At 72.4% G+C, this 56,671-nt stretch carries 51 protein-coding genes and 1 riboswitch (2 of these 52 running past the window's edge); of the genes, 29 read left to right on the top strand and 22 right to left on the bottom strand.

Translation table 11 applies throughout. The annotated features are described in order from the left end of the window. On the top strand, positions 1-2,387 hold the 3' portion of the coding sequence (locus ACRYCC_RS07160; RefSeq protein ID WP_433809780.1) for a LuxR C-terminal-related transcriptional regulator. It extends 145 nt beyond the left edge of the window; the window shows 2,387 of its 2,532 coding nt (coding positions 146-2,532); its start codon lies beyond the left edge, outside the window; the stop codon is at positions 2,385-2,387. A 9-nt stretch (positions 2,388-2,396) separates the two neighbouring features. Here the strand turns inward: ACRYCC_RS07160 and ACRYCC_RS07155 are convergent, their stop codons facing one another. The 3 genes from ACRYCC_RS07155 to ACRYCC_RS07145 form a co-directional block, all read right to left on the bottom strand. Then, complete coding sequence (locus ACRYCC_RS07155) at positions 2,397-2,912, bottom strand: DedA family protein (protein WP_433809779.1); 516 nt, start codon at positions 2,910-2,912, stop codon at positions 2,397-2,399. A gap of 159 nt (positions 2,913-3,071) precedes the next feature. Further along, positions 3,072-4,295 (bottom strand): PucR-like N-terminal domain-containing protein, encoded by a 1,224-nt coding sequence (locus tag ACRYCC_RS07150; RefSeq protein ID WP_433809778.1) that lies wholly within the window; start codon positions 4,293-4,295, stop codon positions 3,072-3,074. Positions 4,296-4,502: 207 nt separating this feature from the next. After that, positions 4,503-5,195, bottom strand: a complete 693-nt coding sequence (locus ACRYCC_RS07145; protein ID WP_433809777.1) for a TetR/AcrR family transcriptional regulator — start codon at positions 5,193-5,195, stop codon at positions 4,503-4,505. A gap of 157 nt (positions 5,196-5,352) precedes the next feature. On the opposite strand from ACRYCC_RS07145, the gene ACRYCC_RS07140 reads away from it, so the two are divergent. Together ACRYCC_RS07140 and ACRYCC_RS07135 are read left to right on the top strand one after the other, a co-directional pair. Next, on the top strand, positions 5,353-6,495 hold the full coding sequence (locus tag ACRYCC_RS07140) for an aromatic ring-hydroxylating oxygenase subunit alpha (protein ID WP_433809776.1): 1,143 nt from the start codon (positions 5,353-5,355) through the stop codon (positions 6,493-6,495). Positions 6,496-6,925: 430 nt separating this feature from the next. After that, a complete protein-coding gene (locus tag ACRYCC_RS07135; RefSeq protein WP_433809775.1) occupies positions 6,926-8,260 on the top strand; it encodes a CE1 family esterase in 1,335 nt (444 codons plus the stop codon). 235 nt (positions 8,261-8,495) lie between these two features. Here ACRYCC_RS07135 and ACRYCC_RS07130 read toward each other — a convergent pair whose 3' ends face one another. Beyond that, positions 8,496-9,710: a serine/threonine-protein kinase gene (locus tag ACRYCC_RS07130; protein ID WP_433809774.1), complete on the bottom strand. Its 1,215-nt coding sequence runs from the start codon at positions 9,708-9,710 to the stop codon at positions 8,496-8,498. Between the two features lie 203 nt (positions 9,711-9,913). Between ACRYCC_RS07130 and ACRYCC_RS07125 the strand changes: the two genes are divergently transcribed. Continuing rightward, complete coding sequence (locus ACRYCC_RS07125) at positions 9,914-10,363, top strand: low affinity iron permease family protein (protein ID WP_433809773.1); 450 nt, start codon at positions 9,914-9,916, stop codon at positions 10,361-10,363. A 110-nt stretch (positions 10,364-10,473) separates the two neighbouring features. Beyond that, on the top strand, positions 10,474-10,932 hold the full coding sequence (locus tag ACRYCC_RS07120) for a carboxymuconolactone decarboxylase family protein (RefSeq protein ID WP_433809772.1): 459 nt from the start codon (positions 10,474-10,476) through the stop codon (positions 10,930-10,932). Between the two features lie 31 nt (positions 10,933-10,963). Here the strand turns inward: ACRYCC_RS07120 and ACRYCC_RS07115 are convergent, their stop codons facing one another. The 4 genes from ACRYCC_RS07115 to ACRYCC_RS07100 all read right to left on the bottom strand — a co-directional run bounded on the left by ACRYCC_RS07115 (position 10,964) and on the right by ACRYCC_RS07100 (position 16,257). Next, a complete protein-coding gene (locus ACRYCC_RS07115; protein ID WP_433809771.1) occupies positions 10,964-12,205 on the bottom strand; it encodes an RNA polymerase sigma factor in 1,242 nt (413 codons plus the stop codon). A gap of 6 nt (positions 12,206-12,211) precedes the next feature. Further along, positions 12,212-12,619, bottom strand: coding sequence for a YciI family protein (locus ACRYCC_RS07110; RefSeq protein WP_433809923.1), 408 nt, complete (start codon positions 12,617-12,619; stop codon positions 12,212-12,214). Positions 12,620-12,846: 227 nt separating this feature from the next. Next, entirely contained in the window at positions 12,847-14,421 is a 1,575-nt protein-coding gene (locus ACRYCC_RS07105; protein WP_433809770.1) for a S8 family peptidase, read from the bottom strand. A gap of 363 nt (positions 14,422-14,784) precedes the next feature. Next, positions 14,785-16,257 carry a pyridoxal phosphate-dependent decarboxylase family protein gene (locus tag ACRYCC_RS07100; RefSeq protein WP_433809769.1) on the bottom strand — a complete coding sequence of 491 codons (1,473 nt, stop codon included), beginning with the start codon at positions 16,255-16,257 and terminating at the stop codon, positions 14,785-14,787. Between the two features lie 233 nt (positions 16,258-16,490). On the opposite strand from ACRYCC_RS07100, the gene ACRYCC_RS07095 reads away from it, so the two are divergent. The 4 genes from ACRYCC_RS07095 to ACRYCC_RS07080 all read left to right on the top strand — a co-directional run bounded on the left by ACRYCC_RS07095 (position 16,491) and on the right by ACRYCC_RS07080 (position 19,484). Further along, positions 16,491-17,333, top strand: a complete 843-nt coding sequence (locus ACRYCC_RS07095) for a SigB/SigF/SigG family RNA polymerase sigma factor (protein ID WP_433809768.1) — start codon at positions 16,491-16,493, stop codon at positions 17,331-17,333. Between the two features lie 133 nt (positions 17,334-17,466). After that, complete coding sequence (locus ACRYCC_RS07090; protein ID WP_433809767.1) at positions 17,467-17,925, top strand: phage holin family protein; 459 nt, start codon at positions 17,467-17,469, stop codon at positions 17,923-17,925. Beyond that, positions 17,922-18,527 (top strand): DUF3618 domain-containing protein, encoded by a 606-nt coding sequence (locus ACRYCC_RS07085; RefSeq protein ID WP_433809766.1) that lies wholly within the window; start codon positions 17,922-17,924, stop codon positions 18,525-18,527. The genes ACRYCC_RS07090 and ACRYCC_RS07085 overlap by 4 nt, the downstream gene beginning before the upstream one ends. Before the next feature lie 108 nt (positions 18,528-18,635). After that, entirely contained in the window at positions 18,636-19,484 is an 849-nt protein-coding gene (locus ACRYCC_RS07080) for an SDR family oxidoreductase (protein WP_433809765.1), read from the top strand. 49 nt (positions 19,485-19,533) lie between these two features. On the opposite strand, the gene ACRYCC_RS07075 is transcribed toward ACRYCC_RS07080, so the two are convergent. Continuing rightward, positions 19,534-20,379: an NAD(P)H-binding protein gene (locus tag ACRYCC_RS07075; protein WP_433809764.1), complete on the bottom strand. Its 846-nt coding sequence runs from the start codon at positions 20,377-20,379 to the stop codon at positions 19,534-19,536. 116 nt (positions 20,380-20,495) lie between these two features. On the opposite strand from ACRYCC_RS07075, the gene ACRYCC_RS07070 reads away from it, so the two are divergent. Further along, positions 20,496-21,104: a TetR/AcrR family transcriptional regulator gene (locus tag ACRYCC_RS07070; RefSeq protein WP_433809763.1), complete on the top strand. Its 609-nt coding sequence runs from the start codon at positions 20,496-20,498 to the stop codon at positions 21,102-21,104. Here the strand turns inward: ACRYCC_RS07070 and ACRYCC_RS07065 are convergent. The 4 genes from ACRYCC_RS07065 to ACRYCC_RS07050 form a co-directional block, all read right to left on the bottom strand. Beyond that, positions 21,093-21,842, bottom strand: a complete 750-nt coding sequence (locus ACRYCC_RS07065; protein WP_433809762.1) for a hypothetical protein — start codon at positions 21,840-21,842, stop codon at positions 21,093-21,095. The genes ACRYCC_RS07070 and ACRYCC_RS07065 overlap by 12 nt on opposite strands. 3 nt (positions 21,843-21,845) lie before the next feature. Further along, on the bottom strand, positions 21,846-22,355 hold the full coding sequence (locus ACRYCC_RS07060) for a SigE family RNA polymerase sigma factor (RefSeq protein ID WP_433809761.1): 510 nt from the start codon (positions 22,353-22,355) through the stop codon (positions 21,846-21,848). 93 nt (positions 22,356-22,448) lie between these two features. Next, positions 22,449-23,384 carry a hypothetical protein gene (locus ACRYCC_RS07055; protein WP_433809760.1) on the bottom strand — a complete coding sequence of 312 codons (936 nt, stop codon included), beginning with the start codon at positions 23,382-23,384 and terminating at the stop codon, positions 22,449-22,451. Between the two features lie 83 nt (positions 23,385-23,467). Next, positions 23,468-25,051 carry an FAD-dependent oxidoreductase gene (locus ACRYCC_RS07050; protein WP_433809759.1) on the bottom strand — a complete coding sequence of 528 codons (1,584 nt, stop codon included), beginning with the start codon at positions 25,049-25,051 and terminating at the stop codon, positions 23,468-23,470. Between the two features lie 196 nt (positions 25,052-25,247). Between ACRYCC_RS07050 and ACRYCC_RS07045 the strand changes: the two genes are divergently transcribed. From ACRYCC_RS07045 to ACRYCC_RS07005, 9 genes are all read left to right on the top strand, one after another. Continuing rightward, complete coding sequence (locus ACRYCC_RS07045) at positions 25,248-26,345, top strand: LacI family DNA-binding transcriptional regulator (protein WP_433809758.1); 1,098 nt, start codon at positions 25,248-25,250, stop codon at positions 26,343-26,345. 12 nt (positions 26,346-26,357) lie between these two features. Next, positions 26,358-27,233 (top strand): shikimate dehydrogenase family protein, encoded by an 876-nt coding sequence (locus ACRYCC_RS07040; RefSeq protein ID WP_433809757.1) that lies wholly within the window; start codon positions 26,358-26,360, stop codon positions 27,231-27,233. Positions 27,234-27,358: 125 nt separating this feature from the next. Then, positions 27,359-28,234 (top strand): FAD binding domain-containing protein, encoded by an 876-nt coding sequence (locus ACRYCC_RS07035; protein WP_433809756.1) that lies wholly within the window; start codon positions 27,359-27,361, stop codon positions 28,232-28,234. Position 28,235: 1 nt separating this feature from the next. Continuing rightward, entirely contained in the window at positions 28,236-28,748 is a 513-nt protein-coding gene (locus tag ACRYCC_RS07030; RefSeq protein WP_433809755.1) for a (2Fe-2S)-binding protein, read from the top strand. Then, positions 28,745-31,138, top strand: a complete 2,394-nt coding sequence (locus tag ACRYCC_RS07025; RefSeq protein WP_433809754.1) for an aerobic carbon-monoxide dehydrogenase large subunit — start codon at positions 28,745-28,747, stop codon at positions 31,136-31,138. Before ACRYCC_RS07030 ends, ACRYCC_RS07025 begins: the two co-directional genes overlap by 4 nt. 26 nt (positions 31,139-31,164) lie before the next feature. After that, a complete protein-coding gene (locus ACRYCC_RS07020) occupies positions 31,165-32,031 on the top strand; it encodes an XdhC family protein (RefSeq protein ID WP_433809753.1) in 867 nt (288 codons plus the stop codon). 5 nt (positions 32,032-32,036) lie between these two features. Beyond that, positions 32,037-32,909, top strand: a complete 873-nt coding sequence (locus ACRYCC_RS07015; protein ID WP_433809752.1) for an AAA family ATPase — start codon at positions 32,037-32,039, stop codon at positions 32,907-32,909. A gap of 20 nt (positions 32,910-32,929) precedes the next feature. Further along, positions 32,930-33,604, top strand: a complete 675-nt coding sequence (locus tag ACRYCC_RS07010) for an SRPBCC family protein (protein WP_433809751.1) — start codon at positions 32,930-32,932, stop codon at positions 33,602-33,604. Further along, on the top strand, positions 33,594-34,895 hold the full coding sequence (locus ACRYCC_RS07005; protein WP_433809750.1) for a vWA domain-containing protein: 1,302 nt from the start codon (positions 33,594-33,596) through the stop codon (positions 34,893-34,895). The genes ACRYCC_RS07010 and ACRYCC_RS07005 overlap by 11 nt, the downstream gene beginning before the upstream one ends. On the opposite strand, the gene ACRYCC_RS07000 is transcribed toward ACRYCC_RS07005, so the two are convergent. Further along, a complete protein-coding gene (locus tag ACRYCC_RS07000; protein WP_433809749.1) occupies positions 34,874-35,830 on the bottom strand; it encodes a LysR family transcriptional regulator in 957 nt (318 codons plus the stop codon). The two genes, ACRYCC_RS07005 and ACRYCC_RS07000, sit on opposite strands and share 22 nt — an antisense overlap. A gap of 54 nt (positions 35,831-35,884) precedes the next feature. Beyond that, positions 35,885-36,898, bottom strand: coding sequence for an RNA polymerase subunit sigma-70 (locus ACRYCC_RS06995; protein ID WP_433809748.1), 1,014 nt, complete (start codon positions 36,896-36,898; stop codon positions 35,885-35,887). A 194-nt stretch (positions 36,899-37,092) separates the two neighbouring features. Between ACRYCC_RS06995 and ACRYCC_RS06990 the strand changes: the two genes are divergently transcribed. Then, positions 37,093-38,376 (top strand): sensor histidine kinase, encoded by a 1,284-nt coding sequence (locus ACRYCC_RS06990; protein WP_433809747.1) that lies wholly within the window; start codon positions 37,093-37,095, stop codon positions 38,374-38,376. 192 nt (positions 38,377-38,568) lie between these two features. Continuing rightward, the gene (locus tag ACRYCC_RS06985) at positions 38,569-38,886 is read left to right on the top strand and encodes a hypothetical protein (protein ID WP_433809746.1); all 318 of its coding nucleotides are present in this window, start codon (positions 38,569-38,571) and stop codon (positions 38,884-38,886) included. Between the two features lie 77 nt (positions 38,887-38,963). Here the strand turns inward: ACRYCC_RS06985 and ACRYCC_RS06980 are convergent, their stop codons facing one another. Next, positions 38,964-39,257 carry a hypothetical protein gene (locus tag ACRYCC_RS06980; protein WP_433809745.1) on the bottom strand — a complete coding sequence of 98 codons (294 nt, stop codon included), beginning with the start codon at positions 39,255-39,257 and terminating at the stop codon, positions 38,964-38,966. A gap of 74 nt (positions 39,258-39,331) precedes the next feature. Beyond that, positions 39,332-40,201 (bottom strand): helix-turn-helix domain-containing protein, encoded by an 870-nt coding sequence (locus ACRYCC_RS06975; RefSeq protein WP_433809744.1) that lies wholly within the window; start codon positions 40,199-40,201, stop codon positions 39,332-39,334. A 199-nt stretch (positions 40,202-40,400) separates the two neighbouring features. Between ACRYCC_RS06975 and ACRYCC_RS06970 the strand changes: the two genes are divergently transcribed. Further along, complete coding sequence (locus ACRYCC_RS06970; protein ID WP_433809743.1) at positions 40,401-41,204, top strand: sensor histidine kinase; 804 nt, start codon at positions 40,401-40,403, stop codon at positions 41,202-41,204. A 14-nt stretch (positions 41,205-41,218) separates the two neighbouring features. Here the strand turns inward: ACRYCC_RS06970 and ACRYCC_RS06965 are convergent, their stop codons facing one another. The 3 genes from ACRYCC_RS06965 to ACRYCC_RS06955 all read right to left on the bottom strand — a co-directional run bounded on the left by ACRYCC_RS06965 (position 41,219) and on the right by ACRYCC_RS06955 (position 44,371). Then, positions 41,219-42,406 carry an aminoglycoside phosphotransferase family protein gene (locus ACRYCC_RS06965; RefSeq protein WP_433809742.1) on the bottom strand — a complete coding sequence of 396 codons (1,188 nt, stop codon included), beginning with the start codon at positions 42,404-42,406 and terminating at the stop codon, positions 41,219-41,221. Between the two features lie 67 nt (positions 42,407-42,473). After that, complete coding sequence (locus ACRYCC_RS06960; RefSeq protein ID WP_433809741.1) at positions 42,474-43,118, bottom strand: LuxR C-terminal-related transcriptional regulator; 645 nt, start codon at positions 43,116-43,118, stop codon at positions 42,474-42,476. Beyond that, positions 43,082-44,371 carry a sensor histidine kinase gene (locus ACRYCC_RS06955; protein WP_433809740.1) on the bottom strand — a complete coding sequence of 430 codons (1,290 nt, stop codon included), beginning with the start codon at positions 44,369-44,371 and terminating at the stop codon, positions 43,082-43,084. Before ACRYCC_RS06955 ends, ACRYCC_RS06960 begins: the two co-directional genes overlap by 37 nt. 132 nt (positions 44,372-44,503) lie before the next feature. Between ACRYCC_RS06955 and ACRYCC_RS06950 the strand changes: the two genes are divergently transcribed. The 4 genes from ACRYCC_RS06950 (at position 44,504) to ACRYCC_RS06935 (ending at position 51,472) form a co-directional block, all read left to right on the top strand. Further along, positions 44,504-46,675 carry an MMPL family transporter gene (locus ACRYCC_RS06950; protein WP_433809739.1) on the top strand — a complete coding sequence of 724 codons (2,172 nt, stop codon included), beginning with the start codon at positions 44,504-44,506 and terminating at the stop codon, positions 46,673-46,675. A gap of 109 nt (positions 46,676-46,784) precedes the next feature. Continuing rightward, complete coding sequence (locus ACRYCC_RS06945; protein ID WP_433809738.1) at positions 46,785-47,366, top strand: hypothetical protein; 582 nt, start codon at positions 46,785-46,787, stop codon at positions 47,364-47,366. A gap of 236 nt (positions 47,367-47,602) precedes the next feature. After that, positions 47,603-48,682: an FKBP-type peptidyl-prolyl cis-trans isomerase gene (locus ACRYCC_RS06940; RefSeq protein ID WP_433809737.1), complete on the top strand. Its 1,080-nt coding sequence runs from the start codon at positions 47,603-47,605 to the stop codon at positions 48,680-48,682. Between the two features lie 159 nt (positions 48,683-48,841). Beyond that, entirely contained in the window at positions 48,842-51,472 is a 2,631-nt protein-coding gene (locus tag ACRYCC_RS06935; protein ID WP_433809736.1) for a transglycosylase domain-containing protein, read from the top strand. Here ACRYCC_RS06935 and ACRYCC_RS06930 read toward each other — a convergent pair. Beyond that, positions 51,469-51,903, bottom strand: a complete 435-nt coding sequence (locus tag ACRYCC_RS06930; protein ID WP_433809735.1) for a DUF8711 family protein — start codon at positions 51,901-51,903, stop codon at positions 51,469-51,471. The genes ACRYCC_RS06935 and ACRYCC_RS06930 overlap by 4 nt on opposite strands. A 78-nt stretch (positions 51,904-51,981) precedes the next feature. Continuing rightward, positions 51,982-52,096: riboswitch (SAM riboswitch) on the top strand. Positions 52,097-52,137: 41 nt separating this feature from the next. On the opposite strand from ACRYCC_RS06930, the gene ACRYCC_RS06925 reads away from it, so the two are divergent. The 3 genes from ACRYCC_RS06925 (at position 52,138) to ACRYCC_RS06915 (ending at position 56,442) form a co-directional block, all read left to right on the top strand. Continuing rightward, positions 52,138-53,430 carry an aminotransferase class V-fold PLP-dependent enzyme gene (locus tag ACRYCC_RS06925; protein ID WP_433809734.1) on the top strand — a complete coding sequence of 431 codons (1,293 nt, stop codon included), beginning with the start codon at positions 52,138-52,140 and terminating at the stop codon, positions 53,428-53,430. Positions 53,431-53,549: 119 nt separating this feature from the next. Beyond that, entirely contained in the window at positions 53,550-55,997 is a 2,448-nt protein-coding gene (locus tag ACRYCC_RS06920; protein WP_433809733.1) for an SseB family protein, read from the top strand. A gap of 70 nt (positions 55,998-56,067) precedes the next feature. Further along, positions 56,068-56,442, top strand: coding sequence for a UCP033725 family protein (locus ACRYCC_RS06915; RefSeq protein ID WP_433809732.1), 375 nt, complete (start codon positions 56,068-56,070; stop codon positions 56,440-56,442). A 153-nt stretch (positions 56,443-56,595) separates the two neighbouring features. Here the strand turns inward: ACRYCC_RS06915 and ACRYCC_RS06910 are convergent, their stop codons facing one another. Further along, on the bottom strand, positions 56,596-56,671 hold the 3' end of the coding sequence (locus tag ACRYCC_RS06910; RefSeq protein ID WP_433809731.1) for a hypothetical protein. Its footprint extends 143 nt past the window's final position; the window shows 76 of its 219 coding nt (coding positions 144-219); its start codon lies beyond the right edge, outside the window; the stop codon is at positions 56,596-56,598.

The following is a 56,671-nucleotide window of genomic DNA, read 5'->3' as shown; positions in this document are numbered from 1 at the left end:
CCTGGGTACGTGCCACCGAGGCGACCGCCGAGCTGCCGTTCGGCGCGTTCGCCCACCTGCTGCCCGACTCGCGGCCGGACGGCAACCCGCTGAGATGGGCTGCCGCGGCGATCGACGCGCAGGTCTTGGTCGTGGACGATGCGCACCTGCTGGATCCCTGGTCCGCCGGGCTCGTCCAGCACCTGGCACTGCACGGGTCCGTACGGCTGCTGGTGACCGTACGGAGCGGAAGGCGGCCGCCGGACACGGTGGTGGCGCTGTGGAAGGACGAGCTGCTCGCCCGCCTGGAGGTCGCCCCCCTCACCCAGGCGGAGACCGCGGACCTGCTCGCCCGGGCGCTGCCCGGGCGCATCGAGGCGGGATCGCTCGCCCGGCTCTGGAACACCAGCAAGGGAAATCCGCTCTACCTGCGCGAGCTGGTGCTGTCCGGTGTCCTGCGCGACCTCGGCGGCATGTGGCTGTGGCACGGCCCGCTGGAGCTGAGCACCTCGCTGCGCGAGATGATCGCCGCCCGGATCGGCGACCTGACCGGCGACGAGCGCGAGGTGCTGGAGTACCTCGCGTTCGGCGAGCCGCTGGGCGCCGACCTGCTCGCGTCGATGTGCTCCATGACGGCCACCGAGCGGCTGGAGGAGCGGCAGCTCGTCACCGTCCAGGCGAGCGGGCGGCGGCTGGAGGCACGGCTCGCGCATCCGCTTTACGGCGAGGTCATCCGCGAGTGGTGCGGCGGCCTGCGGACCCGGACGGTGCTGCGCGGCCTCGCCGCCGCCGTCGCGGGCACCGGCCTGCGGCGCCGTGCGGACGTCCTGCGGGTCGCGGTCTGGCGGCTCGACGCCGGTAGCGCGGACGATCCGGACCTGCTCCTCCAGGCCTGCGCGAAGGCCCGGGGAATGCGGGACCTGACGCTGGCCGAGCGGCTGGCCAGGGCGGCGGCCGCGGCAGGCGGTGGGCCACCGGCCCTGCTGGCCCTCGCCGGCGCGCTGACCTACATGGACCGCGGCGAGGAGGCGGAGGAGGCCTTCCGCACCGCACTGCGAGCCGACCTCGATGCCGACACCCGGTTCGAGGGGGCCACCATGCGCGCCATCAACCTGGCCTGGGTGCTGGGCCGTACCGGCGAGGCGCTGGCCGTCCTCGCCGAGGCCGAGCGGCTCGCGCCCGCCCCGCGGCTCCGGCAGGTGCTGCGCTGCTTCGCGGGCAGCGTCGCCGCGCTCAGCGGAGACCTCGAGGCCGTCGAGGCGAACCTTGCGGAGATCCGGCGGCAGGGCCCGGCCGACGAACGCGTGCGCGGCACGCTGACGTCCACGGAGGCCACGCTGCTGACCATCACCGGCCGTACGGACGCCGCCCTCGAACGGGTCGACCGCGCCCTGACCATGATCACCAGAAGGGCGGACGCGATGCCGAGCATCACGGCCGCGTTGCTCGACGCCGGAATGACCGCCTCGATCGTCGCCGGGGACCTGCCGCGGGCGGACCGGTACCTCGACCGGGCCTACGGGCCGGGCGGCCAGTTCGGGCTCTGGGACCGGGCGTCCCTCCAGTTCGGCGCGCGCAAGGCCCAGCTTCATCGGTTACGCGGCCGGCTGCTGGACGCCGTGCGGGTCTGTGAGGAGGGCGCCGCCCGGTCGCCGGGGCGGAGCACGTTCGCCGGCCCGTGCTTCGGCGAGCTCGCGCACGCTCACGCGCTGCGCGGCGACCCCGACGGCGCCTCGGCGGTGCTGGCCCGGGCGCGGGCGCAGGTGGTTCCCGTCGGACCGCTGGCCACCTACCCGCTGCACCTCGCCGAGGTCTGGACCGCCGCCGCCCGGGGTGATCTCGACCGGGCCGTGGAGCTGGCGCTGGAGGTGGCCGACAGCCCGTACGTCTGCTTCTCGTTGTTCGCGTCGCACGACGTCGTGCGGCTCGGCCGTCCGGAGCTCGTCGTGTCCCGCCTGACGGACCTCGCCGACCGCGGTCCGCTCGCCGCGCTCTTCGCCCGGCACGCCGCCGCCCGCGGCCCCAAGGAGCTGGCAGAGATCTCCACGGCTTTCGAGCACGAGGGCATGCTGCTGTACGCGGCCGAGGCGGCGGCCATGGCGGCCGCCCTGTATCGCGCGGACGAACTGGCCAGGAACGCCCGGGCGGCGGAGACCCGCGCGTCGAACCTGGCGCGAGCCTGCCAGGGCGCCCGCACCCCGGCGCTCGTCGGCCTCTCCCTCCCCGGCCTCACACCGAGGCAGCGCGAGATCGCGCTGCTCGCGGCCCAGGGCCTGACCAACCGCCAGATCGCCGACCGGCTCGTCGTCTCGATCCGTACCGTCGCCAACACCCTCTACACCGTGTACGCGCGGACAGGCGCCGCCGACCGCACCGAGCTGGCCCGCCTCATCGACGCGCCCCCGTGAAACGGGAGTTCAGAAAGGTCCGCCGGTGCCGAGGGTGAATCCGACCAGAATGAAGGTCGGCGCCCACAGCGCGCTGCTCAGCACGGACCACAGCAGGTAGCGGCGCAGCGGAACGCCGTGCATGCCGCACAGGGTGGGCACCAGGGTGCGCAACACGACGATGAACCGGCCGACGAGCACCGCCCGGCCGCCGTGCCTCTCGATCATCGCGATCGCCCTGGCGGTCTGCGCGGGGCGCCGCAGCCGCGCCGGCATCCGGGCCAGCAGCCGGTCGTGCCAGCGCCGCCCGGCGAAGTACCCGGCCGCGTTGCCGAGCACCGCCCCGGTCACCGCGGCCGCCAGGGCCGCCGGGAGCGGCACCCGCTCATGCCAGGCGAGCACGCCGCCCGCCACCACCGCGGTCTGCCCCGGCATCAGGATGCCGAGCACCGGCAGCCCCGCCTCCAGCGCGGGCAGGAGCAGCACCATGGCCAGCGCACCCCAGCCGCCGAAGACCAGGGCGTGATCGGCAAGCCATGTGGTCATGTTCCCCCGCTTTTCCTGCCGCTCCCGGATCTTTCCGGATCTTTCGGCCTGGCCGTAAGTCAACCGGCCGGGGCACGACGAGCGCAGGACAGCAGGCAGGAGTCCTGGGGTGGGGCAGGCACCACCTCCCACGGTGGGCCTGGCCGGAGGAGGCCGCCGCTAACGCTCGTCCGCTCGTCGCTCCGCCAGCAGCAGGAGACGGGCCTGGAGCGCCAGGCTCATCTCGTATCTCCAGGCCGGGTCGTGCAGGCGGTCGCCGAACATCTCCTGGAGCCTGCGCATCCGGTACCGGACGGTCTGCGGATGGACGCAGAGCCGCGCGGCCACGTCGGGGAGGGAGGCGCCGGTGGTGAGCCAGGTGAGGAGGGTCTCCGAGAGGCGGTCGAACTGGTCGGCGCTGAGCTCGTCGAACTCGGCCAGGCGCCGCCGGGACAGGAGGCTCAGCAGATCTTCGTTGCTCAGCAGGAGCAGGGTGAAAAGGTGATCTTCACAGCGCAGGTGGCCGCCGCTTCCGATGATCCCGCGGCGCATCAGCGACAGCGCCTGGCGGGCCAGCCGCAGCGACAGCGCGGCGTCCTTCAGCGGCAGGGTGGGGCCGATGGCGAAGTCGGTGTCGCGCAGCGCCCGGCGCAGCATGTCCAGGCGGCCGGGGCCGTCGGCGTCGGGAATGAGCAGGCAGGGGTCGGGACGCTCCAGGTCCATGAGGACGTCGGCGCTCAGCGCCGGCGAGACCAGGTGCCTGGTGTGCCATTGCTCGTCGACGGCCACGCAGGCGGCCGTGGGCGGGAGGCGCCACTGGGCGTCGGAGGCGAGTTCGTGCAGGCTGCTGGGCGCGGCCACGGCGGGATCGGCGATCAGCAGCTCCAGCAGCCGGTGGCGTCGTCGCTGCAGGGTGCCGACGGCGCGGGAACCGAGCTCGGTGTAGGCCTGGACCGAATGCGCCGAGACCTCTTCGATGTAGGCGAACACCGCCTCCGCCAGGACGTACATCCGCTCCGGGGCGATCTCGGCCTTCTTGCCGACGTCGGCGAAGCGCCGCCAGGCGAAACGCGCGCCGATGCGGTAGGCCGCCTGCAGCGCGTCCAGGCTCCGGCCTTCCAGGTACTCGCCCCGCCCCAGCGCCCGGTAGACCCGCACGCCGTACTCCTGGGGAGCCCCCGGGTCGGCGATCTGCTCGACGAACTGACGCAGGCCCTGCTCGACCCCGAGCCTCATGCCCACCGCGAAGTTGCCCTGCAGGGGCCGGGCGAACTCGGGGACACTGAGCCGGATCTCATCGACGATCTCGTCCGCCAGGGACGGCAGCTCTGGGCGCAGGAGTTCCGCGATCTCGGCCAGAAGGCCGGTCTCCTGCCGGATGGGCGTAACGGCATACTCGGTCATATCAGCCTCGATGATCATGTCATGTCGCTGTGACCGCGCCCTTGCCGTAGTGGTTCGGCACCGTGATCCGTCCGGGAACGGGACCCTGGGGCCGCTGCACTACGAGTGCCGTAAAAGTAGCCCCACACCTCTCGTGCGTCAACGGGTCATCGTCAGACCCGCACGGCGACCGCGTAGGCCCTGCCCCGCCGGCCCGCCGGCGCGCCTTCAGGAGCGGGCCGCCCCGGGCACCGGGTCCGCCACCGCGGGCACCGGGTCCGCCACCGCGGACACCGAGTCCGCCACCGGGTCCGCCACCGTGTGCGCCCGGGCGGCGAACGCGGGAACGAACCAGCGGCGCAGGAACGGCCGCGGGTCCCCTGCTGCCTCGGTGCCGCCGGGTTGCGGCAGGAACGAGTGGAGGAGCCGGAGCATGAATTCCGCGAGGTCGTCCAGCCCGGCGCCGGAATAGCCGTGCGCCGCCCAGTCGACCGGAAGCTCCTGAAGCATGGCGCGCGCGAATCCGATGGTGGTGGGCGACAGCAGGTCGGCGCTCAGGCTGGCCGTGCGCCCGCTGGAGATGAGCAGGCCGGCCCCCCGATCGCCGGGCAGTTGCTCGATGGCGAAGGCGAGGACCTCGACCAGGATGTCGGCGGCGTCGTCCAGTCCCGCGACATGCGCGACGAGCCGGTCGAGGAACTCGCCCGCGGCCGCGAGAGAGGTGGCCTTCAGCAGCTCGTCGAGGTTGCGGAAGTAGCGGTAGACGGTCGCCCGGGTGACCCCCAGCTCCCCGGCGACGTCGGTGAGCCCGGTCTTGACCGGGCCGTACCGGTCGACGCAACGAGTCGTCGCCTCGATGATCCGCCGGCGGGCCTCATCGTCGGTCCGCGGCGGATCTCCCCGCCAGCCGTGCGTGCGCATGGGCCCATTCCATCAGAACCCCGATTCCCCCGAACCCGCCTTGACAGTACGTAGATTCAAGCGTTGTACTGTCGTTCTGTCGAGGGACCGATCGCACCTCACCCGCGCCCGGGTGCGCAGGACGTCCTCCGGCAACACAGAGCCCTGAGGAGTGGCCGTGCCCGAGCCCGCCCCCGCGTCCGCCGAGCTGCTTCCCCGTGTTCGCCGGCTGGTCCGGGCACGCTCCACCGACTACGCCGAGAAGACCGTCCGGATCCCGGTCGGTTCCTACCGTGACCCGCACATCCTGGAGGCCGAGCGTGCTCTCGTCCTGCACGCGACGCCCTGGGTGGCGGCGGCCTCCTGCCAGCTTCCGGCGGCCGGCGACTACCTGGTCCGCGAGCTGGCCGACCGGTCGGTCATCGTCGCCCGGGACGCCGGAGGCCGGGTACGGACCCTGGTCAACACCTGCCGGCACCGCGGCGCCCGGGTCGCCGCCGGTGCGGGCTCGGCGACCAGGTTCACCTGCCCGTACCACGCCTGGAGCTACGATCTCGCCGGCACGCTGACCAGCGTGCCCGGCCGCAAGGGCTTCGACGACATCGACTTCGCGGACCACGGCCTGACCGAGCTGCCGACGCAGGAGCGGCACGGCCTGGTGTGGTGCCTGCCCGACGCCCGAGGGCCCCTGGATCTCGACGCCCACCTGGGCACGCTGGACAAGGAGCTGGCCGGCTGGGGGTACGGCGCGTACTGGGCGGCCCCGGTCATGGAGATCGACGTCGCGGCCAACTGGAAGGCCGTGCTCGAGGCGTTCTCCGAGACCTACCACTTCCCGTTCGTGCACCCCGACTCCCTGGTCGGCCAGGGCACCATCGCCAACATCGTCAGCTTCGACGACCTGACCCCGCACCACCGTCTGGGCGTGCCGCTGACCACCGTCCGCGAGCTCCCCGAAGACCTCGGCGCCGAGAAGGGCGAGCACGTCGCGGTCCTGTACTTCGTCTATCCCAACCTCGTCATCGCCAACTCGCCCATCGGCGCCGAGGTCATCGAGGCACGGCCCGTCGACGCCACCCACAGCGTGCTCCGGCACGTCTTCCTCAGCCGGACCGCACCACGCGACTCCGCCGAGGAGCGCGGCATGCTCGACTACGTCGAGCACATCCGGGCCGTGGTGCGCGACGAGGACGGCCCCGTCATGGACAGCGCGGGCGCCGGCCTGGCCACCGCGGCCCACAGCGACGTGCTCATCGGGCGCAACGAACCCGGCTGCCAGAACATCCACCGCCAGATCCAACGGGCCCTCATCCGCGACTGACCCCGCCATTCCGCAATTCTCCGGGGCGGATACCGGAAATCACGCGCCCGGTCACCGCGCATTCCTCCGGCCTTCCGGAAAACGCGGTGACGACACGGCGCATGCCGCGCGAAGCGGGCCATGCATGCCTGGAATCCCAGGTAGATGGGCTCTCACGTCCCCACGGACATTGACCGGGAAACGGTGCGCGTACGGCCGCGTAAAGCGCCCCGAATTGCCGCCGCCCGTGGCGTTCACCGGCTATCACCAAGGCACGAAGAACTGCCAGGGCAATGTGACATACATGCGATGCCGGACCTGGACCGGGCGGCCTAGCCTGTTCCCACGCTGGCCGCGGCCACGCTCCGGGCAGGTGTCAGAGCCCGTTCCGCGGCGGCAGGCCGCCGCCCACCCCTGACGGCGGCACATCCGTGCGAACGGAAGGACCCCCATGACCCCCCACCCCGTACGGCCCCGCACCACGGCCGGCCCGCGGCGCAGACCCCGCCGCCGGGCCACCGGACTGGCCGCCCTCGCCGTCACGGCGGCGTTCACCGGCCTCCCGGGCTCACCACTCGCGCCAACTGCGGCGCACGCCGCCGCCCTGCAGCCGGACCGGGTCACCATCACCGCCGCCGGCAGCCCCGCCTACCGCCTCGACGCCGACGTCACCGGCGGAGGCATCGTGGTGACCGACGCGGTCGCCGACTACAACACCGACAAGGTCCAGGGACAGGCCACCCTGCCCGGCTCCACGGGCGGAAGCGCGACCGCCAACTTCCAGATCACCCGCGGGTCCTTCGGCGGCCTGTCGGGCACCTTCACCCTCCAGGACAACGCCGCCGGCGTGCAGATCTCCGCCAACGTCTCCGGCGGCGTCCAAGCCCCCGCCGACGGCACCGTGACCTGGCAGGGCACCGCCACCGTCCGCCGGGGCACCCAGTCCAGCAACCAGAGCGTGACCTTCACCGTGCAGGACCGCCGCCCCGACCCCGGCAACCACGCCATCCACCTCACCCACGCCGGACAGGCCCGCAAGGCGATCCTGCGGCTGCCGGACAACTACACCGGCGCCCCGCTGCCCACGCTGTTCCACTTCCCCGGCCTGTACGAGACGCCCTCGCTCGCCGAGTTCTTCGGCCGGATGGCCGACCACGCCCAGACCAACGGCTACATCATGATCACGCCCGAGCACTACGGAAGCGGCTGGCAGGGCGTCGCCGGCGGACCCGCCTCCCCCAACGTCGACGACCCCGGCTTCGTCACCGAGCTCCAGGACACCCTCATCCAGCGCTTCAACGCCGACCCCCGGCGGTTGTACGCCTCCGGCATGAGCAACGGCGGGTTCTTCACCAGCAAGATGGCGTGCGACAACAAGCGGTTCGCCGCCTACGCGCCGGTCTCCGGCCAGCTGAACGACAGCGGCGCCTGCCACCCCGGCCGCGACATCCCCATCGCGCTGATCCACGGCGACGGCGACCCCATCGTCTCCTACAACACGGCCCCCACGGCCGCGCAGTTCTGGGCCCGCAACAACGGCTGCCGCACCACCACCACCGACACCGACCTGCCCAACACCCACCCCGAGGACAACACCACCGTCACCCGCCACGACTTCCAGAACTGCCCCGCCGCCGCCCCGGTGATCCTCTACCAGATCAAGGGCGGCGGCCATAACTGGCCCGGCGGCACGCCCTTCCTCGGCCCCTTCCTCGGCGGCACCACCTACGACATCGACGCCAACACCGTCATCTGGAACTTCGTCTCCCAGTTCCAGCTTCCCTGACCGGCCGGCCCACCGAACGACCCCGGCCCACTGACCGACGCCGGCCCTTCTCCGCCAACGGGGCCGGCGTCGCAGCCGGGCCCGCGCCGGCAGGCTCCTTCCCGTGCGGAGCGCGGGCCCGGCTGTCCACCGCACACCCGCACATCCGTACACCCGAGTGAGGAATGGCCGTTCCCGCCGCGAATCGGCCGTGCGCATGCGGTGAAACGCCGGCAGGCGAGCGGCGAGAGCGTCGTCAGCCGCGCCGGGTCGCCTCCCACAGACCGGCGAGCACGACGAGCCCTCCGGCGGCCCAGGCGGTCCACGCCGCGGCGGAGTGGCCGGTGAAGCCGAAGGCCCACGGTGACACGTTGACGAGGACGCCCAGTGCGGTCCGGCCCCACGCGCCGAGCCCGCGGACGCCGAGGACCGAGTACAGACCGGCGAGGGCCATCAGGGGCCCGAGGACGCCGAACGGCAGCCGGGCCTGCGCGGTCTCGTCCGCCCACAGCTCGGGGGCGAGGAACACCAGAAGGCCGCCGACGGCCATGAGCGTCCCCTGCAACCCGAGATCGTAGGGCTCTCGGAGACCCGGCTTCTCCGTCTCCGCGCCCGCGGCGGCGGAGCGCGGGGAGGAATCCGTGGAAGCGGCCGCCCTCCCCAGGAACGGATCGACGGCCGGGGCCGTCAGGCGGCGTTCGGGCTCCTTGCGGAGCAGTCCCTCGATCACCGGTTTCAACGGCCCGGCGCCCGGCGGCACGACGACGTCCTCGGTGAGAACCGCGCCGAACGTCGCCACCGGGTCCTCTCGCTGAAACGGTGACCGACCGTCGACCGCGGTGTACATCAGCACGCCGAGCGCCCACAGATCCGCCGCGGGTGTGGCCCGTGCGCCATGGAGGCGTTCGGGCGCTATGTACGACGGCGACCCGACGACCGCCCCGAACTGGGTCAGCGTCGCCTCACCGATGATGACGGCGATGCCGAAGTCGGTCAGCACCGCCTTGTCACCGTCCAGGAGCAGTACGTTTCCCGGCTTCACGTCCCGGTGCAGGATCCCGACCGAGTGGGCCGCGCTCAACGCCGCCATGACCTGCCGTGCGATCCCCGCGACGCGATGGGGCGGCAGCGGCCCCTCCGTTTCGATGATCTCCTGCAGGGACCTGGCGTGCAGCAGCTCCATCACCACCCAGGGCCGGCCCTCCTCCTCGACGACGTCGTAGATCGTGACCACACCCGGGTGGGAGAGGCGGGCGGCCGACCGGGCCTCCCGCATCGCGCGCTGGTACAGGATCGACTGCTCGTCGGCGCTCAGGCCCGGAGGGGAGAGCACCTCCTTGACCGCCACGTCCCTGCCGAGGGTCTCGTCATGGGCGAGCCAGACGGCGCCCATCCCGCCATGACCCAACCGGGTCCCGAGCCGGTACCGCCGGGCGATGACCCGGTCGCTCTGGGCACTCCGCTCGCGCATTCTCCGATGCTCGCGGACCGCGACCATGCGTGTACGGATATGCCACGATCTGGCCTGTCCAGGCCACACCGGTTTCGGGGCGTGCGCGGACGAGGCGCCCACGGTGCGCAGCGAACACCACGGCCGACACCACGGCCGACCCGCATGATTGACGGCCTCCGGGGCACGCCTTACAGCCGTAACCCGGAGAAAGGCATACAAATATGAGCACAGCCGCTGATACCGAGCCAGAACCGACGACCACTGAAGCCGCCGGCCGCCCCGCCAGGACCAGGGACGTCCTGCAGGGCGCCGGGGAGGACGTCCGCCATCACGGCAAGGAACGGTTCTCCCGCCTGGCGCGGAGACTGACGGCGTGGGCCGGATCGGTGGTTCCCGCCGCGATCAGCGCGTTGTTCGTCGTCGTCTGGCTGGTCCTGGGGGTGTTCACCGGGTTCCCGCACTGGTGGCAGGTGGTACTGACCGAGACCTCTGCCGCGATCACTCTGTCGATGGTGTTCGTCATCCAGCACGCCACCAACCGGCAGTCCCATGCCACCGCCCTCAAGCTCGACGAACTGCTCCGCGCGATCGACAAGGCGGGCGACCACGTCGTCGGCATCGAGAACCGGTCCGTGCACGAGCAGGAGGAGCTCGGGCAGGCCGCCTCCTGACGACCCGCGGGAGCCTCTCTCGTCCTCGGTCACATTCGCTCGTCGCGCCGGGTCATGACACCGACCGGAAACGCGGCCGAGGTGAGGCCGAGGTAAGAGGGAGAACACTCATGGAAGCACGGATGGGCCACCCGGCGATGGTGGTGCCCGGCGCGATGAAGGCCCTGGTGGCCCTGTCGGAGTCGGCGGAGAGGATCGGCCTGCCGAAGCAGCTGCTCGACCTCGTCCACCTGCGCGCGAGCCAGATCAACGGCTGCGGGGTCTGCGTCGACATGCACGCTCGCGACCTGAACAAGGCGGGTGAGTCCGCCGAGCGCCTCCTCGCGGTGGCGGCCTGGCGGGACACGCCGTACTTCACCGAGGCCGAACGCGCCGGGCTCGCGCTGACCGAGGCCGTCACCCGGCTCGGCGACCGGGCGGACCCGGTGCCGGACGAGATCTGGGCCGAGGCCGCCCGGCACTACGACGAGCGGGAACTCGCGGCCCTGCTCATCTCCATCGCCTCCGTCAACGCCTGGAACCGGCTCAACGCCGCCACCAGGCAGGTGGCGGGCACGGCCTGGAGCTGAGCGGTCCGGGGCGCCGCCGGCGGCGGACGGCTCACTGGTCGCCGGTCAGGCGGGCGGCTCTGGCGTGGAGGTAGCGCTGGTGCGGAAAGCTGGTCGTCCGCCCGGCCGCGGCCAGGTAGGACTCCCGCGCCCCGGCGCGGTCACCGGCCATCTCCAGCAGGTGCGCGCGGACGGCGTGCAGCCGGTGGTCTCCGGCGATCCGCTCGTCGGCCTCCAGCCCGCCGAGCAGGTCGAGGCCCGCGTGCGCGCCCCTGGCCATGGCCACCGCGACGGCGTGGTTCAGCCTCACCACGGGATTGTCGGAGATCCGCAGCAGCAGCTCGTACAGTGCCGTGATCTGAGGCCAGTCGGTCGCCTCGGCGCCCGGCGCCTCGTCGTGCAGGGCGGCGATCGCCGCCTGGAGCTGGTACGGGCCGGTGGCTCCCCGGGGCAGCGCGCCGGTGACGAGCGCCACGCCCTCGGCGATCCGGCCGGCGTGCCACAGCCGCCGGTCCTGCTCGGCCATCGGGATCAACGCGCCGTCCGGCCCCGTCCGCGCCGGCCGGCGTGCGTCGGTGAGCAGCATGAGCGCGAGCAGCCCGGTCACCTCACCGTCGCCGGGCAGGATCCCGTGCACGACGCGGGCCAGCCTGATCGCCTCGGCCGCCAGCTCACCCCGCTGCAGGCTCGGCCCCGACGTACTGGCATAACCCTCGTTGAAGATCAGGTAGAGCACGTGGAGGACCGCGCCGAGCCGTTCCGTGCGCTCCGGGCCCGAGGGCATGCGGAACGGAATGCCGCTGTCCCTGATGCTCTGCTTGGCCCGGCTGATGCGCCGGGTCATGGTCGCCTCCGGCACCAGGAACGCGCGGGCGATCTCGGCCGTGGTCAGCCCGCCGACCGCGCGCAGGGTGAGCGCGATCTGGGACGCCGGTGACAGCGAGGGGTGGCAGCACATGAACAGCAGGATGAGCGTGTCGTCGGCCTCCGCGGCCGGGGCGTCCGCGGCGGGCTCCGGCCGGCCGGGCAGGGCCCAGCCGGCGACGGTGTCCTCACGGCGCCGCCGGGCCTGCTCGCTGCGCAGCAGGTCGGTCAGCCTGCGCGAGGCGACGGTGATCAGCCAGCCGCGCGGGTTATCCGGTAGGCCGTCCTCCGGCCACTGCAGGGCCGCCGCGACCAGCGCCTCCTGCGCCGCGTCCTCGGCCGTGTCGAAATGCCCGTACCGCCGTACCACCGCGCCGAGGACCTGCGGCGCCAGCCGGCGCAGCAGGTCCTCGATGTCGGTGCCGGGCACGTGCGATCAGACGTCCATCTCGGCCCGGGACTCGGCGACCGGCCGTACGTCCACGACGTTGTCCGCGTAGACGCCGCCCGGGCTCGGGCAGTTCGAGATCCGGGCGGCGATCTCGGTCGCCCGGTCGAAGCTCTCGCAGTCCACGATCCAGAACCCGGCGAGGACCTCCTGGGTCTCGGGGTACGGCCCGTCCGTCACGACGGGAACACCGTCCTTCAGCTGGATTCTCCTGGTGTGGACCGGAGCGGTCAGGCCGCGCGTGTCGACGAGCTCCCCGGACTCCACCAGGTCTCCGGTGAACGACTCCATGAACGCGCCCATCGCCGCGACGTCCTCCGCGGACCAGGCAGGCAGATCGCCGGCCTTCCCGGCCAGCGCGTCGTAGTCCCGCTGCGAGCCGTACATCAAGATCATGTACTTCACGATCTCTCCTCTCCTCCGGCACCCGTCGGGTGCCTCTCACCGGAGACGTCGGGACCACGGGCCCGGCCCGGACATCCGCCCGCGACCGGACCGCACCTTGTTCCTCCGATTCTCACACCCGGCCCGGGCGGACGCCCGAGGCGGCGTCGTCTCCCGGATGAGCACGACGGCGTGCCGGTCGAGGTGACCGGCACGCCGTCGCGTGAGGCGGGCGAGGATCAGCGGGTGACCGCCCCCAGGGCGTCGATGATGCCCTTGCCGTAGAACCCGTTGGAGTCCCGCGAGCCCTCACAGGTGTGGGTCGCGGTGACCGTCGCGTACGTCCCGTCCGGCTGGAGCACGTACCGGGTGTAGGTGAAGTCCCTCGGGGTCGGGCAGGCGTGCTCGGTCGCGGTGCCCTGCAGGATCTGCTGCACCTTGTCGGGAGCGAGGGTCCACCCGCCGTGCGAGTCGCGGTGCCCGTACCGGCTGATGATCAGCGCGGCGACGCCCACCGCGTGCGGCGAGGCCATCGACGTGCCCTGCAGGTACTGGTAGTACCCGCAGGTGCCGCCCCGGCAGTCGCGGACGACGAACGGGACGTTCGGCGTGCCGTCGGGGTTGAGCTGACCGCGGGCGCGGGCCAGCGACTCGGGGTAGGCGGCCAGGATCGCCTTGGTCACGTCGCGCTTGCCGTCCGCGGTGTCGTAGGTGTCCCCGCCGGGCGCGGACACGTCGACGTAGCCGTTCCCGTAGTCGGAGTAGTACGACTTGCGGGTGCTGATGCCCAGCGCGGACACCGAGATGACGTCCTTGCCCTCGCTCGGCTCGGAGACGCAGCTCGGCGGGATCGTCCGGGTGTAGGCGACCTCGCCCGGCACGCTGGCGTAGTCGGGGCTGGAGGTGTCGGTGATGGTCTTGGTGTAGTCGGTGGCCCCGTTGCCGGCCGCCGAGACAAGCGTGACACCACGCCGGTGCGCGTAGGCCAGCGCCCGCTCCGAGGCCCTGATCACCGTCCGCTGCTCGGCCTGGTCCTCCGGTGAGTCGGCGGGGTTGTTCGCGCAGTTGAACAGCCACGGGTCGGTGTAGAAGCTCATGTTGACCACGTCGATCCCGGCGTCCGCCGAGTACGTGAGGGCGTCCACCACCGGCTGCAGGAAGAAGTAGCCGGAGTCCTGGCCCGCCCGCACGTTGACCAGCGTGACCTTGGGCGCGACGCCCGCGATGCCGAGCTTGTTGAGCGGGGACGCGATGGTCGACGCGACGTGCGTGCCGTGCTCGTTGTCGTCCTCGTCCACCGGGTCGACGCAGGACGGGTGCTCGCACGGCCCGTCGACCTCGGCGCCGTTGGCGTCCACCGGGATGTCGGTGGTGAAGTTACGGCTCAGGTCGCGGTTGAAGTTGGGCGCGATGTCAGGGTGCGAGCCGTCGATGCCGGTGTCGATGACCCCGACGAGCGTACGGCGGTCGCCCTGTTCGACCCCGTACGAGCCGTTCGCGGTGGCGTGGATCTGCTTCATGTCCCACTGGCGCTCCGACAGCGGCTCTCCCTGCACCTTTCCGCCGGCGGTGCCGCCACCGTCGCGGCCTTCCTTCTCGACGGCGCTGTGCTTGGGCATGGCCACCCGGTTGAGCTTGGGTGCCTTTCCGATGGCCCGGTCCGTCGCGGCGCCCTCGACCGCGGCCTGGCGGCGTGCGGAGCTGAGGAACGTGGTGTTCGCCGAGCGTACGGTGGCCAGCCCGATCGCCGTGTTCTCCCGGACGATCGTCCCTCCCGCGGCCTTCACGGCCGCGTGTGCCTTCTCCAGGGACACGCCTTCCTTATAGAGGACGACATACTCGCTCGTCTGTCCTCGTGCACTGCTCGTACTGCTCGATCCCGCCTGTGCGGGAAACGCGAGCGCCGCCGTGACGGCGGCGCAAGCGGCGAAGACGATGGCGCGCCGCACTGCACACCTCCATGAGAATCCAAGTGCCAGCTAACAATCTGGCAATGGAGACATGAGAGAGGTTCAAGGCATCAAATGTCCAGTACTGAGGTGTGCCAGAGTTTTGGCCGACAACGGCCAAACCTCTACTGGCCGTGATTCGCATGACTTCCGAGGCGTCCCTGTGGTATCAGGCCATCCGCCCGGGAACACCCGAGGTCATGGCCGCACCCCGGTCCCGCGGGCCGGTCAGATGCGGAAGATCGACCCTACGAACTCGGCGAGCAGCCGCTCCTTCAGCGGCCCGGGGAGCGCGTCGAGCAGGGTGAGCACCGGCGCCATCCGGCGCGGCAGCCCGGAGCCCGCGTCCAGCCCGCCGAACTCCAGCACGGCCGCGACCTCCTCCGGCCCGAGCGTGCCCGGGTCGAGGTCGGCGGCGAAGGCCGCCACCGCCGGGTCGACCGCCACCGGGGGAAGCGCCCGCGCCGCGGCGAGCGCCTGCTCCAGATCGGCCAGCAGCGCGTCGATCCGGTCGACGGTGGCCGGGGTGAGGGTCAGGTGCAGATTGGGCGGCAGGTCGTCGAAGGAGAGCTGCGGCTGCAGATACCAGCCGCGTTCGCGCATCTCGTCGGCCAGGTGCAGGACCAGGCTCAGGTCTGGCCGGCCGGACCCGTCCCGCACGGTGAAGGCCACCAGGCCGGCCGACGGCTCGCCGAGCACCCGCAGGCCGGGGGTACCGTGCAGCGCCGCGAGGAGACGGTCGGAGGCGGCGCCCACCCGCTCCGCCAGCGCGACGTACCCGTCCTCGCCGATCGCCTGCAGCACGGCCCAGGCCTGGGCGAGCAGGCCGGCCGACTTGGTGCCCTGCACGGTGGGGTTGACCACGGGGTAGCCGGGCCAGCCGGCGTGCGCGAAGTACTGGTACCGGCGGAGCTCGGCGTCGCGGTAGAGCACCACGGAGGCGCCCTTGTCGGCGTAACCGTACTTGTGCAGGTCGACCGAGAGCGAGGTGACACCGGGCACGGTGAGATCGAAGGCGGGCACCTTGCGGCCGGTACGACGCAGGTAGGGCAGGATCCAGCCGCCGATGCAGGCGTCCACATGGCACAGGATCCCGCGTTCGGCGGCGCTCGCCGCGATCTCCTCGACGGGGTCGATGACCCCGTGCGCGTACGACGGGGCGGAGGCCACCACCAGGACCGTACGATCCGTCATCGCGGCGGTGAGGGCCTCGGGACGGGCGCGGTAGGTGCCCGGGTCGACGGGGACGACGACGGGCCGCACGCCGAGGTAGGCGGCGGCCTTGTGGAAGGCGGCGTGGGCGGTGGCGGGCAGCACCAGCTCGGGCGCGGTCACCCCGCGGGTGGCCCGGGCCTGGTCGCGGGCGGTCTTCACGGCGAGCAGGATGCTCTCGGTGCCGCCGCTGGTGAACGTGCCCTGCGCGCCGGGTGCCCCGAGCAGGGCGGCGGCCGTGCGGACCAGGTCGTTCTCCAGGCGGGCGACGCTGGGGAAGACCGTCATGTCCAGCCCGTTGACGGTGGCGTAGACCGCGTAGGCGTCCGCGGCGAGTTCATCGAGGCCGTCCAGCCCCGCGTCGTAGACGTAGGCGAACGTGCGGCCGCCACGGGTCGGCGCGTCACCGGAACGCAGGGCCCGGAGTTCGGCGAGGATCTCGGCGGCGGCGCGGCCGGGGGGCGGCGCCGCGTGACGGTCGGCAGGCATGGCGGGCTCGTCCTCGGTGGATATGGGGGGAATCAGACAGGGTTTCTCATCGTAGCGACGGCCCCGCTCCGGCTGACCTGGACCTTCGGCCGCGGCCGCCCGCCCTGGGCCTCGACGGGTTGCGCGACTCGCCGCTCTGAGGGACTCTGAGGGCAGGGTAAAGAAGCTGCCCTGACCTTGCGGCTTGCCATCAGCGGTGCGCCGCCGCAGTCATCCGAGGGGAATCTCCCGTCATGGTCTCGCAGCTTCCGCCCGATTCCGCGTTCCCCGTCCCGGCGTCAGAGCCGGTGAGCCAGGTCGCCCCCGCCGGTGAGCCGCTGCCGCCCCCGGAGGGGCGGGCCGAGGCGCTGCTGGCCGAGATGGCCGCCCTCCCGGAGGGCGACCGGCGCCGGGAGCGCCTGCGCACCGAGCTCGTCGAGGCGCACACCTGGTTCGTCCGCAGCCTCGCCCGCCGGTACGCCGGCCGGGGCGAACCGCTGGAGGACATCGAGCAGGCCGGGCTGCTGGGGCTCATCAACGCGATCGACCGGTTCGATCCGCAGCGAGGTGAACGGTTTCTCGCCTACGCCGCCTCCATGGTCAGCGGGGAGGTCAAGCATCACTTCCGGGACCGCACCTGGCTCATCCGGGTGCCGCGCCGGCTGCAGGAACTGCGCATCACCATGCGGGAGACGATCCGGGAGTTCACCAACGCCCATGGGCGCGCCCCGACCGTGGCGGAGATCGCCACGCTGCTGGAGATCACCGAGGAGGAGGTCATCGACGTCATCGGCGCCACCGACGCCTACCAGCCGGCCTCCCTCGACACCCCGGTCGGCGAGGCCGACGGGCGCACCCTGGGCGACATGCTCGACTCCGACGACGACGGCGTGACCGGCATCGTCGACCAGGCCGCGCTGCGACCGCTCCTGGACCGGCTCCCCGACCGGGACCGCACCATCGTGCTGCTGCGCTTCTGGGGAAACCAGACCCAGTCGCGGATCGCCGAGCAGCTCGGGATCTCCCAGATGCACGTCTCCCGGCTCCTGTCCCGCAGCCTGGCCTACCTGCGCACCGAACTTCTCAAGGACGCGTGAGCCGTGGGCGGTCCACCGCAGGCCAGGCCGCGGAGCCCGGACCGCCGTGGGGCGGCTCGATTAGGGGCCGTACTGGCGGGAAGGGCGTAAAGGAGATGCTCACAGGCCAGTCGAGCGGGGGGAGATGAGCGAAATGGGTGCACGAGAGCCGACAACCGGGATCCAGGGGCGGGACTTCGGCCGGACGGCGCGCAGGCCGGGGGCGACCCCGGACGCGGGGGTCGGCGAGCTGGTCAACCGGGCCTCCCAGCAGATCTCCGAGCTGATCCGGGCCGAGCTGCGGCTGGCCGTGGCCGAGATCAAGGGCAAGGGCCGCCACGCGGGCTTCGGCGCGGGACTGTTCGGCGGCGCCGGGGTGGTCGCCGCGTACGGGGGCGGAGCCGTCGTCGCGGCCGTCATCGCGGCGCTGGCGCTGGCGATGCCGGTCTGGGCCGCGGCGCTCATCGTGGGGGTGGTCCTGCTGGTCATCGCCGGGATCCTGGGGCTGACGGGCCGCAAGCAGCTCTCCCAGGCGCTCCCGCCGATCCCCGAGCAGGCGGCCGACAGCGCCAAGGCCGACATCCATGAGATCAGAGAGAGGGCACATCGATGAGCACTTCCTCCACCCCGTCCCGGGGCACCGGTGAACCGACCAAGGGCGGGACCCCCCGGTCCGGAGAGCCGCAGGAGACCGAACGCCTGCGGGAGGACATCGCGGCGACCCGCGCGGAGCTGGGCGACACCGTCGAGGCCCTGGCGGCCAAGGGCGACGTCAAGGCCCGCGCCAAGGGCAAGGTGGCCGAGGTGAAGGCCGCGGCGGGCGAGCAGGCGGGCCAGGCCGCGCAGACCGCGAAGATCAAGGCGGCGGAGGCCGGCCGGCAGGTGCACGACAAGATCTCCGACGTCACCGCCAAGGCGAAGGAGACGACGGGCTCGCCGCAGGCGGCACGGGTGGCGCGCCTGTCCGGTGCCGCGGCCGCGGTCGCGGCGGGTGCGGCGCTGGTCTGGGCGTGGCGCCGCCGGGTCCGCCGTAACGTCAGCCCGTGGCAGCGCGCGGCCCGCGCGGCCAAGTCCCAGCTGAAGACCGTACGCGGGGGCGCGAGGACGCAGGCCGAGGTCGCCCGCCGTCAGGTCCAGCGGCAGGCCAAGGCGGGGGTCACCACCGCGAAGGCCCGGGCCAAGGCCGCCAGGGTCAGGGCGAAGCACCTGCGGTGACCCGGCCTCCCGTGGCGGGCCGCGGGGGCGCCCCCCCGGGGGGTGCCCCGGCCCCCGGTGGGGGGCGCGGGGGGCGCCCGCCACGGGTCGGATATCGAGGAGGGACTGATGGGAGAGCGACCCGCACAGAGCCAGGAGTATCCAGGGCGCACCGGCGAGATGACGCCCGAGCCCCAGGACGAGATGCGCGACTACACCGGGCGCGGCCTTCTCGAGGGCAGGCGTGCCCTGGTCACCGGTGGTGATTCCGGTATCGGGCGGGCGGTGTCGGTCGCCTTCGCGAAGGAGGGCGCCGACGTCGCGATCACCTACCTCAGCGAGGACTCCGATGCCCAGCACACCGCCAAACTCGTCGAGCAGGAAGGCCGCCGGTGCCTGAGCCTCGGCGGGGACCTCGCCGAGGAGCGGCACTGCCGCGAAGTGGTCGCCCATGCCGCACGGGAGTTCGGCGGCCTCGATCTGCTGGTGTTGCACCACGGCACCCAGGAGCCGGTCAAGGACCTGCGCGAGATCGGCACCGACCAGCTGCGCCGCACCTTCGACGTCAACGTGCTCAGCATGTTCTGGCTCGTACAGGCCGCCCTCGACCACCTGGGCGAGGGCTCCTCCATCATCCTGACCGGCTCCATCAACGGGCTGCGCGGCAACAAATCCCTCATCGACTACGCCGCCAGCAAGGCGGCCGTGATGAACTTCGCCCAGTCCCTGGCACAGCACCTCATGGAGCGCCGGATCAGGGTCAACTGCGTCGCGCCGGGGCCCGTATGGACTCCGCTGATCCCGGCGACCTTCGACGAGGAGAAGGTGGAGAAGTTCGGCGGGCAGGCCCCCATGGGCCGCGCGGCCCAGCCCGACGAGATCGCGCCCTCCTACGTCTTCCTCGCCGCCGACCGGCTGTCCTCTTATTACACCGGCCAGAACCTGGTGCCCGCCGGAGGCGAGATCCACCCCGGCTGACCAGGGGCCTCCGGTGCCCCCGGACCGGCGGAACCTCACCCCCGGCGGGTCAGCTGAAGGCGGCGACGTTGCGGACCGCCCATTCGGCGAACGTACGGGGCGGGCGGCCGAGGACCCGCTCGACGTCGGGACTGATCCGCTGCTCGGCGGGCGTGGGCTCGCCCATGATGGCGAGGGTGGTCTCGACCACGGCCTCGGGCATGAACTGCAGCATCTGCGCGCGGGCCTCCTCGCGGGTCTGCTCGGCGAACCGGATCGGCTCACCGAGCGCGTCGCCGATCGCCTCGGCTCGTTGCCGGGGCGTGCTGAGGGCGGGCCCGGTCAACTCGTAGACCTGCCCGGCGTGACCGTCCTCGCGCAGCGCCACGGCGGCGACCTCGCCGACGTCCGCCGGGTCGACGAACGGCAGCCCGGTGTCGCCGAACGGTGCGGCGGCCGTACGCCGTTCGCGGATCGTCCCGGCCCACGCGAAGGCGTTGGAGTCGAAGCCACCGGGCCGCAGGATCGTCCAGTCCATCCCCGACCGCCGGACGGCGTCCTCGAGGGACCGCCCGGTGCCCCCATGGGAGGACGACCGCGGCCGGGTGACGACTCCCTGGGAGGACAGCAGGACGATCCGCCGGACGCCGCCGGCCTTCGCCACGTCGAGGATGTCCTGCGGGCTCAGCAGGTGGGCACCGGCACCGCCGTCGTGCAGGAACACCGCGTCAGCGCCGTCGAGAGCGGGCCGCAGGCTCTCCGGAGCGGCCAGATCCGCCTGCCGGTGCCGGACGCCCTCCGGCACCGCCGCGCCCGAGACCCCGCGCGACACCGCCAGCACCCGCTCACCGGCCGCCGCGAGTGCCGTTACCAGCGGCCGGCCCACGTTGCCGGTCGCTCCCGTCACTACGATCATGAACTTCTCCCCATCGATTGCGGTCACTCACGCCGGGAGCTTTCTCCCGACTGAGTTAGTTGACTAACTGAAGACGACCATAGCCATCCGGACCACCCCTGTCTATAGTTAGTCAGGTGACTGACTCGAATGATGGCGAGCGCGCCCCGGTCGCCACGAGACGGGGCAAACGGGAGCGGCTGACCGCCGCCGCGGTGCGGATGCTGCATGAGCAGGGCGTCGAGAAGACCACGCTCGCCGACATCGCACGGGCGGCCGACGTCCCCGTGGGCAACGTCTACTACTACTTCAAGACCAAGGACGACCTCGTCGAGGCGGCCATCGACGCGCACGCGCAGGGCCTCCGGGCAGTGCTCGCCTCACTCGACGAGCTCCCCACCCCGCAGGACCGGCTGAAGACGCTCATCGGCGGCTGGGTAGGGCAACGCGACCTCGCCGCGCGGTTCGGCTGCCCCACCGGCACCCTCTGCTCGGAGCTCGACAAACGCGCCGACGGCCTCGACCGCACCGCCGCCAAGGTCATGCAGGGCCTGATCGACTGGGCCGAGCAACAGTTCCGTTCGATGGGCCGGAGCGACTCCCGCGACCTCGCGGTGGCGCTGATCGCCGCCTACCAGGGGATCTCGCTGCTCACCAACACCTTCCGCGACCCCGAGCTCATGACCCGTGAAGGCGACCGGCTGGAACGCTGGATCGACTCGCTCGGACGGCCGTCAGGAGCCTAGCCGGACACCACCCGCGATCCGTGGCAGCCGGTCGTTCAGCGCTCGGCTCACCACCACGACCACGCCCACTCCGGGTCGTTCGATCCAGACCGTCCGGCCGCCGCCGTCGGGGCTCCGCACGCTGAGCGCCTGGTGGCCGTGCACCGTCGTGTGCCGGGCCAGCGCGGAGGCGACGCCGAGCTCCTCGGGGCGGGTCAGCGAGGGGGCCCGGACGACGTCGACCGTGAACCAGTCGGTCCCGTGGGACCAGCGGCAGGTGGTGCTCGGCCGTCCCGCGGTCCCGCCGGGCAGGCAGGGACCGGCCGGCTTCAGACCGGGCGGCAGGTAGGTGACCCACGACGACGGGCTCGACAACTCCGGGCGGCCGGAAGGCTTCGGCTGGTGGCCGCCCTGCGGGCCCCCCGTGGCCGCGGGCGCCGGTACGCCCGCCGGCCCCGTGGGCGAGGGCGCGGCCGGGGTGACCCCCGCCGCCGGCGGCCGTGCCCGCTCCGGGGACGGGCCGGCCGGCCGGTGGGTCGGCAACCGCCGCTCACCTCCGGCCGGGGTGGCCTTGACCGCGTGATACGTCGGCGCCGCCACCGCGACCGCCGCCCCGGCGGCGACCACGGCCACCGTCGTCCGGATGCGGACGACCCTGCGATGGTGCCGCCGGCTCACCGCCGTGGCGAGTTCCTCCGGAGCCTTCGCTCCGTCCAGGTGCTCGGCCATGGCCAGCCGCAGTTCCCTCTCCAGGTCCATCGCTCACCTCCCCGTGGGTGTCAAGTTGACGTCGAGCCGTTCTCTGAGCCTGGCCAGCCCCCGGGAGGCCTGGCTCTTCACGGTGCCGACCGAGCAGCCGAGCACCTTGGCGATCTCTATTTCCGAGAGATCCTCCCAGTAGCGGAGCACCAGCACCGCCCGCTGGCGAGGTCCCAGGTGCCGTAGTCCGTCCATGAGCTCGGCGCGCAGTTCCACGGCGTGGATCGGCGCCACGGTCGGCACCTCCGGCGGCTTGGCCATGTGGATCTCCCGGAGGACCTTCCACCGGCGGGCCCGGCTGATCAGCAGATTGACCAGGATCCGCTTGACGTACGGCTCGGGATCGGTGTCGCCGTCCAGCCGGCCCCAGTGCCGGTAGGCCTTCTCCAGCGCCGTCTGCAGGGCATCCTCGGCATCCTGCCGGGAGTTGCACATCAACAGGGCGGTGTACATGAGCGCGGTGCCACGCTCCGCCACGAACCTGACGAACGACTCGTCATCCCGCCTCCGCATATCGCTCTCCTCGAGCCTGTCCCGCCTTACGCACCGATACGCCGACCCCCCGGCCGCGGGCGGCCCCCGCTCAGCGGCCGCCCGCGGCCCTCGTCAGCCGGCGGTCCGCTGCAGGCGGGCGACGATGTCCTGCAGCCGGGGCCGGTAGGCCGGGCTGGCGACGACGAACAGCGCCGTGCCGGGCCGGGGCGACCAGATGACACCGCTGCCCTGCGCCTGCCCCGAGCCCAGCGGCGACTCCCAGACCGTAGTGCCGCCCACGCTGACCGGCTGGGCTTCGGGCAATTTGATCGCCTGCCGGACCTGGTCCAGGGAGGCCTCCCCCGTGAACCGCTCCAGCCGGATCCACTGGCCCGTGCGGTCCTTCCAGGTCTGCGCGACCTCACAGATCTTCCGGCCCTGGAAGGTGTGGCTGTGCGTGCGGGCCGAGTCGTAGCGCAGCCCGATCGGGAGGGCCAGCGACCGCACGGCCCCGCTCACCTGCACGGCCGACGGCACCTGGGAGCAGTCGAGCTTCGGCATGGCCGGGACCTCGGGCCCGGGCACCGCCGGGGCCGGGACGGACGTCGGGGCACCGGGCGCCGTCACGCCGCCCGTGGGGACTCCGGCCGGCACCTTGCCCAGGCAGGGGGCGGCCGGGGCCTGCGAGGGCACCCCGGCCGGCAGGTGGCCGGGGACCTTCACCGCCGGCCGGGACGTGGGAACGGCCGTGGGGACCTTGCCGGCCACCTGCGCCGGGACCTTGTCCGTCACCTGCGCCGGGACCTTGTCCGTCACCTGCGCGGGGACCTTGTCCGCGACCTGCGCGGGCGCCTTGGCGGGGAGCTTCGGCGCCGCGGGGGTGGGCAGGCAGTCCGGGCGGGCGGGCAGCGCCGGCTTCACGGGCACGGACCTCTCCTGGATCGGCCGGCCCTGCGCGGCCGTCACGCCGTCCTGCGAGTAGCCGACCGTGGCGTACGTGACACCACCGGCGGTGACCGTGCCGACCGCCGCCGCCGACACCAAGGCCACCTTGAGGCTGATCATCATATTTCCCTCTCTGCCCATGAACCTTTTGCGCCCGACAAATACGCATGAGGCACCAGGGAGGTTGCGCGCCGGTTCCCTCTTTCTCAGAAACTTTCCGGAGCGCCCGCCAGGCCGGACTCGGCCACCACCCGGAGTGCCTGCGCGGCGATGGTGAGGGCCGGGTTCATGGCAGCCGACGAGGGGAAGAAGCCGCCGTCGACGACCCAGAGGTTGCCGAGGTCATGGGTGCGGCACCAGGGGTCGAGGACGCTGGTGGCCGGATCGGTGCCGGCGACGACCGTCCCGCACTGGTGGCTGTTCATGCTGATGTCGAAGTGCTGGGTGGCGACGGCGTCGTAACCGGCGGCGCGCAGCAGGCGCTTGGCCCGCCGGTGCAGGCGGCGGTGGGTGCCGCGGCCCCGGGCCACCCGTGCCGTCGTGATCGTCCCGGCGGCGTCGACGGTGACGCGGTTGTCCGGTGCGGGCAGGTCCTCGGCCATGACGAGCCATTCGACGCTGCGCCCGGCGATCTGGTCGAGCACGGCGAGCGGGACGCGGGTGGCCCAGCTCTTCATCATGATGCCCTGCACCTTACCGATGAGCTGCATGGTGCCGAGCGGGAAGCCGTCACCCCCGTCGTGGTACCAGTCGTTGACCGACAGGGTCTTCTGGAACGTGACGTCGTTGCGGCGGCCGAGGTCGATCGCGGCGACGTGCGCGTTGTTGTGCATCATGAAGTTCCGGCCGACCTGGTCGGAGGAGTTCGCCAGGCCGCGCGGATGCCGGTCGTCGGCCGAGGCGAGCAGCAGCGCCGCGGACTGCACCGCGCCGGCGGCGAGCACGAAGGCGCGGCCGGTGATGGTGACGGTGCCCTCCGGCCCGTCGGCGACCAGGTGGTCGACGTGCCGGCCCGTGGCGTCGGCGACGATGCGGCGCACCCGTACACCGGTCATCAGCCGGGCGTTGCCGGTGGCGAGGGCGGGGTCGATCGCGCAGATCTCGGCGTCGCTCTTGGCCGCCACCCGGCACGGGAAGCCGTCGCAGGTCCGGCAGCGGACGCACGCTCCGCCATCACCGAGGTCGACTCCCATCGCGTTCGCACTCGGGTGCACGCCCTGGGCGCGCAGGCGGTCGGCGAGGTCGGCGACGTAGGGCTCGTGCTCCAGCGCCGGGTGCGGAAACGGGCTGCTGCGCCACGGCTCGGTGGGATCCTCGCCGGTGGTGCCGTGCACGCGGTAGATCCGCTCCGCCTCGGCGTAGTACGGCTCCAGGTCGGCGTAGCCGAACGGCCAGGCCGGGGACGTGCCCTCGCGGTGTTCGACCGCGGTGAAGTCCCGCTCGCGGAAGCGCGGAAGGCTCGCCCCGTAGACCTTCGTACTGCCGCCCACCACGTGGTGCACGCCCGGCCGGAAGGCCCTGCCGGTCCGGTCGAGCCACCGGTCGGCGGGCCGGTACCGGCGGTCGACGAACACCGCCTGCGGGGACCAGTTCTCCGGCTCCCTGGGCAGCCGGCCACCCCGCTCCAGGACCAGGACGTCCACGCCACGGCGGGCCAGCGCCAGGGCGGTCGTGGCGCCGCCCATCCCCGAGCCGATGACGACGACGTCGGCGCTCGGTCCCCCGCGCCGTCGTACGGGCCTGGCTGCGCGGCGGGGGCCCGCCTCGGCTGCGGATGTCGACTCGGGCACCGGCGCCTCCCGCCTGCGCGGCCCTCAGGGGCCGGTCCTCTCTTGTGTATCGATTAACCGCCGAGCCGTCAATCGCCTCTGCGCCCGCGAAGCCCGATGCTGACCAACTGGGAAATCATCCCCCTTGCCCGGAAAGCAGTCATTTGCCGGGCAGGGTACGGGCTTTAATCGATTAACCGCTGGGTATCCTGACCGGGTGGCCCGCACTTCCGATCAGCCCTCCCTGGCCTCGCTGGCCCGGGCGCTCGGGGTGTCCACGGCGACGATCTCGAACGTCTACAACCGCCCGGAGCGGGTCTCCGAGGAGCTGCGCGCCCGGGTGCTCGCCCAGGCCCAGAAGGTCGGATACACCGGTCCGGACCCGGCCGCGCGGCAACTGCGCCGTGGCCGTTCGGACGCCCTGGGCCTGATCTTCACCGACGAGCTCGCGTTCGCCTTCAACGACCAGGCGTCCGTGGGCTTCCTCTCGGGCGTCGCCGACGCGTGCGCGGACTCCGGCCGCAACCTGCTGCTGATGCCGGCCGGGCCGCCCCGCGGCACGGCGCCGATCAGCGCGGTCAACGCGGCGTCGGTCGACGGCGTCATCGTCTACTCGGTGCCCGACGACGACCCCAGCCTGCACGCCGTGCTGTGCCGCGGCCTGCCCACCGTCGTGGTCGACCAGCCGTCGGCCGTCCCCGGAGCGGACTGGGTGGGCCTGGACGACCGCGCGGCCGCTCGCGAGCTGGCCGTCCACCTGGCCGGGCTCGGTCACCGCCGCATCGGGGTCATCACCTCACGGCTCGGCGAGAGCCGCTACAACGGGCCGGTGGACCAGGCCCGGTGGCGGGCCGCCCGCTACACCGTGCAGCGCGAACGTCTGCACGGGCTCTGCGACGGGTTCGCCGAATTCGGGATCACCGCCACCGCGCTGCCGGTCGAGGAGCGCTTCGAGGCCTCGCACGCCGCCGGCGCCGCCGCCCTGGACGCCCTGCTGAACCGCCATCCGGGCCTGACGGCGGTGTGCTGCCTCGCCGACGTCCTGGCGCTGGGGGCGCTGAGCGCCGCCCGGCGCCGTGGCCTGCACGTTCCCGGCCGGCTCAGCATCACCGGCTTCGACGACATCCCCGAGGCCGCCCGGGAACGGCTGACCACCGTCCATCAGCCGCTCGCCGAGAAGGGCCGCGTGGCGGGAGAGTTCCTGCTGCGCCGGCTGGACCACCCGCAGGGCGGCCGCCGGATGGAGCGGCGCACCCTGCCCACCAGCCTCGAGGTACGGTCCAGCACGGGCCCCTCCTCGGCGCCGTGCCCCTGACCAGGAGGACACATGTCCGAGGCTCCCGGCGGCGGCCGGCCGCTGAACTTCCTCAGCATCCTCACCGGGTGCTTCGCCACCCCGGTCGCGGAGAACCCGACCGTCGCGATGGTCGAGGCGGCCTACCGGCACCACGGCATCGACGCGCGCTACGTCAACTGCGACGTCGCCCCCGAGGCACTGGGCGACGCCGTACGCGGCGCGCATGCGATGGGCTGGGTCGGGTTCAACTGCTCGATCCCGCACAAGGTGGCGGTGATCGAGCATCTCGACGCCCTGGCGGAGTCCGCGGCGATCATCGGTGCGGTGAACTGCGCCGTCCGCCGCGACGACCGGTGGATCGGCGAGAACACCGACGGCCAGGGCTTCCTCACGTCGCTGCGCACCCTGACCGACCCGGCCGGGCAGGACGTCGTGCTGTTCGGCGCGGGCGGCGCCGCGCGGGCGATCGCGGTCGAGACCGCGCTCGCGGGGGCGGCGTCCATCACCGTGGTCAACCGTGGCCCCGCACGGGGCCGGGAGCTCGTCCGGCTCATCGCCGGGAGCACCGCCGCGTCCGCCGTCTACACGCCCTGGGATCAGCACTACCGGATACCGGAGTCGGCGGGCATCGTCGTCAACGCGACCTCGATCGGCCTGTATCCCGACGTCGACGGCCGGCTCGACATCGAGCCGGACAGCCTGCGGCCGCACATGGTCGTCGCCGACGTCATCCCCAACCCTCCGCGCACGCCGTTGCTGCGCGAGGCCGCCCGGCGCGGCTGCACCACCCTGGACGGCCTGGGCATGCTGATCGACCAGGGGCGCATCGGCATCAGGCACTGGACCGGCGTCGACGCCGATCCCGCCGTGATGCGCCGGGCCCTCACCGAGCTGTTCCCCACTTGATCTCCCTTTCGCCCCCTAATAACCCCTTTGTCAGCGAAAGCGGTTAAGTGACTCCTTAGGTTGCTGTTGACACCTTTGCGGTCGCGGCGTCGACTGAGGTCGCGACCACGACCAGGGGGTGCCGCATGCAGGTTCCTGCCCCGTTCGAGTACGAGCGCGCCACGAGCGTCGACCACGCCATCGGCCTGCTGGAGCGGCTGGGAGGCTCGGCCCGGCTGCTGGCGGGCGGCCACAGTCTGCTCCCCATGATGAAGCTCCGGCTGGCCAACCCCGAGTACCTCATCGACATCAACGATCTGCACGCCGAGCTCGGCTACATCCGGGTGGAGCCGGCCCAGGTCCGCATCGGCGCGATGACCCGGCACCGCGAGCTCCTGGAGTCGGACGCGCTCGCGGAGGTGTTCCCGATCTTCCCGGACGCCGAGCGGGTCATCGCCGACCCGGTCGTCCGCAACCGGGGCACCCTGGGCGGCTCGCTGTGCCAGGCCGACCCGTCAGAGGACCTGTCGGCCGTGTGCTCCGCGCTCGCGGCGAGCTGCGTGATCCGGGGCCGGGACGGCGAACGGGTCGTGCCGATGGCGGAGTTCTACCGCGGCCCCTACGAGACGGCGGTCGACGACGGCGAGATGCTGGTCGAGGTACGGATCCCGGTCCGGCCGGGCGGCTCCAGCGCGTACGAGAAGGTCGAGCGACGGGCGGGCGACTGGGCGATCCTGTCCGCCGGGGCGGCCGTCTGGCTGGACGGCGGGGTGATCGCCGACGCCCGGGTCGGCCTCGCCGCCGCGGGCCCGGACGCGACCGGGCTGCCGGCGATCTCCGAGGCGCTGCGCGGCCGGCCACCGTCCGAGGAGCTCTACGAGGAGGCCGGCGACCTCGCCGCGCGCCACTGCGAGCCGGCCGACGACATGCGCGGCAGCGCCGGCTACAAGCGCCACCTCGCCAGGGAACTCACCCGCCGGGCCCTGCGCAGGTCCGTCGCCCGCATCCACGAGAGGGGCTGACATGCAGGTTTCGATGACCGTCAACGGCGCCGAGGTCACCAGGGAGATCGAGGCGCGCCTGCTGCTGGTGCACTTCCTGCGCGACCATCTCGGGCTGACCGGCACGCACTGGGGCTGCGACACCAGCAACTGCGGCACCTGCGTGGTCTGGCTGGACGGCGAACCGGTCAAATCCTGCACCGTGCTGGCGGCGATGGCCGCGGGCCACACCGTGCGCACCGTGGAGGACCTCGAACGGGACGGCGAGCTCGATCCGGTCCAGCGGGGGTTCATGGAGTGCCACGGCCTTCAGTGCGGTTTCTGCACCCCCGGCATGATGATGACGGCCCGGGCGCTGCTCGACGGCGACCCCGACCCCTCGGAGACGGAGATCCGCGCGGCCATCTCGGGGCAGATCTGCCGGTGCACCGGCTACGCGACGATCGTCCGCTCCATCAGATGGGCCGCCGCCCACGAAGCCGCCGCCCGCGAGGCCGCCTCCCGCGAAGCACCTGTCGGCGGGAGCGCGTCATGAGCACGACCGACGAGCGCCCGGTCCAGGGGTTCGACGACAACGACCAGAAGCCGCTCGGCCACGGCCGCATGCTGCGCAAGGAGGACCCGCGGTTCATCCGGGGGAAGGGCCGGTTCTGCGACGACCTCCAGCTGCCCGGCATGCTGCACCTGGCCATCCTCCGCGCCCCGGTGGCGCACGCGCGCATCGTGAGCATCGACACCAGCGCCGCCGAGGCGTACCCGAAGGTCAAGGCGGTCGTCACCGGAGCGGCGCTGGCCGAGCAGGGGCTGGCCTGGATGCCGACGCTGTCCAACGACGTGCAGGCCGTGCTGGCCACGGACAAGGTCCGCTTCCAGGGCCAGGAGGTCGCCTTCGTCGTGGCGGAGGACCGCTACGCGGCCCGCGACGCCCTGGAGCTGATCGACGTCGAGTACGACCTCCTCGAGCCGGTGGTCGACGTCCGCACGGCCCTCGACCCCGGGGCGCCCGTGATCCGCGACGACCTCGAAGGCAAGGACAACAACCACTGCTTCGACTGGGAGACCGGTGACGCCGAGGCGACGGAGCGGGTGTTCGCCGCGGCCGAGGTCGTCGTCGCCCAGGACCTGGTGTACCCGCGCGTGCACCCCGCCCCGATGGAGACCTGCGGCTGCGTCGCCGACTACGACCGGATCGACGGCAGGCTGACCATGTGGTCGACCACCCAGGCACCGCACGCCCACCGCACCCTGTACGCGCTCGTCGCCGGCCTGCCCGAGCACAAGATCCGGGTGGTCTCCCCCGACCTGGGCGGCGGCTTCGGCAACAAGGTCCCGATCTACCCCGGCTACGTCTGCTCGATCGTGGCGTCGCTGGTCACCGGCAAGCCGGTGAAGTGGATGGAGGACCGGTCGGAGAACCTCATCAGCACGGGCTTCGCACGCGACTACGTCATGCGCGGCGAGATCGCGGCGACCAGGGACGGCAGGATCCTGGCCATCCGCACCAACGTGCTGGCCGACCACGGCGCCTTCAACGGCACGGCCGCGCCGGTGAAGTACCCCGCCGGCTTCTTCGGGGTGTTCACCGGCAGCTACGACCTGGAGGCCGCCTACTGCAAGATGACCGCCGTCTACACCAACAAGGCCCCGGGCGGTGTCGCCTACGCCTGCTCGTTCCGGATCACCGAGGCCGTGTACCTCGTCGAACGCATCGTGGACTGCCTCGCCGACGAGCTGGGGATGGACCCGGTCGAGCTGCGGATCAAGAACTTCATCCAGCCCGGCCAGTTCCCGTACCGCACCAAGACCGGCTGGATCTACGACTCCGGCGACTACGAGCCCACCATGCGCAAGGCCATGGAGATCGCCGGCTACGCGCGGTTGCGCGAGGAACAGCGGGAGAGACGAGCCCGTGGCGAGGTGATGGGCATCGGGGTGGCGTTCTTCACCGAGGCGGTCGGCGCGGGCCCGCGCAAGGACATGGACATCCTCGGGCTGGGCATGGCCGACGGGTGCGAGCTGCGCGTCCACCCGACCGGGAAGGCGGTGGTGCGGCTGTCCGTGCAGAGCCAGGGGCAGGGGCACGAGACCACGTTCGCGCAGATCGTCGCCGAGGAGATCGGCATCCCGCCCGCCGACATCGAGGTGGTGCACGGCGACACCGACCAGACCCCCTTCGGCCTGGGCACCTACGGCAGCCGGTCGACCCCGGTCTCCGGGGCCGCGGCGGCCCTGGTCGCGCGCCGAGTACGCGACAAGGCGCGCATCATCGCCTCGGGGATGCTCGAGGTGTCGGTGGCCGACCTGGAGTGGGAGAAGGGGTCGTTCCACGTGACCGGCGACCCGTCGAAGTCCGTCACGATCCAGGACATCGCGATGAGGGCGCACGGCGCGGGCGACCTGCCCGAGGGCATCGAGGGCGGCCTGGAGGCGCAGATCTGCTACAACCCGGAGAACCTGACCTACCCGCACGGCGCCTACATCTGCGTCGTCGACATCGATCCCGGCACCGCGCAGGTCAAGGTCCGGCGGTTCGTGGCCGTGGACGACTGCGGCACCCGGATCAACCCCATGATCATCGAGGGCCAGGTGCACGGCGGCCTCACCGACGGGGTCGGCATGGCCCTGATGGAGATGATCGCCTTCGACGAGGACGGCAACTGCCTGGGCGGATCGCTGATGGACTACCTCCTCCCGACCGCGCTGGAGGTGCCCGACTGGGAGACCGGATTCACCGTGACGCCCTCGCCGCACCATCCGATCGGCGCCAAGGGCGTCGGTGAATCGGCCACGGTCGGCTCGCCGCCCGCCATCGTCAACGCCGTGGTCGACGCCCTCAAGCCGTTCGGGGTGCGACATGCCGACATGCCGCTCACGCCCTCCCGGGTCTGGGACGCCATGCGCGGCGTGCCCCGGCCGCCGATCTGACCGGCCCGGGGTGTCACATGCCCGGTATGTCGGCGCGGATGGAGGAACTGGTCGCGGAGCGCGTCCCGTTCGTGCACGCGGTGGTCGTCCGCACCCAGTTCCCCACGTCGGTCCGAGCCGGCGATGACGCGATCGTGCTGTCCGACGGATCCATCGAGGGCTTCGTCGGCGGCCAGTGCGCCGAGAGCTCCGTCCGTACGGCGGCGCTGGGCTCGCTCCGGGACGGCCAGGCCGTGCTGTTGCGGGTGCTCCCCGAGGACGAGCGGAGCTTCCCGGACTCCCCGGGCGCGAAGATCGTGGTGAACCCGTGCCTGTCGGGCGGCGCGCTGGAGATCTTCCTGCAGCCGCTGCTGCCGCCGCCGGTCATCTGGGTCGTCGGGGAGTCGCCGATCGCGATGGCCGTGGCGGAGCTGGCCCGGCCGCTGGACTTCGTCGTCCGGCCGGCCTCCCATCAGCAGGGCCCGGTGGACGCCACGGCGGTCGTCATCGCCAGCCACGGGCGTGACGAGGCCGCCACCATCCGGGCGGCGCTCGATGCCGGCGTCGGGTTCATCGCGCTGGTGGCCGGCCGCCGGCGCGGGGCGGCGGTGCTGGCGGAGATGCGGCTGAGCGAGGCCGAACGGCGGCTGATCCACTCGCCGGCGGGGATCGACATAGGCGCCCGTACCGCGCCCGAGATCGCCCTGTCGATCATGGCGGAGATCGTCGCGGCGATCCGCGCCGGGGAGCTCGCGCCGGGGGCCCCGGCCGCCGGCCGTGAGGTCGTCGATCCCGTCTGTGGCATGACGGTGACGGTGACGCCGGACACACCGCACCTGAGCGTCGACGGGGAGGACGTCTGGTTCTGCGGCCCCGGCTGCCGGGAGCGTCACGCCCTGAGGGGAGGGCGATAAAGAAGGTGAGCCCCATCTTCGCGGACGCCGCCGACGTACGACGGCGCCTGGACGAGGTCGACTACCTGGTCGACGAGGGAACCGCCTCGGCGCTGTTCTTCGCGCTGACCCTCGGGCAGCCCCTCCTGCTGGAAGGCGAACCCGGCGTCGGCAAGACGGCCGCCGCCAAGGCCCTGGCCCGCGTACTGGCCACCCCGCTGATCCGGCTCCAGTGCTACGAGGGGCTGACGGCCGGCGAGGCACTGTACGAATGGAACTACCAGCGGCAGTTGCTCGCCATCCGGCTGGCCGAGTCGCACCGCACCGCACTGACCGACGCCGACCTGTTCACCGAGGAGTTCCTCCAGGAACGCCCGATCCTGCGGGCCGTCCGCCACCGGGGGCCGATGCCGCCGGTGCTGCTGATCGACGAGATCGACCGGGCCGACGACGAGTTCGAGGCGCTGCTGCTGGAGTTTCTCGGCGAGTCCTCGATCACCGTTCCCGAGCTCGGCACCTTCACCGCGGAGCGCCGGCCGGTCGTCGTCCTCACCTCCAACCGCAGCCGGGACCTGCACGACGCCCTCAGGCGGCGCTGCCTCTACCACTGGATCGACTTTCCCGCCGCCGAGCGGGCCGCGGCGATCCTGCGCCGCCTGGTCCCCGCCGCCGAGGAGAGGCTCATCAGGTCGGCCACCGACTTCATCGCCCGGGTGCGCCGCCTGGACCTCGACAAGGCACCCGGGCTCGCGGAGACGATCGACTGGGTCTCGGCCCTGTCGGCGCTGGGCGCCTCGGAGCTGGTCCGCGCGGACCTCGTGCTGGCTCTCGGCACCATCGCGAAGACCCCCGACGACCGCGACACCATCACCGGCTACGCGCGCAGTGCGTCCGGCTGACCGACGGGACAAGAGCAGCCATGCGAATCGACCACGAGTTCACCGTCGCCGTTCCGATCGACCGGGCCTGGGAGGTGCTCACCGATCTGGAGGGCATCGCGCCCTGCATGCCCGGTGCCCAGCTGACCGGTGTGGACGGGGACGTCTATGCCGGCAAGGTGAAGATCAAGGTCGGCCCGATCGTCTCCCAGTACGCCGGCACGGCACGGTTCGTCGAGAAGGACGACGCGCACCACCATGCCGTCATCGACGCCAGGGGCCGTGACTCACGCGGGGCGGGCACCGCCACCGCCACCATCACCGCGCGGCTCCGCGCCGACGGCGCCCGCACCGTCGTCACCGTCGGCACGGACTTGAAGATCACCGGCAAGGTGGCCCAGTTCGGCAGCGGAATGATCAAGGAGGTCTCCGGGAAGCTGCTCGGCCGGTTCGTGGACTGCCTCGGCGAACGGCTGGCCGTCCCGGCCACCGCCGGGGGCTCCCCGGACGGCGCCTCCGCAGCGCCGGACGCGCTCGTCCCGCCCGCGGGCCCCTCCGGCGCGGCGGCGGGCAGGCACACGATCACCTCCCCGGACGAGGTGGAACCGCTGAACGTGATGAGCGTCGCCGGCGGGTCCCTCTACAAGCGGGCGCTCCCGGTCGTCGCGGCGCTCGTCGTCATCGCCGCCGTGGTCGTGTTCCTCCTTGTCTCCTAGCCCCCCGGGCGGCCCTCCGGCGGGCCCCCCGGACAGCCCTCCCGACAGGTCGCCGGACAGGGCTCCGGGCCGTCCCGGTGCCGCGGCGTCGCTGCTCCCGGGCATCGACCACGCGGCGTTCGCCGTCGCGCTCGCCGTACGGCTCCGCCTGCGCGGCGTACCGGTCGGCCTCACCGCGATGGAGGACTTCGTCCGCGCGCTGGCGGTGTCCCCGCCGGACTCGCCGTCGCGGCTGTACTGGGCCGCCCGGCTCAGCCTGGTACGCCGGCACCCGGAGATCGAGATCTTCGACGAGGTGTTCGCGACGGTGTTCGGCGGCGCGGGACCGGCGTCCGATCCGCGCCCGCACCGCCCGGCCCCCGCCGCGACGGCCGGTGGCGACGACGCGTACGCGCCCGTACGGGCGCCCTCCGCGGGCCGGGAGCACGAGGCCGGGCTGCCCTGGACGACGCTGCCCCCGGTGGTCGCCGGCACGGACGACTCCGACGCCGCGTTCGCCGTGCCCGCCCGCCTGCCCAGCGACCTCGCCGGAGTGGCCGACGCGCCGTTCGAGCAGCTCGACGCCCTGGAGATGGAGCTGCTCGGAAGGTGGCTGGAGTCCGCCGTGGCCGAGTGGCCCACCCGGCGAAGCCGCCGCCGTACGGTGAGCCCGCACGGGCACCGGATCTCCATGCGCGCCACCATGAGCCGGTCCCGCCGCACCGGCTGGGAGCCCGCCGAGCTGGTCCGGGTCCGGGCGATCGACAAGCCCCGGCCCGTGGTGATGCTCTGCGACGTCAGCCACTCCATGCGGCCCCAGGTGGCGGCCTACCTCCATCTCATGCGGGCACTGGCGCTGGTCGCGCACGCCGAGGTGTTCGCGTTCGCGACGACGCTGACCCGCCTGACCACGGTCCTCACGCATAGGTCCGCGCCGGTCGCCATCGAGCAGGCGACCCAGAAGGTCACCGACCGGTTCGGCGGCACCCGGATCGCCACCAACGTGCAGGCGCTGCTGTCGTCGCACCACGGCGGGACGGTCCGCGGCGCCGTCGTGATCATCGGTTCGGACGGCTGGGACAGCGATCCCCCGGAGGCCATGTCGGCCGCGATGGCCCGGCTGAACCGGCGCGCGCACCGGGTGATCTGGATGAACCCCCGAGCCTCCGCTCCGGGTTTCGAACCGCGGGTCGCCGGTATGGCCGCCGCACTCCCTCACTGCGACGAGATCCTCCCCGCGGACACCTTCAGGTCCCTGCGGGAGGTGATCGCCAGGGTCTCCCGAGGCCGTCAGCTCCAGAGCGTGACGTGAACGGCGGGGCGGAACCGGCCCACGTGCACACCCGGCCCGCGGAGCATGGCCTGGGTGGCCCGCGGCGTGGTCACGAACCGGACGAGCTCGGCGGCGGCCGGTGGCGCGCCGGCCGCGGCCAGCGTCAACGTCGTCCACTCACCGTTGAACTGCAGGGACTGGCCGGCGACGCGGACGAGACGTCCCTTGGCCAGGTCCGAGGCCACGGCGAACGAGACCGCCGGGGCCACTCCGCCGTTGCGCTTGGCCTCCTCCAGCGCGGCGGAATGACTCTGGAAGATGCGCTGGCGGTCCTCCGGCACCCTGATCCGGCGCAGGATCGCGGGCACCACCCCGAGCTCCGAGGCCGCCGACGGGCCGAGCAGCCAGGTCTGCTCGCGCAACCGCAGCGCACCGGCCGGTGCCCCCGCCAGCGGATGCTCCGGACCCGACACGACGATCATCTGGTAGTTGAGGAACGGCCGGCAGACCAGCGACTCGTCCACCCCGCCCGGCCGCGGCCCGATCGCCACGTCCGCCGCCCGCGCGTGCAGCAGCGAGCCGAACCGCCGGGGGTCCCGTACGCTCAGCTCCACGTCGAGGTCGGCGGCCCGGCCGGCGAACAGCTCGATCAGGCCGGGCGCGGCGTGCTCGGCGAACAGGCTCGACACGGCGACGCGCAACAGCCTCCTGCCACGGCCCGCCTGGCTCACCTCGACGATCGTGCGCTCCTGGAGGCTCAGCAGCTCCACCGCGCGGCTGGCCAGCCGCAGGCCGCCCGGTGTGAAGGCGAGCCCGGACGCGGTCCTGGTGAACAACCGGTCGCCGAGCTCCTTGCGCAACTGGCCGACGTGCAGGGACACGGCCGCCTCGGACACCTCCAGCTCCGCCGCCGCCTGCTTGACCGACCCCAGCCGCACCACGGCGGCGAACGCGCGTAGCTGGGTGGGCGTCATGCGTCGCACGCTACTTCACGAACCTCGCCCCGAGCACCCTCCGTGATCATGTAGTCAATCGTCGAACGATTGCGTGATCACGGGGGTTGAGCGGGGGGCGGCCGGGTCGAGGGTCGGCGGGAGCCCGAACGCGGGGAACAGGCTCTCGCCGAACGTGGTGACCTCGGCGACGAGACCGCCCTCGATCCGCAGGACGTCGAGCTTGAACGCCCGGAACTCGGTGTCGCCCGGCTTGCGGAGATAGCTGGCCGCCGCGGGCATCCGGTTGGCGCGGATCGGCACGAGCCGCCAGTCGCCGGGGTCCTTCAGGCCCGACACCAGAGCGTCCGCGATCTTCTCCCTGCCTTCGAAGAACAGCGGCAGCGGAGGCATCGTGATCCTGATGTCCTCGCGCATCATCGCGATCGCCGCGTCCGCGTCGGCGCGTTCGTGCGCGTCGATGAAGCCCAGCAGCAGGGCGCGTTCCTGGTCGCTGGGCGTCGCGACGCGATGGGCGGGCTGCTGTTCGCGCAGGGTGGCGCGTGCGCGCTGCAGGGCGCTGTTGACCGATGCCACGCTGATCTCCAGGGCCGACGCGGTGTCGGCGGCCGACCAGTCGAGCACGTCGCGCAGGACCAGCACGGCCCGCTGCCGCGGCGGGAGCAGCTGGATGATCGCCAGGAAGGCCAGCTCGATGGTCTCCCGCGCGACGACGACGGCGTCCGGCTCCTCCGTCCGCGGCGCTATCTCGTCCAGCAGCCGGTCCGGGTAGGGCTGGAGCCAGGGGATCTCCGCGAAGGAGGACGACAGCGAGGGCACCCGGCGCTTGCTGCGCCTGATCGCGTCGAGGCAGGCGTTGGTGGCGATGCGGTACAGCCATGCCCGGAACAGCGGGCCGCCGTCGAAGCTGTCGCGCTTGTTCCAGGCGCGCAGGAACGTCTCCTGGACGAGGTCCTCCGCCTCGTCGAACGAGCCCAGCAGGCGGTAGCAGTGCACGTGCAGCTCACGCCGGTGCCGCTCCACCAGCCTGCCGAACGCCAGATCGTCGCCGGTCTTCGCCGCGGCAAGGTCATCCTCGAAGTCAGGCACGACATCCTTCTCGGCCGGTGGTGAAGTACGCCCAGTACCGGAAGTTTGCCGGACCTTGCACTCGTGTTGCCAGATTTCTGAGCAAGCCTTGGAGAGAGGTGCACAGCTCGCCTGCGGGGGGTCAGGTGCTGAACTGGAACCGATCATCGCTACGGGCTCGCCTGGCCTTGCGGGCCGGCGTTCTCTCGGCACTGGTGTGCATCGCGGTCGGCGTGCTCCTGCTCAACCTGGCGGGCAACAGGGAGGACGAAAGGACCGCGGAGCGGGTCAACACGGCCACGGACGGGGTGCTGCTGCTGATCAAGCAGGGACGTCTGCCGGCGGTGCTGCCGGGGCCGGAGGAGATCCAGGTTCTGGACTCGCGCGGCCGGGTGGTCGCGGCGAGCCGGAAGCTCGCCGGCAAGCCGCCGATCGCGACCTTCCGCCCGGACCCCGAGCAGGTCCGCATGGAACGGACGGTGTGCCGGCCGGACGGGCTCAAGGGCTGTATGACCGTCGTCTCGGCCAAGGTGTTCGAGCCGGACGGGGTCTGGCTGCTCTACACCGCGGTCCCGCTCGTCCCCTGGTACGGGAGCCGTACGCTGCTGTTCCTCGTGATCGGCGCGTCCCTGCTGACGACGGCGCTGATGGCCGCCAGGACGTTCCTCACGGTGACCAGGTCGCTGGCCCCGGTGGACGCGATCCGTACCGAGCTGGCGGAGATCACCGCCAGCGGCCTCGACCGCCGGGTCCCGGTGCCCGGCAACCAGGACGAGATCAGGCTCCTGGCCGAGACGGCGAACGCCACCCTCGACCGGCTCGAAGGGGCCTACGGGCGGTTGCGGCAGTTCACCGCCGACGCCTCGCACGACCTGCGCAGCCCCATCACCGCCATGCGCACCCAGGTCGAGGAGGCGCTGATGTACCCCGAGGAGGCCGACTGGCCGCGCACCGCGACCACGGTGCTCACCGGGCTGGAACGGCTGCAGGCGATCGTGTCCGATCTGCTGACCCTGGCCCGGCTGGACGCCGGCGCGCCCCTCGTCCGTGAACCCGCCGACCTCGGCCGGCTGGCCGGCGCGGAGATCGACCGCCGGGAGCACCGGGTACGGGTCGTCAAGGATCTGCGCGACGGCGTGTACGTCGACTGCGACCGGCTGCGCGTGACCAGGCTGCTGACCAACCTGCTCGACAACGCCGCGCGGCACGCCGACTCGAAGATCACCGTCACCGTACGGGCAGAGGGGTCCGACGCCGTCCTCGAGGTCCTCGACGACGGGGCCGGGATCGCCCCCGAGCACCGGGAGATGGTCTTCGACCGGTTCACCCGGCTGCAGGCCTCCCGTGAACGGGACACCGAGGGGACCGGGCTCGGCCTCGCGATCGCCCGGGACATCGCCAGGGCGCACGGGGGCAGCCTGACCGTCGAGGACAGCGAACGGGGGGCCCGCTTCGTCCTGCGCCTTCCCCGGTGTGATCGGCCCGGCTGCGCGGCGTGACTCTTACATCGTGTGTCCACCTCGAGTGTCCCGAGGACGGCGATCAGTGGATCACCGGACTCCGGGAGCCGATCACACCGGCCCGGCCCTGTCCGCTCCGGCCCGGCGGCACGGCGCGACATAAGATCGTCACACATAGTGATCTTATGTAGACTCCGCGTAATGATCACTGCTCATGCAGGAGGTACACCCATGCGTCGCGTCACCGTCGCCGTCGCCGCCGGCCTGGCCGCCGGCACGCTCACCCTCGTCGGAGTTCCTTCCGTCGCGCACGCCGCCATCGGGCGGTTCATCTTCCACACCCAGCCCGGCAACGTTCCCCTGACGCTCACCGACCCTCGGGACAACGAGTGCTACACGCTCGGGAACGCCTCGGGTCAGGCCGCCAACGCCACCAACAGCGACGCCGTGCTGTACGCCGCACCGCACTGCAGGGGGCGCAGCGCGATTCTGCATCTCGGGCACGAAATGCTCAACACCAGGTTCGCGAGCGTTCGTTTCCTGCGGTAGCCGGAACCGCTGAGCCCGGGCCCGTCCCGGCCGAGCGCGTCAGCGCCGGTGGAGGCGGGCCCTTTCCCTGCCGCCGGTCACAGCGGCTCGGCCGCCCAGTGCCAGCCCTTCTGGTCGCGCTCGGCTCGTACGAGCTGCGCTCCGCTGCTGTCGGCCAGTTCGGCGACCGCCCGGATCATCTGACGGTGGAAGTCCGGAGGCGTCGCCACCTCGGGCGAGCCCGTCACCAGGGTCACGGTCTCCTGTGCCGCGTCGGCGAGCCTGGCCACCACCGTGCCGTCGTCGAGGTGCACGGCGATGATCGCGGTGGCCCGGATCAGGTCGTGCCCGTCGGAGGTCATCAGCCAGACCTCCGGTGTGGTTACGCTCATGCGGCTCATCTCCGGAACCTCGGCGGAGCCGTACGGCTCCAGTTACAGGGTCGCACGCGCGGGACCCGCCCGGCTCACACCCGCGCGGCGCTCTGGTCCACGCCGGCCTGGCGGGCCAGGAACCGCAGGGCCTCGAACGAGTGCGAACCCGGTTCGGCGGTGTACACGAGCATCGTCTGCCAGGGAGCGTCCCGCATCTCCAGGGTCTGGAAGGCCAGCGTCAGCGGACCGGCCGTCGGGTGGAGGAACTCCTTGTGCCCGAACCGTGGCGCGCGGACCTGGTGGTCGGTCCACCACCGGCGGAAGTCGGGATCCTTGGCCGACAGTTCCTCGACCAGGCTCGCGAGGCGCGGGTCATCGGGATACCGGCCGGCGTCCATGCGCAGGTAGGCCACGCACTCCCGGGCGACCTTCGGCCAGTCCGCGTACAGTGCGCGCGTCGAGGGCGTGAGGAACGCCAGGCGGAGCAGATTGCGGTCGGCCGCCGGGAGCGCGCCGAAATCGATGATCAACGCCGCGCAGAGGGCGTTCCACGCCACGATCTCCATCCGGCGGCCGAGCACCAGGGCGGGCACCAGGTGCATGCTGTCCAGCAGTTGCTGGGTCTCCGGCCGGACCTGCCCGCCCGGTGACCGGCCCGGGCGCCCGGCGGCCCCGGGGCCGCCGGACTCGGCCGCGTGCGCGCAGCCCATCAGGTATTCGTACTCGTCGGGCTGCAGGTTGAGGGCACGCGCGAGCGCGCCGAGCACGGCCGCGGACGCCGACCTGACCCGGCCCTGTTCCAGCCGTGCCACGTAGTCGACGCTCACCCCGGCGATGTGGGCGAGTTCCTCGCGCCGCAGCCCCGGCACCCGCCGGCTGCGCCCGCCCTGAGGCAGGCCCAGCTGGTCCGGCCGGGCCCTGGCCCGGCAGGACCGCAGATAGTCGCCCAGTTCAGTGGACATGACGATCACCCATGCCTTACGAGGCCGGGAGCCCTATTCCCACGCTACCTGGTACAGGCTTTCCCAGGCTGACCGGTCCTACGAGGAGTTGACCCTTGCTGACCTGGGAAAACCCGCTGAGCCTGGTAGGGAGGCCAGACCGGCCGCACACCGGGGCCTCGTCCCGACAGCCCGATTACGACCCGAAGGCGGATCAGCCATGGCGACCTGGCTCATCACCGCCGCCGCCGGCGGCAATGGAACGCGCGCCCACCCGGCGCCAGGCGCGCGCACGGCAGGCCGTGATCTTCGCACCAGGCGGTACGACGCGCCCGCCGGTGCCCTCCGGGAGGTCACCGATCGGCTGCGGGCCGAGCAGCGCCGGTTCGCCTCCGACGCCTCCCACGAGCTGCGCACCCCGCTGGCCGGGCTCCGCGCACAGCTCGAGGAGGCCCGCCTCCACCCCGACCAGACCGACCTCGACCGGCTGCTCGACGCCGCACTGCGCGACGTCGACCGGCTCCAGGCCATCGTCGCCGACCTGCTCCTTCTGGTGGAGGTCGGCGCGGACCCGGCCGCGCGGCGGGAACCCGTCGACCTGACGGACACCGTCCGCGCCGAGGCCGCCCGCCGGCCGGGCTGCGACATCCGGTTGCAGGCAGAGCCCGCCCTCGTCGTCGACGCCGCCCGCACCCACCTCACCAGGCTGATCGCCGACCTGTTCGACAACGCCAGCCGGTACGCGGACCGCACCATCCACATCCAGCTGCAGCGCCGGCACACCACCGCCCAGCTCACCATCACCGACGACGGGCCCGGCATCCCCGCCTCCGACCGTGAAAGGATCTTCCAGCCCTTCACCCGCCTCGACACCGCCCGCTGCCGCCACAACGGAGGCACCGGACTCGGCCTCGCCATCGCCCGCGACATCGCCCACGCCCACCACGGCACCCTCCACACCGAGAACGCACCCGACGCGGGAGCCCGCTTCGTCCTCCGGCTCCCCCTCGCCCGGCCCGCCTGACGCTCCGGCGGGCCTCAGGCGCTCGCGCAGCGCAGCGCGGCGCGGATGACCGCGGCGGGGTCACCGGCGTGATAGACCCTCTCGGCGGGCTCGATCCCCGACAGGAACTCCTGGTAGCGCACGGCGTAGGCCAGGTGCGCGAGCGGCGCGGCGACGGTCAGCGCACGGCCCGGCTCGCAGCCGGGGACACGAGACCGCCAGGCTTCGGCCCACACCCGGGCGGCGAGCGGCCGCCTGGCCGCGGGCAGGAAGTCGCAGGCCCGCAGGCCGTCCAGGACCGGGTTGCCGAAGTACGCGTCGGCGAAGTCCATCACGACCGGCGGGCCGCCGTCGCTCCGCCAGTTGCCGGGGTGGAAGTCGCCGTGCACGATCGTGTCGGGCAGCCCGCAGTCCGCCAGCAGGGGCCACCGCCCCGCCAGGTCACGGGCGGCGGCCAGTTCCCCGGCGGTCAGGTCACCGGCCACCTCGCCGTCGAGGAGTTCGCCGATCTCCTCGGCCATGACACGGTCACGCCGGTCCCGCAGTCCGGGCGGGCGGCCGGTGACCGCGGCCTGCGCGGCGACGAGACGGCGCACCGCGCTGGTGACGACCTCTGCCGGGGCGTCCCAGCAGTCCTCGCCGGGCAGGTGTTCGAGCAGGATTCTCCGCTCCCCCGCCGCGATGACCTTCGGCACCAGATCCGGGGCAGGCCCCGCCAGCGCGGCGATCACCGCCGCCTCGTCGGCCGCGAACGGGGGCGTGGTCTTCAGCCAGACCGCGCCCCGCGCGGTGGGCAGGCGGAACACCCCGGACAGGTTCCACGTCCTGCGCTGCACGGCCGGCCCGGTCATCGGGCGGCCGGCGGCGTCGAGCGCCTCCGACGCCCACCGGAGCGCGGCCAGCAGCCCCTCCCTCCGGGCCCACGGCGAACGCAGGTCCTCCGGCGCGGTCAGCACGGCCTGATCGACGGGCCGCCGGTCCAGCAGCCCTGGGGCGGGCCGCCGCAGCGCCTCGACGTGGTAGGTCACGTGGCCGTCACGGCCGCCCTCTCCACCCTCGACCCGCACCAGGCGCAGCACCAGCACCGGGACGCCGAGCGCACGGCTCAGGTGCGCCACGACCGGCTCGACCTCCGACCACCACGCGACGCCCACGGCGAACGGCCCGACGGCCCCGAGGTAGTCCCGGCCCGACGTCACCAGTGCGCTGACCGTGCGTCCCATGGCCTCAGTGTCGGCGGCCCGCCCGCGCGCCGCGACCGATTATCGCCCCGGCCCTGGCCGGGGACCGTCAGCGGTTGAGGTAGGCCAGCACGGCCCGGACCCGCCGGTTGTCGTCGTCGGAGGGCGGCAGGTCCAGCTTGGCGAAGATGTTGGCGGTGTGCTTGGCGACGGCGCGTTCGGTGACGGCCATCTGCTGCGCGATCGCGGCGTTGGAGCGGCCCTCGGCCATGAGCTCCAGCACTTCGCGTTCCCGGGGGGTCAGCCGGGCCAGCGGCTCGTTGCGGGCATTGCCGGCCAGCAGCTTGGCGATGACCTCGGGGTCCATGGCGGTGCCGCCGGCGGCGACCCGGCGCACCGCGTCGATGAACTGGCCGGAGTCGAACACCCGGTCCTTGAGCAGGTAGCCGACCGCGCCGGTGCCGTCGGCGAGGAGCTCCCGGGCGTACAGCTGCTCGACGTACTGCGAGAGCACCAGCACCGGGAGCCCGGGAACCTCCCGGCGGGCGGCCAGCGCCGCCTGCAGGCCCTCGTCGGTGAACGACGGCGGCAGCCGCACGTCCACGACGGCCACGTCCGGGCGCCGAGCCAGCAGCTCACGCAGGAGCTCGGGCCCGTTGTCCACCGCCGCGACGACCTCGAAGTCGTGCGCCTCAAGCAGCCGTACGAGCCCGTCCCTCAGGAGGAAGAGGTCCTCGGCGAGGACAACGCGCACGGCAGCTCCATCGTCACGGTCGTAGGCCCGCCCGCAGGACTGCTCAGGGCGAGGATCCCGTCGAATGTACCGATGCGCCGTTCGATGCCGCGCAGCCCCGTACCGCCGGAGAGCGAGGCGCCGCCCTGGCCGTCGTCGGTGACGGTCATCCGCAGGACGCCGGCCTCGTGCCGGAGGTCTATCCACACCCGGCGCGCGCCGGAGTGCTTGGTCGCGTTGGCCAGCATCTCGGCGACGGCGAAGTAGGCGGCCGACTCCACCGGGGGCTCCAGCCGGCCGCCCAGGTCGGTGGTGACCTCCACCTCAAGCGGGTTGTCCAGGGCCAGCGCCTTCACCGCGTCGCCCAGGCCGCGGTCGGCCAGCACCGGCGGGTGGATGCCGCGGACCAGGTCGCGCAGCTCGTTGAGCGCCTTGGCGGAGGCCTGCCGCGCCTCGGCGAGCAGCAGCCTGGCCTTCTCCGGATCACGCTCCAGCAGGTGCTCGATGGCGCCGAGGCTCATGCCCATGGCGACCAGGCGCGCCTGGGCACCGTCGTGCAGGTCCCGCTCGATCCGTCTCAGCTCGGCGGCCTGGGTGTCCACCGCGTCGGCCCTGGTCTCGGTCAGGTGCCGCACCCGCAGCGCCAGCCCGGCCTTCGGGGTGGGCGCCAGCAGGACCCGGGTCCAGCGGGCGTGCACCTCCAGCAGCCGCGGGGCCCACCGGACACCGGCCGCGATGAAGGCCAGCCCGATCGGGACGCACAGCCAGGGCGTGACCGGGCCTGCCTCCGACGAGACCGGAACGGCGGTGTACCAGTCGCTGTAGCCCTTCGCGTGGAAGAGCTGCCAGACCGCGGGCATCAGGACGCCCTCCAGCCCGTACACGATCAGGGTGACCGGCAGCAGCGCCAGGAGGCCCCCGGCCACCGGATCGGTCAGGCACCACAGCAGGTCCCGGCGGGTCGCCGGGTCGGTGAGCAGCCAGCGGCACCGCTCGATCCGGCCGATGAAGCCGCGCTGGAACTCCGGCGCGGGCAGGTACGGCTCCGCGATCTCCACACCGCCCCACTCCCCGGCCCTCCGGCGGGCGAGGCCGGCCAGCGCGCGGACCTTCCCGATCGCCTCGGGCAACAGGAACACCCCCAGCCCACCGCTCAGCAGGGCGAGGGTCACGACAGCCCAGCCGAACGCGAGGACCTCCGCGATCGTGCACGCGAAGAGGGTCAGCCCCCGCCCGCAGGCGGTGAGAGCACGGCGGATCACCGGGGAGTTCATGGCCCCAGTCTGACCCGGCGGCGACGTGCTCGCACTGGCCCTGAGCGCCCGGAGGGGGGTGTATCCACCTACACCCCCGTCCACCGTCCAGCCCCATGTCCGGGCGCTCACCGGCTCCCTAGCGTCATGCCCATGAAGCAACACAGGAACCTCGCCGCCGCGCTCGGCGGCTGGAGCGCCCGGCATCGGAAGACCGCCGTCCTCGGCTGGCTGCTGCTGGTGGCGCTGGCCACGGTGATCGGCGGCAGCGGAGGGCAGGTCGGCCTGACCCGGGCCGAGCAGGGCGCCGGGGAGTCCGCCCGCGCCGAGCGGATCCTCGCCGACGCCGGCATCACCCGGGCCACGACGGAGATGGTGCTGATCCGCGGCTCCGGGCGGCCCGTGGCCGCCACGACGGTACGGGAGGTGCGCGACAAGGTGCTCGCGACCGGCGCGGTGGGCGAGCTCCGGCCCACGGTGACCTCCGCGGACGGGCACGACGTACTGATCCGGTTCAGCATGACCGGTGACCCGGACACCGCCGCCGACCGGGTACAGCCGCTGCTCGACGCGGTGGCCTCGGTCCAGCGGGCCCATCCCGAGGTGACGGTCTCCGAGGTCGGCGACGCCAGCGGGCAGAAGTGGTTCCAGCACATGCTCGGCACCGACTTCGCCCGCGCCGAGTGGACCGCGGTGCCGCTCGCGCTGGGCATCCTGCTGGTGGCCTTCGGTGCGCTGCTGGCCGCGGTGCTGCCGGTTGCCCTGGCGCTCACCGCGTTCCTGGCGGCGCTGGGTCTGCTCTCGGCGATCAGCCGTCTCCTCCCCATGGACGAGTCCGCCAACTCGGTGATGCTGCTGATGGGGCTGGCCGTGGGGGTCGACTACTGCCTGTTCTACATCCGCCGGGAGCGCGAGGAACGCGCCGCCGGGCGCACCAGGGAGGAGGCGCTGCGCGTCGCGGCCGCCACCTCCGGCCGGTCCGTGCTGATCTCCGGTGTCACGGTGATCGTGGCGATGGCGGGGATGTTCCTGACCGGCCTGAAGATCTTCGACGGTTTCGCGGCGGCCACGATCCTGGTGGTGTTCATCTCGATGACCGGCTCGGTGACCGTGCTGCCCGCGCTGCTGTCGCTGCTCGGCGACCGGGTCGAGTTCGGCCGGATGCCCTGGCGGCGCGGGCCGCGCCGCCGCCGCGAGGGCGGATTCTGGGACGCCGTGCTGCGGCCCGTGCTGGCACGGCCGGGCGTCTTCGCGGCACTGGCGGCCGCGCTGCTGCTGGGGCTGGCCGCACCCGCCCTGGGCATGCACACCGAGAAGCTGAGCATCGACCGGCAGCTCCCCGCCGCCAACCCCCTCGTCCAGACCTACGCGGCGATCTCCCGGGCCTTCCCCGGCGGGCCGGCCCCGGCGACGGTCGTGCTGAAGGCCCCCGACCTCCGGGCACCCGCCGTCCAGCGGGCCATCTCAGCGCTGGCACAGGCCGTGCCCGGCGCCCGGGTGACCCAGCACCGGGCCGCGAACGTCGCCGAGATCGAGGTGCCGCTGGCCGATACGAGCGCGCTGACGGAACTGCGGAACAGGACGATCCCCCGCACCGTGGGCGGGGCCGCGGAGGTGGCCGTCGCCGGGGACCTGGCCTTCTCCGTGGACTACAACGCCCGGCTGCGGGCCGGCATCGTGCCGGTCTTCGCCTTCGTCATGGGCGTGACGTTCCTGCTGATGCTGGTCTCGTTCCGCTCGATCGTGATCGCGGTCACCGCGATCATCCTGAACCTGCTGTCGGTGGCGGCGTCGTACGGGGTGATGGTGGCCGTCTTCCAGCACGGCTGGGGTGCACGGCTCATCGGCACGCACGCCCCCGGGGCGCTCGAGTCCTGGATCCCGCTGTTCGTCTTCGTGGTCCTGTTCGGGTTGTCGATGGACTACCACGTGTTCGTGGTCTCCCGGATCCAGGAGGCCAGGTCGGCGGGGCTCCCCACGACGGCGGCGGTGGCGCACGGCATCCGGTCGACGGCGGGCGTGGTCACCAGCGCCGCCGTCATCATGATCGCGGTGTTCTCCATCTTCGCCACCCTCTCCATGCAGGACTTCAAGCAGCTCGGCGTCGGCCTGGCGGTCGCCATCCTGATCGACGCGACGGTGGTGCGGGCCGTGCTGCTGCCCTCGGTGATGACCCTGCTGGGCGAGCGGAACTGGTATCTGCCGCGCCGGCCCGGTCGGCTCCCGCGCCGCTCCCCCGCCGGCCCGGTACGGACCGCGGCGGAACCGCCGGGATCGGCACTCGTCACCGGCTCACGGTCAACAGAAGATCTCCCTGCGGCGTAGGACTTGACCAGTGGTTTGCCATTGATTTGACACTCTCGGAGGCGGACTTTTCGACCGACGGAGAGACATATCCATCGTGGCTTCATCGAACCTCCCTCGATGGGCGGCCATGAGCGCAATGTTCGCTCTCACGCTCGCCCATCTGGCCATGCTTCCGGCGACCTTCGACATCGAGGCCTACCTGGGCGTCCTGTCGATTCTGACCGTGGGCATGGCCATCACCTCGACGATCGCGCTGTGGTACGGCGATTCCACCGGGGTGTGGGTGTTCGCGCTGCTCCAGGGGCTGCTGAGCGCCGCCGGCTACCTCCTCACGCGGCTGGTGCGGATGCCCTTCGCAGGGGAGTACTCGTTCCATCGGTGGTCCCACCCGCCGGCACTGGCGGTGGCCCTGCTGGGAACGGCGGTGGCGGGCCTCGCGGTCTGGAGGTTGCACGGCCGCTGGGGCCTGCCGCCCACCTGCACGACGGTGACCTGCGCGCGGGAACGGGACCTGCTCCTGCGGGCCTCGCGTGGATACGCACAGGCTCCGCAGCCCGAACCGGCACCCGTGCGTAAAGGTTCCGCAAATTCGTCCACCATCGCACTCCGGGCCACGCCACGCCGCTTCGTGATCTTTCGTGGCCGGGATCGCGGCCGCCACCCTCGGAGGTCTCCCGCGGGTTCCGTCGCCCGGCATGTGGACCGCTGATATCTTGACGGCTCGGTGTTCACTCATTTCCGCGGTGGGGACCCGACACCACGGACCGGACAGGTGATCCCCACAGTGACTCCTCGCCGTCGGCGGAGATCCGGGTCCCGGCGAGTGCGCCGAAACAGGTCTTTATGCGGGAAATACGCCCTGTCATGCACCATCTACTGCCAGGGTGGGGAATCCCGTGTGCGATCGCCTGTGCAGTCGTCGTCGAGCCGGAACAGTGAGGAAGCATGTCTGAGGATGACAAGCCAGCGGTGAAGGCGAAGCTGCCGAGCGCTCGGGACATCTCCCGCAAGGACTTCACCCCGCATGGCATCAAGTCCAAGGGCGGCTCCAAGCCCTCGGCGCTGACCGCGGCGGACGCCGCCCGGCGCAAGCGGGCCATCATCTCCGGCCTGGTGGTGGCGGCGCTGGCCGTCGCCGGCGGGACCACGTACTGGCTCACCCGCCCGGAGCCGAAGATCGAGGTCAGGGGCGCGTACGGCAAGGAGCCGGCCGTCTCGTTCAAGGGCGTCAAGCCCGATCCCAAGCTCAAGTCCACCAAGGTCGTCCCGGTGATCAAGGGCAAGGGCGCCACGGTGGCCAAGGGCGACTTCGCCTTCATCAACGCCTCCACGTACGTATGGGGGGCCAAGAAGAAGGGCAAGCTGCTCCAGTCCACCTTCAAGAGCGGCAAGCCCGCCCCGCTGCAGATCGGCGGCGAGCAGTCGCTGCCCGGCCTCACCAAGGGCCTGACCGGCGCGAAGGTCGGCAGCCGGGTGCTGCTGGAGATCCCGCCAGCGGACGGACTGGGCGCGCAGGGCAGCCCGGAGGCCGGCGTCTCCGGCACCGACACGCTCGTCTTCATCGTGGACGTGGTCGGCACCTACAACAAGAACTCCGTGGTCTCCGGCACCCCCGTGAAGACCGATCCCAAGCTGCCCGAGGTGACCGGCGGAGCCGCCGGCCAGGCTCCGGCCGTGAAGATCCCCAAGGGGGACGCTCCGGACAAGCTGTCGGCCACGCCGCTGATCCAGGGCACCGGCCCGGTCGTCACCAAGGGCCAGACCCTGGTCATGCAGTACCACGGCGTGCTGTGGCGCAACGGCAAGGTCTTCGACTCCACCTGGCAGCGCGGTGAGCCCTTCATCACCGCCATCGGCGCCGGGAAGGTCGTGCCCGGCTGGGACAAGGGCCTGGTCGGCCAGAAGGTCGGCAGCCGCGTGCTGCTCGTCGTCCCGCCCAAGGAGGGCTACGGCTCGCAGGGCCAGGGCGAGATCAAGGGCACCGACACGATGGTCTTCGTGGTCGATGTCGTGGCCGCCTACTGACGGCCGCCGTATTCAAGGCGCTGCGACCGGCGGGGGATTGTACGAGTCCCCCGCCGGATACGTGTCAACCGTGACGCGTTCGTAACCGTCATATTCGTAGAAGGGACCACCTGAATCCCCTCGGGTAACTTCGGTCACGATCACTGTCACGGGGGGCAAGTGAGCAGGAACGGCATCGGCTCGCCGAGCGGCACGCCCATCGAGCCCGACGAGCCCGGCACGCCGGACCCGGCCCGGCCTCCGGACGAGCCGGCGGACCTGGCGGACAAGTCAGGCGAATCGGATGAGCCGCCGGACCTGCCGGAGGACGCGCCCGCAGAACCGGCCGAGCCGGAAGACCGGGCGGAGAACACGCCGGACGAGCCGGAGAAGACGCCGGACCTGCCGGAGGACACCCCGGACGAAGCGGAGCACGCGCCGGACCTGCCGGAGGCCACGCCGGACGAGCTCGAGGCCCTGCCGGAAGACGCCTCCGATGAACCGGATGACCCTGATGTCCCGCCGGACCAGCCGGAGGACGAGGCGGAGCACCAACCGGAGGACGAGCCGGAGGACGAGCCGGAGAAGGTGCCGGACGAGCCCGCCGCCGCGCTCGCCCCGGCCGCCGCCGTCGCGGACCGCGACGAGCCCGCCGACCCGGGCGCCTCACCGGCCACCGGCGAACCGGAACGCGCCAAGCGCAGCCGCAAAGCCCGGTATGCCCGCCGTGCTGCGTTCGGGGTGCTCATCACGTTCGGCCTCTGCGCGCTCCTGTTCGCCATCGCCTATCTGCTGACCCCCATCCCGTCGGCCAAGAGCGCGTCCATCGCCGCGGGCTCGGTCTTCTACTACTCCGACGGCAAGACGCAGATCGCGCGCCAGGGCCCCAACCGCACGATCGTCGATCTCGACAAGGTGCCCAAGCCGGTCCGGGAGGCGGTGCTCGCCGCGGAGAACCGCAGCTTCTACCAGGACCCGGGCGTGTCGGTCCAGGGCACCGCCCGCGCCATGTGGTCGACGGTGTCCGGCGGCCAGGTGCAGGGCGGCTCCACCATCACCCAGCAGATGGTCCGCAACTACTACAGCGGGCTCAGCCAGGAGCGGACCGTCTTCCGCAAGCTCAAAGAGATCATGATCTCGATGAAGGTGGGGAACGAGAAGTCCAAGGACTGGATCCTCGAGCAGTACCTCAACACCATCTACTTCGGCCGGGACGCGTACGGCATCGAGGCGGCGGCCCGCGCGTACTTCGGCGTGCCGGTGGAGAAGCTCACCGCCGCGCAGGGCGCCTATCTGGCCGCCGCCATCCAGCAGCCGAGCTCGTTCGGCGAGGCGGCCCCGGCCGACCGGCCGGCCGCCGAGGCCCGCTGGCGCTACGTGCTCGGGGGCATGGTCCAGATGGGCTCCCTGTCCGCCACCGAGGCGGCCGGGCTGAAGTTCCCCACGCTGGCCAAGCAGAAGCTGACCAACAGCCTGCGCGGCCAGATCGGCTACATGAAGAACATCGCCATCAAGGAGCTCGAGGAGCGCGGCTACTCCGAGGACGAGATCAACCGCGGCGGCCTGAAGATCCGTACCACCTTCGACAAGGGCCTCATGGCCGCGGCGGCGGCCACGGTCAAGGCCGACCTGCCCGCCGGGACCAGCAAGAAGATCATGGTCGGGCTGGTGACGGTCGACCCCTCCAGCGGAGCCGTCAAGGCGTTCTACGGCGGCGAGGACTACCTGGAGACGCAGCTCAGCACGTCCTTCGGGTCGTACGTGCAGGCGGGGTCGGGGTTCAAACCGTACGTCCTGGCGGCGGCGCTCGACCAGGGTCTCGGCCTCGACTACACCGTCGACGGCAGCTCCCCGCAGACCTTCGGCGGCGCCCAGATCCACAACGACAGCAACACCAGCTACGGCCAGGTCAACCTCATCGAGGCGACGCAGCGGTCCATCAACACCGCCTACGTCAACCTCGGACAGAAGGTGGGCCTCGACAGGATCACCGCGATGGCCGAGAACATGGGCATCCCGCGGAAACAGCTCACGGCCAACAGCGCCAACACCGTGCCCTCCTTCCCGCTCGGGACCGTCTCGCTCAGCCCCGCGCAGCAGGCCGGCGCGTTCGCCACCTTCGCGGCGGAGGGCGTCCACCACCGGACGCACGTCATCGCGTCGGTGACCGACGCCGGCGGCAAGGAGCACAAGGTCAAGGACGAGAGCAACCGGACCTTCGGCAAGGACGTCGCCAGGGACGCCACCTACGCCATGACCCGGGTGGTCGAGTCCGGCACCGGGACCCGGGCGCAACTGGACGACGGCCGGCCGGTCGCCGGCAAGACCGGCACCACCGACCGGGCGCGGGCCCTGTGGTTCAACGGTTTCGTGCCGCAGCTGGCGACCTCGGTGGCCGTGTTCAACAGCAACCCGAACAAGCCCGTGACGGTCCCGGGCTTCAGCTCCTACGGCGGCTCGCTCCCGGCCCAGATCTGGCACGACTACATGACGGTGGCCACCCAGAACCTGCCGATCAAGGAGTTCGGCGATCCGACGTTCTTCGACGGCGACGGCGGCGGTTCACCGCCGGTGCCGGCCCCGACGACCACCCGGCCGCGTCCGGAGACCACGGCTCCGAGCGAGACCCCCGAGACTCCCCCCACCCACTCGCCGGAGCTCCCCACGATCACGCCGGAGCCGGGGCCCGACGAGCCCGAGCCCGGGCCGACGAACCCGAAGCCGACCAAGTCACCGCAGGCGGTCAGGAACGTGCTCCCGGCCGGCCGGGAGCAGACGCGGGCCACGGCCCGGACCCAGGAGGTCCCCTAGCCGCAGGCCGCGGCGAGCCGTTGCGGCTGCGCGGCGAGCATCGCCGACAGCTGCGTGGTCTCGCCCTTGGTGGTGACGGTGCCGCCGAAGGAGCGCCAGGACCCGGCCATGTCGGTGAGCGTCCGCTTGAGGCGGGCGTCGTCACTGCTCTTCGCGAGTCCGTCCAGCCTGGTCGCCAGGTCGGCCGAGGCCCGCTGCCACTGGGCGGCCTCCGTCGGGGAGATGGTCTTCAGCCTGGCGGAGAAGTCGCCGAACGCCTTCTCCGCGTCGCGGCAGATCGCCGACGTGTTGCCGCCGCTTCCGCAGGCGGACACCGCCGGCGTCGTCATCCCCGCCACCGCCACCAGCACGGCGATGCCCCTTCGCCGCCGCAGCCCGTCGCGCATCCGATCTCCCGTCGTCCCACCCCAGAAGCTGTACATGGTGGACATCTGTATCACTGTGACGCGGCGAAGATCAGCGCAGTTCGGTTTGACGGTCACCCGCTCGCCCGGGTTATCCTCTGGGCAGGTCATGAGCGCCAGCGTCAAGCCCCGGCTCGCTGGCCGGCAACCCTCCCTCCGCGGCGGGGTGCCCCGGGTGAGGACCAGGCCGGGCACGACCGTGTCCCGGCAAGCGCGGACCCCGGGCGCTCTTCGCGGGTCCCGTACCCGTGGAGGCCTGCCATGCCCGCCGTCGCGATCAGCCCTGTCCCCGCTCCGTGTCCGCCCGGACGCGCCCCGGCGGTCCCCGAGCCGTGGGGCGGGCTGCGGGTCGCCGGAGCCGGCGCGCTCGCCCCCGTCGCGGGCGGCGGTACGGTTCCGTACGCCAACCTCGACTACGCCGCCAGCGCCCCCTGCCTGACGGCGGTGGCGGACGCGGTCACCGAGGCGCTGCCGTACTACAGCAGTGTCCACCGCGGGGCCGGCTATGCCTCGCAGGTCACCACCGACGCCTACGAACGCGCCCGCGAGACCGTACGCTCCTTCGTCGGCGCCTGGCGGCGCGACGCGGTGGTCTTCACCCGCAACACCACCGACTCGATGAACCTCCTCGCCCGCACCCTGCCGCAGGGCACGACGGTCGTGGTGTTCGAGACCGAGCACCACGCGAGCCTGCTGCCGTGGCGCAGGCCGGTGCGGCTGCCGGCGCCCGCCACTCCGGCCGAGGCGGTCGCCGCGGCCGAGCGGGCGCTCGGGGACGCCCCGCAGGGCCCGCGGCTGCTGGTGGTCACCGCCGCCTCCAACGTCACCGGCGAGCTGTGGCCGATCGGGCGGCTCGCTCAGGTGGCCCGCCGGCACGGGGCCCGGATCGCGGTCGACGCCGCCCAGCTGGTCCCGCACCGGCCGATCGACATGACCGCGCTCGACCTGGACTACGTCGCCTTCTCTGGGCACAAGCTGTACGCGCCGTTCGGGGCCGGGGTGCTGGTCGGGCGGCCCGACTGGCTGCGCGCCGCGGAGCCGTACCTCAAGGGCGGCGGGGCGACCTCGCACGTGGACCGGGAGACCGTCTGGGCCACCGACCCGCAGCAGCGGCACGAGGCGGGCACCCCCAACGTGCTGGGCGCCATCGCGCTGGCCGCGGCCTGCACGGCGCTCAACGGAGCGGGGTGGGACACCCTGATCTCCGAGGAGGACCGGTTGCTGACCCGGCTGCGGCGCGGGCTCGCGACGATCCCCGGTCTGCGGGAGCTCGGCCTGTGGGACGCCGGGCATCCCCGCATCGGCATCGTGTCTTTCGTGCTGGACGGCTGGAACGCGCGTGAGCTGGCCCTTACGCTGTCCGAGGAGCACGGCATCGGGGTCCGGGATGGGAAGTTCTGCGCCCATCCGTTCGTCCGGCGTCTGGTCGGGAGCGGCACGGCCGGCTGTTCGGAGGGTGCGGGCACCGCGGTACGAGCGAGCATCGGGGTCGGCACGACCATCGAACAGGTCGACCGATTGGTGACCGCCCTCGGCCGATTGGCTGACCGATAGGGTCTTTGTGGGTGTTCGCCCATGTAGCGTGGGCAGGTCCGATGCGGCCTCGGGGACAGCGTCACAAACCCAGCGTTCACTGTCCGGGCGCCCGCTAGCATGGTCAGGGGGTGGCGAACGTGACCGAGGCTTGGGAGCCCGTGTCCGAGGTCGAGCACCGGATGCAGGGTGTGCTGCAGTCCGGCGACCAGGAGGCGTACTTCCGGTTGCTGGCGCAGGCCGAGTTGCTCGTCCCCGTCTCACCGGAGCAGGTCGACGAGGTCCTCGCCAACCAGGCCCAGCCGGCCTGGCCGACCAGCGAGGCGGACGGGCGCACCCACGTGCTCGCCTACACCTCCCCCGAGGCGATGCGGGCCTGCCTCGGACCGCGGTTCCAGCACTTCATGAAGCTGAAGTTCGGTGACATCGCCGGGGCCTGGCCGGACAACCGCTGGTGGCTGGCGGTCGACGCGGGGCTGCCGATCCAGGGGCATCTGCCGTCGTGGTTCGTCCGGCAGCTCGCGGACGGGGACGCCCGGCCACCGCAGGCGGGCATCGGGCCGGGACGCATCCCGATCCCCCGCCCGGCCGCCGAGCCGCCGCCGTGGGAGACCCGGCCGCACGCCCAGGAGTTCGAGCCGGACGTGCTGCAGTCCACCGGCGAGGGCCCCGTCCCGCCGGTGCCCGCGGCCACCCCCGTGCCCGCGGCGAACGCCGAGCCCGCCGTCCCGCCCGCCCCGGCCTTCCAGCCGGTGGGCGAGATCGAGCACGAGCTGCTGCACGCCGGCGCACGGGGTGACAACGACGCGTACGTGAAGATCCTGCTCGGCGCCGAGGTGCTGGTCCCGATCCCGGCCGACTTCGACACCAGCGCCGAGACGAGCCCCCATCCGGGCCGTCCGGGTTTCCCGTGGCACCCCACCGAGGCCGGCGGCCGGACGACGATCACGCTGTTCACCTCGCAGGAGCGGCTGCACGAGGCGATCGGGCCCGTGGAGTTCCTGCGGTTCCCGTTCACCGTGGTCATCCGGCACTGGCCGGACCGCGCCTGGTCCCTGGCGGTCAACCCCGGCACCCCGGTGGGCGCCTCCCTCCCCGGCGAGCAGCTGCCCAGCCTGGCCGAGTGGTCGGACCAGCAGGGCGCGCAGCGGATGGCCCAGCACTTCGAGCCGCAGAACGACATGGAGGAGCGGCTGTTCGACGCGATGACCCGTCGCGACCTCGAGGCCTTCTTCAAGATCCTGCTCAGCGGGCAGGTGCTGGTGCCCGCCGAGGCGGAGACCCCGTGGGGCACCAAGCCCGACGACCCCGACTTCCCCTGGCTGGCGGTGCCGGTGCACGAGCGGCCGTCCATCATGGTGTTCACCTCGCTCAAGTGGATGCACGACGCCATCGGGCAGTCCCGCTTCGTCATGCCGGAGGTCCTCGACCTGGTGTCGGCCTGGGCGGATCCCGGCTGGACGCTCGTGCTCAACCCGGGCACGCCGATCGACGCCGCCGTGCCGGGCGACCAGGTCCGTGACCTGGCCGGCCCGCCCGCGCAGGCCCCGGCGCCGGAGTTCGAGCCCGGCAACCGGATCGACCAGGAGCTCTTCGAGGCCGCCGAGGCCGATGACACCGACGCCTTCCTGCGGGTGCTGTTCGCCGCCAACGTGCTGGTGCCGATCGCCGCCGACGCGCCGCTGGAGGTCACCCCCACCGAGCCGGAGTTCCGCTGGGACGCGGCCATGCGGAGCGACTCCGCCGTGCAGGTCTTCACCTCGCTCGTACGGCTCCGCGAGGCGCTCGTCGGCTCGGCGGCCTCGTCGCGGTTCGTCTACACCGACTTCCGGGAGCTCATCCGGCACTGGCCGCGGGCCGAGTGGACGATGCTCCTCAACCCGGGCACCCGGATCGGCGCCTCGCTGCGCGGCGACCAGGTGCACGCGCTCAGCGAGTGGTCCACCCGAGTCGGCCTGATGAGGCCGCCCGCCCAGCAGGCGGTCCCGGCCGAGCAGGCGCAGCCCCAGCCGGCGGCGCAGCAGCCCCAGCAGGCGCCCGCCGGCACCGAGGTGGCCGTGCCGGCGCCCCGCTCCGGCGGCACGCCCCGCACCGGCCCCGCCATCATGCAGAAGGTGCTGCCCGCGGCGCACGTCGCCTGGTACCTCGAGCAGGGGTACGACCGGGTCGGCGGGTTCGTCCACCCCTCCGCGGACGTCAGCGACCTGCAGACCCCGGCACAGCTCTACCAGGCGCTCGGCCTGCTCTACGAGGGTTCGCCGTTCTCCCTGGACGACGAGGGCGTCTACATCATGCGCTGGCCGGCGTACTGCGAGGACCTCTACCGCATCCCGTTCGGCGGCCAGACCGAGGAGGAGCTGCTCGGCTGGGGCGAGTCGGGCTGGGTGGTGGAGCCGGCGCCGTTCCAGGGCACCGGATTCGCACCCGGCAGCGGCGGCAGCATCCGCGAGTACAAGGTCGACAGCACCCGGCTGCCCTACGGCGCGGAGATGTACCACCTCGGCCGGGATCGTTCCGAACGGTTCGTCGCGATGTACGACCCGGACCAGCTGACCTGGCTCCAACCCGAAACGGCGGGCGACCCGTGAGCGGGCGGCAAAGCGCCCGCGGACCGCGCGAGCGAAGCGAGCGCCATGAACACGTGAGCGGAGCGAGTCCATGGGCATGATCCGTGATGGCTTCATCGCGCGGTGGCGCGGTGTGGAGTACGAGGCCGGTCCCGGCGCGGACGGCGAGACCCGGCTCTACGCCACCGAGCCCGCGGAGGGCTTCGAGGAGGTCCGTGCGGGGCGGCACCGCCGGATCGTGCCCACCGCCGAGCTCGACTCCCTGCGCTACGTACGGACCGTGTGCAGCTGGAAGGGCGAGCCGTTCATCATCGTCGGTGAGCACGAGACCTGGCTGCGGGTGGAGTACATCGGCGGGCGCGGGCCGGTCGCCCAGCGGCTCGGCCTGGACAGGGTCGACCACGGTGTGTGGCAGACCTGGGCACCTCGTGCGGAAGTACAAGATCTTCACGAAGAATTGATCTAGGTACACCTAGACGTTTCGCAGCACCTCGGTTGATTTGCTCGGCCGGTCGTGTTCGTCTGAATGCCTAGGCGCTTCCAGGGGTAGACCGGTCCTGGCGCGCGGGACGCGACGAGACGACGGAGGTGCGGAGGCTGTGCTCTCTCGATCGGGACATCATCCGATCTGGGTAGGACTGGGCGCGGCGGCGGTCGTGGCGGTCGCCATGGCGCCGTCGGCGACGGCGCAGGAC

This window comes from Actinomadura scrupuli, from assembly GCF_050971785.1.
GTDB lineage: Bacteria > Actinomycetota > Actinomycetes > Streptosporangiales > Streptosporangiaceae > Actinomadura_E > Actinomadura_E scrupuli.
Note: the sequence above shows the minus strand (reverse complement) of the source record. Positions and strands in the feature narration are given on the sequence as shown.

Coding starts and splice junctions, on each gene's coding strand:
- ACRYCC_RS07155 (WP_433809779.1), bottom strand. CDS start 2,912: ATGACCACATGGCTTGCCGATCACGCCCTGGTCTTCGGCGGCTGGGGT.
- ACRYCC_RS07150 (WP_433809778.1), bottom strand. CDS start 4,295: ATGACCGAGTATGCCGTTACGCCCATCCGGCAGGAGACCGGCCTTCTG.
- ACRYCC_RS07145 (WP_433809777.1), bottom strand. CDS start 5,195: ATGCGCACGCACGGCTGGCGGGGAGATCCGCCGCGGACCGACGATGAG.
- ACRYCC_RS07135 (WP_433809775.1), top strand. CDS start 6,926: ATGACCCCCCACCCCGTACGGCCCCGCACCACGGCCGGCCCGCGGCGC.
- ACRYCC_RS07130 (WP_433809774.1), bottom strand. CDS start 9,710: ATGCGCGAGCGGAGTGCCCAGAGCGACCGGGTCATCGCCCGGCGGTAC.
- ACRYCC_RS07125 (WP_433809773.1), top strand. CDS start 9,914: ATGAGCACAGCCGCTGATACCGAGCCAGAACCGACGACCACTGAAGCC.
- ACRYCC_RS07120 (WP_433809772.1), top strand. CDS start 10,474: ATGGAAGCACGGATGGGCCACCCGGCGATGGTGGTGCCCGGCGCGATG.
- ACRYCC_RS07110 (WP_433809923.1), bottom strand. CDS start 12,619: ATGATCTTGATGTACGGCTCGCAGCGGGACTACGACGCGCTGGCCGGG.
- ACRYCC_RS07100 (WP_433809769.1), bottom strand. CDS start 16,257: ATGCCTGCCGACCGTCACGCGGCGCCGCCCCCCGGCCGCGCCGCCGCC.
- ACRYCC_RS07095 (WP_433809768.1), top strand. CDS start 16,491: ATGGTCTCGCAGCTTCCGCCCGATTCCGCGTTCCCCGTCCCGGCGTCA.
- ACRYCC_RS07090 (WP_433809767.1), top strand. CDS start 17,467: ATGGGTGCACGAGAGCCGACAACCGGGATCCAGGGGCGGGACTTCGGC.
- ACRYCC_RS07085 (WP_433809766.1), top strand. CDS start 17,922: ATGAGCACTTCCTCCACCCCGTCCCGGGGCACCGGTGAACCGACCAAG.
- ACRYCC_RS07080 (WP_433809765.1), top strand. CDS start 18,636: ATGGGAGAGCGACCCGCACAGAGCCAGGAGTATCCAGGGCGCACCGGC.
- ACRYCC_RS07075 (WP_433809764.1), bottom strand. CDS start 20,379: ATGATCGTAGTGACGGGAGCGACCGGCAACGTGGGCCGGCCGCTGGTA.
- ACRYCC_RS07065 (WP_433809762.1), bottom strand. CDS start 21,842: ATGGACCTGGAGAGGGAACTGCGGCTGGCCATGGCCGAGCACCTGGAC.
- ACRYCC_RS07060 (WP_433809761.1), bottom strand. CDS start 22,355: ATGCGGAGGCGGGATGACGAGTCGTTCGTCAGGTTCGTGGCGGAGCGT.
- ACRYCC_RS07055 (WP_433809760.1), bottom strand. CDS start 23,384: ATGATGATCAGCCTCAAGGTGGCCTTGGTGTCGGCGGCGGCGGTCGGC.
- ACRYCC_RS07040 (WP_433809757.1), top strand. CDS start 26,358: ATGTCCGAGGCTCCCGGCGGCGGCCGGCCGCTGAACTTCCTCAGCATC.
- ACRYCC_RS07035 (WP_433809756.1), top strand. CDS start 27,359: ATGCAGGTTCCTGCCCCGTTCGAGTACGAGCGCGCCACGAGCGTCGAC.
- ACRYCC_RS07030 (WP_433809755.1), top strand. CDS start 28,236: ATGCAGGTTTCGATGACCGTCAACGGCGCCGAGGTCACCAGGGAGATC.
- ACRYCC_RS07025 (WP_433809754.1), top strand. CDS start 28,745: ATGAGCACGACCGACGAGCGCCCGGTCCAGGGGTTCGACGACAACGAC.
- ACRYCC_RS07020 (WP_433809753.1), top strand. CDS start 31,165: ATGTCGGCGCGGATGGAGGAACTGGTCGCGGAGCGCGTCCCGTTCGTG.
- ACRYCC_RS07010 (WP_433809751.1), top strand. CDS start 32,930: ATGCGAATCGACCACGAGTTCACCGTCGCCGTTCCGATCGACCGGGCC.
- ACRYCC_RS07000 (WP_433809749.1), bottom strand. CDS start 35,830: ATGACGCCCACCCAGCTACGCGCGTTCGCCGCCGTGGTGCGGCTGGGG.
- ACRYCC_RS06985 (WP_433809746.1), top strand. CDS start 38,569: ATGCGTCGCGTCACCGTCGCCGTCGCCGCCGGCCTGGCCGCCGGCACG.
- ACRYCC_RS06980 (WP_433809745.1), bottom strand. CDS start 39,257: ATGAGCGTAACCACACCGGAGGTCTGGCTGATGACCTCCGACGGGCAC.
- ACRYCC_RS06975 (WP_433809744.1), bottom strand. CDS start 40,201: ATGTCCACTGAACTGGGCGACTATCTGCGGTCCTGCCGGGCCAGGGCC.
- ACRYCC_RS06970 (WP_433809743.1), top strand. CDS start 40,401: ATGGCGACCTGGCTCATCACCGCCGCCGCCGGCGGCAATGGAACGCGC.
- ACRYCC_RS06965 (WP_433809742.1), bottom strand. CDS start 42,406: ATGGGACGCACGGTCAGCGCACTGGTGACGTCGGGCCGGGACTACCTC.
- ACRYCC_RS06955 (WP_433809740.1), bottom strand. CDS start 44,371: ATGAACTCCCCGGTGATCCGCCGTGCTCTCACCGCCTGCGGGCGGGGG.
- ACRYCC_RS06950 (WP_433809739.1), top strand. CDS start 44,504: ATGAAGCAACACAGGAACCTCGCCGCCGCGCTCGGCGGCTGGAGCGCC.
- ACRYCC_RS06945 (WP_433809738.1), top strand. CDS start 46,785: ATGAGCGCAATGTTCGCTCTCACGCTCGCCCATCTGGCCATGCTTCCG.
- ACRYCC_RS06940 (WP_433809737.1), top strand. CDS start 47,603: ATGTCTGAGGATGACAAGCCAGCGGTGAAGGCGAAGCTGCCGAGCGCT.
- ACRYCC_RS06930 (WP_433809735.1), bottom strand. CDS start 51,903: ATGTCCACCATGTACAGCTTCTGGGGTGGGACGACGGGAGATCGGATG.
- ACRYCC_RS06925 (WP_433809734.1), top strand. CDS start 52,138: ATGCCCGCCGTCGCGATCAGCCCTGTCCCCGCTCCGTGTCCGCCCGGA.
- ACRYCC_RS06915 (WP_433809732.1), top strand. CDS start 56,068: ATGGGCATGATCCGTGATGGCTTCATCGCGCGGTGGCGCGGTGTGGAG.